The sequence below is a fragment of the Leifsonia sp. 563 genome, assembly GCF_040545055.1.
In the GTDB taxonomy this organism is placed as follows: domain Bacteria; phylum Actinomycetota; class Actinomycetes; order Actinomycetales; family Microbacteriaceae; genus Leifsonia.
In genome coordinates this window covers 391,648-447,978 of sequence record NZ_JBEPLE010000003.1, presented here as the reverse complement: position 1 = coordinate 447,978, position 56,331 = coordinate 391,648, and the positions used below count along the sequence as shown (strand labels likewise).

Here is a 56,331-nt window from a genome sequence, read left to right as displayed (position 1 = left end):
TCTCCGACGTGGTGGTCAGGATGCCGGCCTCGGCCAGCGTCGAGACGACCGGGTTGTCGACGAGCAGCAGGTCGGGGGAGCTGCCCTGCTGGCCGGCGAGCAGCGCCTTGTTGGTCAGGTCGCTGGTGTCGTAGCCGGTGCGCTTCACGGTCACTCCGGCCTCCGTTCCGCACTGCTCGACGAGCTTCGTCCAGTCGGCCGATGCGTCGAACTGCGGGTACGGATCCCAGAACGTGTAGGTGCCTCCGGCGCTTCCGCTCGAGCCGGAGCCCGAGCCCGAGCAGGCGGCGACGCCGGCGACGACCGCCGCGGCGACGACCGCTGCGCCGAGCAGGCGCGAGGTCTTCTTGGTGATCACAGTATTCCTCCTTGAATCGTGCACTGGGGCGAGTCCGGCCGGGGGCGCTGAGCGTGCTGCGTGGGGCGGTTCATCGGGTGCTCCCACGGTCGGTTATTTCGGGGGCGACGAATCTCGTCACCGCCGGACCGGCGAGATCGGGTGAGGTGATCCGCCGGACGAGCTGCCGGACCGCGGAGCGGCCCAGCTCATCGGGTGAGCTCTCGACTGCCGTGTACGGCAGGGAGAACGCTCGGCCGAAGTCCTTCGCGTAGAGGCTGACGACCGAGAGGTCGTCGGGCGTGCTGACGCCGCGCGCGGTGAGCACCGAGGGCAGCGCCGCGATCGTCGCGTCATTGTGGACGATGAGCGCGGTGGCGGTGGGCCGGGCGTCGAGCATGGCGTTGATGCTCCGGCCGATCTCGGGCTGCCGCGCCTCGCCGTAGTACGGGTGCATCTGCAGGCCGTAACGGGCGGCGCGCTCGAGGGCCGCATCCCGGAATCGCCAGCCGTAGGCGCCGCCGCGCTCGAAGACGTGGAGCGGGGGCGACACGACGATGATCTCGCGGTGGCCGCGCGCGTAGAGGTGGTCGACCAGCATGCGGGCGGACTCGCCGAAGTCGAGGTCGAAGACGTCGAGGCCCTCGGTGTGCTTCGGGAGGCCGACCAGGGCTCCGGGCTGCGCGGCGTCACGGAGAGTGGCCAGGCGCGGGTCTTCGTGGACGACGTCGAGCAGGACGACGCCGTCGACCATCCCGGAGCTGGTGACCCGGCGCAGGGCGGCGACGCTGTCGAGTTCGGTGACGAGCAGGATGTCGTAGCCGAGCTCGCGGGCCGTGTCGGACACCGGAAGGATGTACTCGAGCATGGCGGGGGCGAACTCGTCGGCATGGAACTGCGTGAGCAGGCCGATGACCATCGTCTGCGAGGTGGCGAGCGCGCGGGCGCCCGCATTGACGATGAAGCCGAGGTTCGTGATCGCCTCGTCGATGCGGCGGCGGGTGTCCGGGGAGATGGAGCGCTTGCCGGAGAGGGCGTACGAGACGGTGCTCGTGGAGACGCCGGCTGCACGTGCCACGTCGGTGATGGTGACGGCCATCGCGCCCCTCCTTCGCTCCATCGGGAAGTCGTCGGCCCGACTATTGTCGAACCGCTTCGATGAAGATAGCGCGCTCGCGCGTGCTGCACAAGTCGAACCGCTTCGCTCCTGCGCGAATCGGCACCTTCTCGCTCCGATTCAGCCCGCAGACGGCCCGTTACACCCCCTCTCCGGGCGTGCCCGACCTCGTCACCGAACCGCTTCGACGCATCCCCACCCCGCGAGATTTGGCGCAAATCGCGGGAAACGCGCCGCTATTACCGAGATTTGGCGCAAATCGTGGGAAAGCGGCCGCGATAACCGAGATTTGGCGCAAATCTCGCGAGGGGACGGCGGAGATTCGGCACGAATGTGCGGAGTGGAGCGCTCAAAACGCACATTCGGCACGAATGTGCGCGGCGCGGCTCAGACCGCGCGCGTGCTGCCCCGGTCGACGAACCCCGGCTCGATCAGGCGCACCTGAGGCGGCTCGGCACCCTCGGGATCGGCGATGCGCTCCACGAGGCGGGACACCGCCCACTCCCCCAGCAGCTCCGGACGCGTGTCGACGGAGGTGTACGGCAGCGAGAACGCCGTCCCGAACTCGGCGGAGAACATGCCGACGACGGAGAGGTCGTCGGGCACCGAGATCCCGCGCTCATGCAGCAACGACGGCAGCGCGGCGATCGTTGCGTCGTTGTGCACGACGAGAGCCGTCGCGGACGGATACCGGTCGAGCGCGGCCGTGACGGCCTGCCCGAGAGCGGGCTGGCGCGACTCCCCCTCCACGATGTGCAGCTGCATGCCGTGGCGCGCTGCCCGCTCCGCCGCCGCATCGCTGAACCGCCAGGCGTACGAGCCACCGCGCTCCGAGACGTGCCGTGGCGGCGTGACGACGACGACCTCCCTGTGCCCGAGCCCGTGCAGGTGATCGAGAGCATTCCGTGCCGCCTCGCCGAAGTCGAGGTCGACCGCGTCGAAGCCCTCGGCGTTCTTCGCATACCCGATGAGTGCGGCCGGCTGGCGGGTCTGCCGCAGCGGTTCCAGTCGCGGGTCGTCGTAGGTGACGTCGAGGAGGACCACCCCGTCCACCATCGCCGACGACGTGGTGCGGCGGATGGCCGCATCCACGTCGGGGTCCGTCACCATCAGCAGGTCGAACCCGTGATTGCGGGCCGTCGTCGACACCGGCAGCACGTACTGCAGCATCGCGGGCGCGAACTCGTCCTCCTGGAACTGGAGGAACAGACCGAGCACGTTCGTCTGCGACAGCGCCAGGGCGCGGGCGCCGGCGTTGGGCGTGAAGTCGAGCTCCACGATGGCCCGCTGGATGCGCTCCCGCGTCTCCTCGGAGATGGCCCGCTTGCCCGACAGCGCGTACGACACCGTGCTCGGGGTCACCCCCGCGACCCGTGCCACATCCCGGATCGTCGCCGCCATCGCCCCTCCAGCCGTTCGCCGTGTCAATTCTCACACGGGCTTGCAAGTCGAACCGATTCGAATCTCGTCGCGCGTTGGCTCAGCGCGTTGGCTCACTCCCGCGTCGGCACAGGCCAGACGTAGGGCAGATCGTCGGGCACCCCCGGAAACAGCGGCCCGTAGAACTCGGCGTCCTTGCGGACCAGGTTCGACTGGTGGCTGCGGTGGAAGTCCGGGTCGCCGATCCACGGCGGCGGCTCCAATTCCTCCTGCGACAGCGCCTCGACCTCCGGCGCGAAAGCCAGTACCTGCGGCCGCACGGTATCGGCGTGGCCCTGCTCGATCCATGCGTCCGTCGACTCGAGCGCGTACTTCGTCAGCGCGGGGAGGTATCCACGCCACATCTTCGCGACAGGATGGTGGCGCCAGCCGTACCCGGGAACGGTGATCGCCCGCAGCACCTGCAACGCCTCGACGCGCTGCTTGCCCATGCGCGCGCGGTCGAGCACGCGGACGCTCCGGGCGAAAGACGGATAGGGCAGGAAGGTCTGCACGCCCGTCACGGTACCCGCGTCAGCGCGGGGCGGCGGTGGACCGGCGGACGACCAGTTGAGTGGACAGGTCGACGCGGGGCGGCTCGGTCGCTGCCCCGCCGCCGTCGGAGCTGGCGAGCAGGAGGCGCACCGCCACCGCCCCCATCTCGGAGATGGGCTGCCGAATCGTGGTGAGCGGCGGCGAGGCCCAACTCGCCTCCGGCACGTCGTCGAAGCCGACCACGCTCAGGTCCTCGGGGACACGCAGCCCGAGCTTCTCCGCCGCGTCGTAGACGCCGACGGCCATCAGGTCTGAGCACGCGAACACCGCGGTGGGCCGGTCGGGAGCGGAGAGCAGGGGTGCGACGGCCTCCGCCGCCAGCCGGCGATCCCAGTTGCCGTGCACGACGGCGCACGGCGGCGTCCCCGAGACGTCGAGGGCCGAGCGGAAGCCGTCGATGCGCGCCCGGCTGTACAGGTGGGTGCGGTCGCCACCGACCACGGCGAACCTCCTGTGCCCGAGCGACAGCAGATGCTCGGCGGCGGAACGGCCGCCGTCCCAGTTGGTCACGCCGACACGGGCGACGGGTGCGCTCGGCTCGCTCATCGGTGTCACCAGCACGACGGGGATGCGCGCGGCCTCGAGAGCGGCGAAGTGGCTGGGGGCCGGATCCACCAGCACGACGACCGCGCCGTGCGACGGGCGCCGGAGCAGCCGGGAAACCCAGTTGCCGTCCTCCCGGGCGATGGTGATGACGACATCCACGTTCGCCGTGGTGGCCGCGTTCTCCACACCGGTGAGCACGCCGTTGGCCCACGTTCCGTGGACGTGATTGACGACGAGGTCGATCATCGCGGGCGCATCGGCGTCCGGCCCTTGGGTCTTCCCCCCTCGCGCGTAGCCCACCGAGCGGACGGCATCCATGACTCGCTCGCGGGTCGACGGCGACACATCCGTGCCGCCCCGCAGGACTTTCGACACGGTCGGGACGCTCGTGCCGGCGACCCTGGCCACATCGGAGAGCGTCGGCCGGCCGCGCGAGCCACCCTGATCGACCATGACGCCACCCTACTCGCGGCCTCGAGACCCACGCAAACTTTCGTAATCATGAACGCTTGATCTGGCGCAATTTAGCTGAAATGATCGGGCCTGCGCTGATCACCTCGCATTGATTTTGCGCAACTCCCCGCTATTCGACGGAGAAAGCCGCCGGAATGAACCGGCCGATGGAGGAGAAGACACATGACGAACGGGTTGATCTCGAGCACCGTCTCCCGCAGGGGCCTGCTCGCGGGAGCGGGCGGTCTGGCCGTCCTCGCCGCACTCACCGCCTGCTCCCCGGGAGGGACGCGGTCATCGACGGTGAAGTTCTGGAATATGCCCTGGGGCGGCACCGCATTCTCGCCGCTGGACAAGCGCATCACCCTCGCCTACAAGCCGGCGGACGGGCTCCCCGCGGCCGGATATCAAGCGGTCCAGTGGGCCAACTTCACGACGACCTTCGCCTCCGCGATCGCGTCGGGAACAGGCCCGGCGGTCAGCAGCGGCAGCGGCACGCAGGCGTTCCAGTTCGCGGAGAAGAACCACATCGCCTACGCGGACGGCCTTCTGGAGTCGTGGCGGAAGGACGGCCTCTACGACGACTTCCTCCCCGGCCTGCTGGACACGATGAAGACCGACAAGGGCTACGTCGCCGTTCCGTACAACCTCGACATGCGGGCCCTCTGGTACCGGAAGTCCCTTCTCGAGAAAGCCGGTGTAGAACCGCCGACCGACTGGCAGTCGTACCTCGACGTCTGCGCGGCCCTCAAGAAGATCGGCGTGTTCGGCTTCGGGATCGCCTCCGGCGCCCAGGGGAACGGTTTCCAGTCGCTGGTCGGCCTGCTGATCAACAACGGCGGCGGCCTGTTCAATGCGGACCAGAAGCCCGACTGCGTCACCCCGGCGAACATCGAGGCTCTCGAGTTCGTCGTCGAGCTGGTGCGGAAGGGCTACATGGACCCGGGCAGCGTCAGCTACTCGACCACCAACGCGCAGAGCCAGTGGAAAGCGGGGACGTTCGGGATGGGCTTCGAGGGCCCGGGCCTCGCCCAGGTGCTCGGCGGGTCGCTGGTCTCGGACATGGCGGTCACGGATCCGTTGACCGGAGCCGGGGGAGGCAAGGGCGCGCTGTACTTCCCGAACAACATCATGATGTACCGGCGCACGCCCAGCCAGAAGGGGTCCGAGGCCTTCCTCACCTACTACTACAAGAACATGGCGCCGCTGTGGACCCAGAAGACCGGCGTCGGCCTCCCGGTGTTGAAGTCCATCGCGCAGACGCCCGAGTTCCGCGCGGACGCGAACGCCGTCGCGATGGTCGAGAAGTGGCAGCCGATCTGCAAGACGTGGGCGGCTCCGGGAGGTGACGCTCTCTTCGCCGACGTCTCCCTGGTCGACAGCACGCCGGCGATGAGCACCTTCGCGCAGAGCGTCCTCTCGTTGAAGGCGACGCCGAAGGAAGCGTTGCAGACGCTCCAGCGCACCCTGACCTCCCAGCAGAAGTGACGCCCGTGACGTCCTCCTCCGTCCTCGATTCCGTCCGCCGCGCCCGTCAGGGCGTCGCCGTCGCCGGTCCCGGCCGCCCGGGAGGCCGGCGCCCCCGCCGCTTGAGCTCGCGCGGGCTCACCCTCCTGCTCTTCGCGGTGCCCGCCATCCTCCTGCTGCTCCTGCTCAACCTGTATCCGGTGATCTACGCCGGGCAGCAGTCCCTGCGCGACGGCGATCTCGTCGACGCCGGCTCGTTCGTCGGGCTGCAGAACTACGCGGCCGTCCTGACCTCACCGGAGTTCTGGCGGGCGGCCGGCTTCACCGTGGTCTTCACCATCGTGGGGGTCTTCGGAAGCTGGGCCATCGGGCTGGGTCTCGCGCTGCTGTTGCGGACCCGCGTCCCCGCGCGCGGAGTGCTGAAGGTGCTGCTCCTCCTGCCCTGGGTGGTTCCGATCGTGGTGTCGTCCACTTCGTGGAACTGGCTGGTGGCCACGCCGCAGAGCCCGCTCCCCCTTATCGCGAAGGCCCTGGGGTTCGGGGATGTGCTGTTCCTCGCCGACCCTCTCCTCGCGCAGATCACGGTGTGCGTGTTCAAGGTGTGGGTGAGCTTCCCGTTCATGATGATGATGATGTCGTCGGCCCTGGCGTCGGTCGACACGACCGTCTACGAGGCCTCCCGGGTCGACGGCGCCACGCCGCGGCAGACGTTCCGTTTCGTGACGCTGCCGATGATCGCCCGGTCCACCTACATCAGCTGGATCCTCATGACGATCTTCTGCGTCAACGACTTCCCGACGATCTTCCTGCTGACGGGCGGGGGTCCGGTGGATTCGACCCAGACCCTGGTGGTGCTGGCCTACACGACCGTGTTCCAGAACTTCCAGACCGGCCCCGGTGTCGCGATCGCGTTCCTGATGACGCTCGTGCTCATCGTGGTGAGCGTCACCCTCTATCGCCAGATCCGAAAGGCGGGGATCGAATGACCGCGCTCGCTCAACCGACCACCTCGGCCCCGGCGCGTGCGGTGCGCCCCGCCGGAGACCGCGGCCGCTGGTGGCGGTTCGCCTTGCTTGCCGCGATCAGCGCGGTCGTCCTCGTCCCGCTCGCCGCTGTCGTCGCCCTGTCGCTGCAGCCCTCGCTGGGGAGCAGCGCGACCGGGGTCACACTCGAGAACTACGCGACGGTGTTCACGTCGACCGACATCGCGCTGTGGGTGGGAAACAGTCTGATCGTCACGCTCATCACCGTGGCGGTGTCCGTGGTGATCGCCGCGCCGGCCGGATACGTGCTCTCCCGTGGCCGCGGCCGGCTCGTCGCCGGGTTCTCGCTCACGCTCTTCGTCATCCAGTCGCTCCCGGTGGTCACCGCGGTCATCCCGCTGTTCATCCTGTTCGCGCAGATCGGCCTGGTCGACACGCTCGGCGGGGTCGTCATCCTGTACGTCGGCGGCACGATGTCGGTCGCGATCTGGATGATGGCGGCCTACTTCGACTCCATCCCGATCAGCCTCGAGGAGGCCGCGTGGATGGACGGCTGCTCCGTGTTCGGAAGCTTCACGCGCGTGGTGCTGCGCAACTCGCTTCCCGGAGTGCTCTCCACGGCGATCTTCGCGTTCCTGCTGGCGTGGAACGACTACCTGGTCGCGGTCGTGTTCCTGCGCTCCGACCAGAACTACACGCTTCCGATCGGACTGCAGACCTTCTTCCAGCAGAACCAGACCGACTGGGGTCCGGTGATGAGCGTCGCCGTGGTCATGATGATCCCGCCCATCGTCGTATTCGCCGTGCTCAACCGCTACTTCAGCGTCGGCGGGATCGGCGGCTCGCTGGCAGGTCGCTGACGGTCGGTCCGGTACCCCTGGTTCCGCACCCGTACCGACGGCTAGGTTGAGAGCGCGCCGAACGTTCCGCAGCACCGTCCCACAGCACCCCGCTTCGCCACTCCCGGAGGGAACCATGGGCACTGTCACCACGTCAGATGGCATCGAGATCTACTACAAGGACTGGGGAACCGGTCAACCCATCGTCTTCAGCCACGGCTGGCCGCTTTCGGCCGACGACTGGGACACCCAGCTGCTGTTCTTCCTGCAGCACGGCTACCGCGTCGTCGCCCACGACCGCCGGGGCCACGGCCGTTCCACGCAGTCCGGCGACGGGCACGACATGGACCACTACGCCGCCGACCTGCGCGCCGTGGTCGAGGCGCTCGACCTTCACGACGCCATCCACGTCGGCCACTCGACCGGTGGAGGCGAGGTCGCTCACTACATCGCCACCTACGGCGAGGACCGGGTCGCCCGGGCGGTGCTGATCAGCGCCGTTCCGCCGATCATGGTGCAGACCGAGAACAACCCCGGCGGTCTGCCGAAGAGCGTCTTCGACGACCTGCAGGCGCAGCTCGCCAAGAACCGGTCGGAGTTCTACCGGGCACTGCCGTCCGGTCCGTTCTACGGGTTCAACCGGCCGGGCGTCGAGTCGTCCGAGGCGATCATCGAGAACTGGTGGCGTCAGGGCATGATGGGCGGCGCGAAGGCGCACTACGACGGGATCGTCGCGTTCTCGCAGACCGACTTCACCGAGGACCTCAAGAAGATCTCGGTGCCCGTCCTCGTCATGCACGGCGAGGACGACCAGATCGTGCCGTACGCCGACTCGGGCCCCCTCTCGGCGAAGCTCGTCCAGAACGGCACGCTGAAGTCGTACCCGGGCTTCCCGCACGGGATGCCGACCACGCAGGCGGAGACGATCAACGCCGACCTGCTGGAGTGGCTCCAGTCGTAGCGTCCGCCGACGCGAAGTATCGGGCCACCCGCCTTCCGACGGGTGGCCCGATGTCGTCAGCGCAGGTGCCGGGCGAAGAACCGGGCCGCGTCCTCGCCGGCGAACGCGGGGACACCCCGGTGGCCGCCGAGGTTCGCCTGCAACGTCTTCTCCGTCGAGCCGAACGCGTCGAACAGGTCGAGCGCCGCCTGCCGGTCGTTGCCCTCGTCATCCCATTGCAGGAGCACATGCAGCGGGATGGTGACCTGCCGCGCCTCCTCCTGGATGACGGACGGGATGTAGCTGCCGGCGAAGAGCCCGGCCGCGACCACCCGTGGCTCGGTGAGAGCCAGCCGGACGCCGACGGAGATGAATCCGCCGGAGTACCCGACCGGACCGGTGATCTCCGGCAGTGCGAGAGCCGCATCCACCGCCGACCGCCATTCCGGGACGGCCCCCTCGACGAGCGGGAGCACGAGACGGTCGACGAGGTCAGGGCCGACCGGGTCTCCCGCCGCGAGCGTGCGACCGAGGTCGGCGCGCGCCTCCTCCGTCACCGCCGATGGCGGGCGGTCGCCCGTCCCGGGCAGCTCAATGGTGAGCGAAGCGAAGCCGTCGGCCGCGGCCTGTCGCGCTCGCCCGACGAGCCGCGGGTACATCTGCTCGACGCCGCCGGGATGCCCCAGCAGGATCAGCGGGACGGGCGCGGAGGAGGATGCGGATTCGGGCGTCCACAGGATGCCCGGGATTCCGCCGAGGGTGAAGCGGCGCTCGGTGACGCCGTCGACGAGGTGTGGTGCTGAAGTGAAATCGAAGTGCATGGTCGTGCCTTTCGTGGAGTGCCTGAAGGGCGCTCCCGGACGACCTATCGCCCGACCGTGTCCTCAGAGAAGAGCACCCACGTCGTTTCGTTCATGGGTATCACCTCCTCGATCTGCTGCACGGACGCCGAAAGCGTAGCACCGGCTCGCCCTGCGATCATCCCCGAGCCCCGATCGACTCAGCCGCCCATCCTCCGCATCGCCGCGGCGGTGAGCCGGGTGTGCACCTGGAAGGCGACCGTTCCGGGGACGTAGCGGTCCTCGCCGTACTCGATCGGGCGGCCTCCGGCGTCGGAACTCTCCCGGCGCAGCCGCAGCAGCGGGGACGAACGGCGCACGCCGAGCAGCTGGGCGTCCTCGCTCGTCGCGGCGGTCGCGTCCAGCGTGTTGTCGGCCTGGCCCGTGACGATCCCGAAGCGGTCGAAGAGCACCTGCACGACCGATGCCTCGCGCGGCGAGAGCGACTGGATGATCGGGATCATCCAGGTGGCGTACGTGGTCCGCTCGAGCATCACGCGCCGGCCGTCGAGTGTGCGGAGGCGGACCACCCGCAGCACCTCGTCCCCCTCGTCGAGGTGGAGGCGGCGCCGTTCGGCGACGCGGGCGGGCGCGGTCTGGAGCGACACCACCTGGCCGCCCGGCGTCATCCCCCTGCTCCGTGCCCACTGGGCGAAGGAGCGAAGTTCGTCGAACTCCTGCCCCTGACGCGCCGCGGCGACGACCCACGAGGAGCCCTGGCGCGAGGTCAGGTCGCCGCGGGCGCGCAACAGGGCGAGCGCCCGTCGCACGGTGCCGCGGGCGACGCCGTAGGTCTCCGCCATCCGGTTCTCCGACGGCAGGGAGGTGCCCGCGGCGAACTCGCCCTGGAGGATGCGCGCGCCCAGGTCTTCGGCGATCTCTCGATACAGCGTCGGCATGTTCGGTCCTTCCGCTCATCCTGGTCGCGTGCATCCGCCCCGGTGCAAACACTTGTACAGACCAGTGTGACCGCTCGTCCCGGTATCCCGCGTGTCCGTGCCCCTACGCGCCGCTGCTGAGTGCGCAGACGGTGCCAGGTGGACGGCTCCGGTTCGACGGCCGTTCACCCGTACGTCGCGAGCCCGCAGGGTCCGCGACGGCTGCGGTCGGTTGGGTGAGGACCTGTGCCGACGGGCGCGGTGCGGGTTCGGGATCCCGCCCCGCCCGCGGCCTCACCCGAAGGAGCACCCGTGCGCAGGATCACCCGGTCGACCGTCGCCGCAGCCCTCATCGGCGCCGTCGTCGCCGCGACGGCCGCACTCGGCGTCGTCGCCCAGCCGGCCGCTGCAGCGCCCGCTCCGAACGGGACGCTGACGCTCACGAACACCACGCCGGCGCCCGGCGATCCGCTCACGTTCTCGTACACGACGGACAAGCCGAACACGAAGAACTGGGTCGCGGTGTACAACGACCCTGCCACCGGCCCGACCGACGAGAAGAGCCACGGCTCCTCCACCGACTGGGCGTACGTCAACGCAACGACGGCGGCCTCCAGCGGCACGGTCACGGTCGCGAGCGCGGGGCTCACTCCTGGCCACGACCTCGTCGCGTACTTCCTGTACGCGGACGGCTACACCTGGCTCGCGCAGCCCGTCACCTTCCACGTCGGGTACGCCACCGGGGGTTCGCTCGCCCTCACGACGGCGACCCCGCGGGTCGGCGGCGACCTGACGTTCTCGTACTCCACCGGTGACGCGAACGCGTCAGGAACCGACTGGGTCGCCATCTACAACGACCCCAAGAAATCCCCGCTGAACCAGACCTACCCCGGAGCCGGCTCGACGGCGTGGTCGTACGTGTCCGGCACCTCCGGCACCGTCACCATCCCGGCGGGCGCACTCACGTCGGGACACGACGTGATCGCGTACCTGCTCGCAGACGACGGCTACACCTGGCTCGCGCAGCCCGTCGTCTTCCGGCTCGCCCCAGCGGCCTCGGGACCGACCGATAGCGGGACGCTGACCCTCCTCACGCAGGATCCGATAGCCGGGAAGCCGCTGACCTTCTCGTTCACCACCGCCACCCCCAACGCGAAGAACTGGATCGGGATCTACGACGATCCCGCAACGGCGCCGAGCGGCGGCGCGTCGCACGGAGCATCGACGACCTGGGCGTACGTGCCCAACGCGACATCGGGGACGGTCACGATCCCGGCGGGGGCGCTCACCGGCGGCCACACCGTCGCCGCCGTCCTGCTCTACGACGACGGCTACGTGAACCTGGCACCGCCCATCACGTTCGCCCTGAAAGCCGAGCCGCCGCTCACCGGGTCCACCGAGCCGACCGTCGACCACTTCCTCAGCGACGACATCGTCCGGCCCGCCGCCGCGCCGTCGACGGGCGTGCGCTTCTCCGTCGCCGGGATGTGGACCGGCGTGCGCGGCGCGGCTCCCGCCGCGGCGACGTTCACCGCGCAGGGCGGCCCGGACTGGCTCGCGGTCGCGCCCGACGGGACGGTGACGGGCACGACGCCCGCATCGATCCCGGCGCAGACCCCGTTGCTGACGGTGCTCGCCACCGAGACCAGTGGCCTGACCGCAACGCTGACTATCGAGCTGCCGATCAGCGAACCCGGTGCTCCGCCGGCCGTGCACGCCGCGACGCTGAACATGTGGGATGGCGGAACCCACGTCGACGACGCCGTCGGCAAGCTGGCGCGGTCGGTACTCGTCAACCGCTTCGACCTGATCGCGCTGCAGGAGACCGGCGGGAACGCCACCGCGGTGGCGGAGCGGCTCGGCTGGAACGTGGTCGAAGACCCGACCGGACTCGCCGTGATCGCGCCCTTCCCGCTGACCGCGCTTCCCGCACCGGCCGGGGCCGTCCTCGCCGTGTCGGCCGCCATCGGCGGGACGGACCTGCCGGTGTGGGATGTCGCCCTGGACGCCGGCGGCCCCGACCGGGCAGCGGTCTGCACCGAGGGGGCCGCGGCCGCCGTCTCCGGCGAGAAGGCGAGCACCCGGTACGCGCAGGCGCAGGCCATCGCCCGAGCCGCGCGCGCCGCTCATGCCTCGGCGCCGGAGGGCCGGCTGCTGCTGCTCGGCGACCTGGAGTCGCCGTCGGACGTCGACTGGGCCGGCGCGGCCTCGGCAGCGAACTGCGCAGCGGGCCCGGTGGCCTGGCCGGTCACGTCGGAGCTCCACGCGGCCGGCCTGGTGGATGCGTTCCGCACAGCCCGGACGGACACCGCCGCCGACCCCGGCGCGACGGCCGGCATCCTCGGCGGCACCGTGAGTGCGGCGGCGGCACGACCAGCCCTCCTCGACCGGCTCGACTACGCCTACGTCGCCGGAGCGATGACCGTGCAGGACGCCAACCTCGTCATCGACGGGTTCCCGCAGGCATCGCCGTCGAACGCCAACCGCTGGGTGTCGGATCGGGCGGCGGTGGAGGCGACCATCGTGCTCGCAGCGCCCCCGACCGGCGGCGGCGGCGCGGGCAGCGGAGGCGGAGCCGCGCCTGCCGACCCGGGCACGAGCGCCACCGCCCCGCACTCCGGCCCGCCCGGAGCGTTGGCCCGCACCGGCGACGTCCTCGGCCTGGTGATGGCCGGCCTCGCGATGGCGGCCGTCGTGATCGGCGCCCTGACGATCCTGATCCGCCGCCGGATGGACGCATCCACTCCCTCCGGCATCGCAGCAGCAGAACCGAACGCACACCCGGAGGAAGCGAACCCATGAGCCGATCCAAGCCGGAGCGCCACGCGCCCGAAGTCACGTTCGATGCGGCGCCGCCGCTCGACGAGAACGCCGCGTACGTCAGCTCCGTCCCGCGAGGGGTGAGCCGCCGGACGCTCCTCCTGGGCGGTGCCGCGGCGATCATGGCCGGTGTCGCCTACGGGACCGCCGGCCGGGCCGCCCTCCCCGCCGCCGCGGCCGCGAAACTCACCGGCACCTATAAGGACATCAAGCACGTGGTGGTCCTGATGCAGGAGAACCGGTCGTTCGACCACTACTACGGCACCCTCCCGGGCGTCCGCGGGTTCGCCGACAAGCAGATCCTGGAGTACCCCGGAGGCGGGGACATCTTCCACCAGCCGGATGCATCGCGCGCCGACGGGCAGGTGATGCTGCCGTTCCGCATGGACTCGACGAAGTACAACTCGCAGAACGCGGGCGGTCTCGATCACAGCTGGAGCGGCGGGCACACCGCGTGGAACAAGGGCGCCTGGAACCGCTGGGTCGCCGCCAAGGGCGAGCAGACCATGGGCTACTTCACCCGCGACGACATCCCCTACCAGCACGCCCTGGCCAGCGCCTTCACCGTGTGCGACGACTACCACTGCTCGCTCAACGGCCCGACGACGCCCAACCGCCTGTACCAGTGGTCCGGGATGATCAACCCGGCGGGCGGTCTCGGCGGCCCGGCCATCGACAACCCGGCCGACTACAACCCGGTGTACCGCTGGGGCACCTACGCCGAACGGCTTCAGGCGGCGGGCGTGAGCTGGAAGACCTACGCGAACGACGAGGTCGGCGACAGCGGCAGCCACCCGTACGTCGGCGACTACGGCGACAACCCGCTCTGGCTGTTCCAGCAGTACCACGACGCGCTGGCCTCCTCCGATCCGGCGACGCGGCAGCTCGCGCTCAACGGCGGGCTTCACGACGGCTGGAAGGCCGACTCCGGGCGCGGGCTCGACGTCACCTACCTGCTGTCCGACTTCGGCCGGGACTGCGCGACGAACTCGCTCCCCACCGTCTCGTACGTCGTCGCCCCGTACGGCTGGTGCGAGCACCCGTCGGCCAGCCCCGACTACGGCGCGCACTACACGAACGCCGTCGTGCAGGCGCTGTTCAGCAATCCGGAGACCTGGGCCTCGACCGTCCTGCTCATCAACTACGACGAGAACGACGGCTACTTCGACCACGTGCTGCCGCCGTTCCCGGAGGCGGGGACCGCAGACGAGTTCGTCAACGGCCTGCCCATCGGGTTCGGCTCCCGCGTGCCGCTCACGGTCGTCTCGCCGTGGTCGCGCGGTGGATGGGTGAACTCGCAGACCTCGGACCACACGTCGGTCATCCGGTTCCTGGAGGCGATCACCGGGGTCACCGAGCCCAACATCTCGCAGTGGCGGCGGACCGTCTCGGGCGACCTGCTGAGCTGCTTCGACTTCGCGCATCCCGACTTCAGCATCCCGGGGACGGACGTCGTGCCCGGCCTCGCGCAGACGCAGCAGCTGGTCGCCGCGGCGGACGCGGACCGCAGCAAGCCGCCCGTGGCCGTGCCGGCGGTCGGCGCCCAGTCCATGCCGGGACAGGATGCGGGCGCGCCCCGCCACCGGACGCTCCCTTACCGGCAGAGCGCCGACGTCGCGGTCGACCGCACGAGCGGCCGGGTCACGCTGACCATGCGCAACCAGGGCACGGTGGGCGTCAACCACCAGGTGTTCCCGAACATCGCGCTGCCCTTCCAGGCCGACCCGCACACGCTGGCGGCCGGTACGACGGCGGACTGGGTGTGGGACGCGGCGGCGACCGACGGCCTGTACGACGTCAGCGTCTATGGTCCCGACCGCTTCCTGCGCCGGTTCGCCGGAACCGTCGTGCGCGGTGACCGCCGCGACGTCGGCATCCCGCACGCGACGGCCGCCGTCGGTGCGGTCGGGTCGCGCAGCCTCCGCCTCACGCTCACGAACGAGGGTGGAGCGGCCGTCCGGTTCCGCCTGGTGGGGAACGACTTCACCGACCACGCCGAGCAGGTCACGGTGCCGCCGCGCGGATCCCGATCGGTCGACTGGCCGGTCGACGAGTGGGGCTACTACGACGTCGTCGTGACCGCGGGGACGGGAACGGGCTTCCGCTACCGCTTCGCCGGGCGGGTCTGACGTGCCCCGCTCGACGGCCCTCGAGCAACTATCGTGGGGCGACGACGTCGAGTGGATCCGAGGGCAGGTCATGGCGGGCAGCGAACCGAAGAAGCTGAGAAGGGATGCGGCGGAGAACGCCGACCGGCTGATCGCCGCGGCCGTCCGCTCGGGCCTGGCCGAGGGCAGGTTCGTCCCGCTCGAGAAGATCGCGGCCGACGCCGGGGTCGGCATCGGCACCCTGTACCGCCGCTACCCGAACCGGGAGGCGCTGCTCGAGGCGATGGCGGTGCGCGCCTACCGCCTCATCCTCGCCGAGGCGGAGGACGCGCTCGCGTCCGGCGAGACGGGCCGGGACGCGATCGCCCGCTTCCTGAGGCAGTCGTTCGAGCACCACGATCAGTTGGTCCTCCCCCTGCACGGTGGCCCGATGACCGAGGGGACGGAGTCGGCGGAGCTGCGGGGCCGGATGCAGCAGACGATGGCCGCCATCGTCGCGCGCGGCCATGCCGACGGCTCCGTGCGGCGGGAGGTCGACGCGGGCACCGTTGTCCGCTTCGGGGCCATGCTCGCGCAGCCCATGCCGAACGTCTCCGACTGGCCGCGGGCCGCCGAGGAGCAGCGGGCGATCTTCCTGCGCGGGATCTCTCCCGATACCGGGGAATAAACGGATGATTTCCTCCGCTTGATGAGAGTGCGACGCCGAGGACGGGTGCCGCGACCATCCTGAGAGGAAGTCATGACCATGAAGGCAATCCGTTTCCACGAGACCGGCGGACCGGACGTACTCCGCTACGAGGAAGCCGAACTCCCCGTCCCGGGCGCGGGCGAGGTGCGGCTTCGCGTCGCCGGCTCGGCGTTCAGTCCCGCCGACAACGGCATCCGCGCGGGCAGCCTGCCGATCCCCATCACGCTGCCGCACATCCCCGGCTACGACGTCTCGGGCACGGTCGATGCGCTGGGCGCGGGCGTCGAGGGTCTCGCCGTCGGCGACGAGGTCGTCGGGTTCCTGCCGATGACCGCCGACGGCTCAGCGGCCGAGTACGCCATCGCCCCCGCCGAGGTGCTCGCCCGGGCCCCGCACTCCATCCCGCTGGCAGATGCGGCCGCCCTCCCTTCGGTCGCCCTGACCGCGCGGCAGGCGCTGTTCGACGACGCGGGACTCACGTCGGGCCAGCGAATCCTCATCACGGGTGCGGGCGGGGCCGTCGGCGGCTACGCGGTGCAGCTCGCCAAGCGTGCCGGCGCGTACGTCATCGCCACAGCGAGCCCGCGCAGCAGCGCGACCGTCCGTGAGGCGGGCGCGGATGAGGTCATCGACCACACCGCACGCTCGGTGCTCGACGCGGTCGACGAACCGGTCGACGTCCTCCTCAACCTGGCCCCGCTGGAGCCCGACGAGTTCGCGGCCCTGGTCGCACGGGTGCGCGACGGTGGCGTGGTGGTCAGCACGACCGCGTGGATGCCCGCCCCCGACGACGCGGAGCGGAATGTCCGCAGCGTGGTCGTCTTCGTGCGGAGCGACGCGGAGCAGCTCGCCGAGCTCGTCTCCCTCGTGGACAGCGGCGACCTCCGGGTCGACGTCGCCCAGCGCGTGCCGCTCGCCGAGCTTCGCAGCATCCACGAGCAGGCCGCCGCCGGCACGCTGCGCGGCAAGGTGGTCGCCCTCCCGTAACCGGCGTCGCCTCCCCGCCCGCTCCCGCCCTCGCTCAGGGAGCGGGTTGCGGGCGCGCGAACAGGTTGACGAGGGTGCCGTCGGGGTCGCGGAACAGCGTGGAGCGGTTGCCCCACGGCATCGTCGTCGGCTCCAGCACGATGTCTGTGAGCGCGTCCCGCAGGCGGTCGAACTCGCCGTCGACGTCGTCCACCTCGAACTCGACGATGGCCGGTCCGCCACTCGATGGCCGGGGAGCGTCGTCGCCGAGCATGGCGACCGTCGCGACGTCGGCGACGGCGAGCGCCACCGTTCCCTCCCGGAACTCGGCGAACACCGGGGCGGGACGGGACGCCGTCCTCCCGGTGACGAGTTCGTAGAACCGCACGAGTCGATCGACGTCGTGGGTGATGATCCTGATCGAGCTGAAAGCCATGGTGAACCTCTCCGCCCGGGCCGGTCGACCCGCGCAGAACCATGGTCGCGTGCCCCGACGACAGCGTCCTGTCGGTGTTTCCAGGATTCAGGGTCCGAGTACCGGGCGCAGGTCTCCGTACGGGATGTCGAGGTCGGCGGCCGTGAGCTCCCGCCGCGGCGGCCTCTCGCCCGTCGGCTCGGCGGCGACGATGCGATCGCCGCGGAACGCCCGGATGGCGCTGCGCGTGCGGCACCAGGCGATCAGGTACCAGGTCCCGTCCCGGCCGACGTACCCCTGCGGCTCCACCTCGCGCTCCGTCTCGACGCCCGCCCGATCGCGGTAGCGGAGGCGGAGCACCGTCCCGGCGCGCAGGGCGTCCGAGAACCCGTCGGGCGCAGGCGCGGGAGGGTCGCCCTGGAGCAGGTGGACGCGCGCAGCGAGCGCCCGCGTCTCCTCGGCTCTGCTGCCGTCCATCACCGCGAGTACTTTGCCGAGCGCCCCTGACGCTTCGGCTCCGAACGGGCTGGACGCGAGCATCCCGAGCCCGATCGTGACGGCGAGCGCCTCCTCGACCGTCAGCCCCAGCGGAGGGAGCGTGTGCGCGGTGTCGAGGCAGTAGCCGCCGGTCCGGCCCGGCTCCGCCCAGATGGGGACGCCGGTCTGCTGCAGAGACGACAGGTCGCGCTCGATGGTGCGCGTGCTGACCTCGAACCGCTCGGCGAGGCGGCGCGCGCTGAGCGGTCGCGGCGCCACGGCCCGAAGAGCCTCGACGATCGCGTACAGCCGGTCGGTGCGGTTCATCCGTCGACTCTAGCGAGACCGTGCGCGCGGGCGCCGGACCCGGCCGCGAACGACGAAGGGCCCAGCGGATGCGCGTGAACGCGTCCCGCTGGGCCCCGTGAGGCAGCGCCGGTCAGGCCCGCAGCTGCTTGCTCGCCTTGACCTCGCGGAAGTAGTCGTTCGCGGGCTTCAGGAAGATCAGGATGGTGGCGATGACGCCGACCACGAAGCGGGCGGCGCCGAGGCCGAAGCCGCCGAGGACTTCGAACAGCGACAGCACGGTCACGACCAGGAGGACGATGCGCGCCCAGTTCGCGCCGCGACGCATGAAGAAGGCGAAGAGCACGTAGGCGGCGATGAAGAGGATGCCGAAGATGACCGCGAGCGTGACTGAGACCGCCACGCCGGCGTCCACGGCGCCGGCGGGGACCTGCTGGCCCTGCGCGGCGAGCTGACGCTGGATCTGATCCTTCAGCGAACCGACCGTGGCCAGCGAGACGATGAGCGAGATGAGGCTCAGGGCCGCACCGACGATGTACAGCCAGAACGCGATGTTCACCTGCTGCGGAGGGGTGACCGGACCGCCGGCGGCAGGGGCCGGCGACGACGAGGCGGGGTAACTCGGGGGCAGGTTGGAATCACTCACGGTGGGTCTCCTTCTGAAGCAGGTAGTTCTGGAGCTGATGGATGCGACGGCCGCTGGGCCATTGCATTTGAGCGCCGCTCACGTTATCCCTTCACGGCGCGGTTAGCAACGTCCCGCGCCGCGACGGAGCGCGCGGCCGGGGGTCGCGAGCGTCCGCTCGCCATCCTCGATCACCGGTTCGCCGGCGACGAGGACCCACGGGATGCCCTCCGCAGGGCGCCGCGGATCGTCGAACGTGGCGGCGTCGGCGACCCGATCCGGATCGAACAGGACGAGGTCTGCGACGAAGCCCGGCGCGATGCGGCCGCGGTCCTCGAGTCCGAGCCGACGGGCCGGTCGTGCCGAGAGGTGCACGATCGCCTCCTCGAGGGTCAGCACGCCCTCCTCCCGCACATAATGGCCCAAGTAGCGCGGGAAGGTGCCCCAGGCGCGGGGATGCGGCCGGTCGCCGACGAGGATCCCGTCGCTGCCCGCAGTGTGGCGGGAGTGGCGCATGACCGCGCGGACGTTCTGCTCGTCGCCCACGTGATGCAGGATGGTCGTCCCCAGGCGGTCCCGCTCCAGCAGGTCGACGTACACCTCCCCGGGCGGAAGACCGGCGTCGCGAGCGAGATCGGCGATGGTGCGGCCGACCCGGTCGGCGAGCGATCCGTCCCGCACGCCGGCCACCTGCACGGCCGCCCAGTCCACCGGGACACCGTGGCTCCCATCGCTCCCGGTCGTGTCGAGCTCGTGAGCGATCCGGACCCGCACCTCCCGATCGCGCAGTCTCTGCAGGGTGGCCTGCGGGCCGTCGGTCTGCACCCAGCTCGGCAGGAGCGCGGCGAGCGTCGTCGACCCGGGGAGGTAGGGGTAACAGTCGAGCGTCACGTCGACGCCGGCGGCGACCGCCCGGTCGACCAGGTCGAGCAGCTCGCCCGCTCGACCCCGGTTCACGTCGAAGTTCATGGTGGCGTGCGTGAGATGCAGGGCGCTCCCCGACCGTGCGGCGATGTCGATCATCTCGGCGTAGCCGTCGAGCGCGCCCGCTCCGTACGACCGCTGGTGCGGGGCGAAGAAGCCGCCGTGGCGGGCGACGACCGCGCACAGGGCGACGAGTTCATCCGTGCTCGCGAACATCCCCGGCACGTACGACAGCCCCGCCGACAGCCCGAAGGCGCCGTCGCGCATCCCCCGGTCCACCTCCGTGCGCATCGTCTCGAGCTCCTCCGCCGTCGGCGGCCGGTCCTCCGTTCCGATGACGTTCATCCGAATGGTGCCGTGGGGAAGCAGGTAGGCCGCGTTCACCGCGAGTGGATGCCGGTCCAGCTCGTCCAGGTAGTCGGCGACACGGCGCCAGCCGACGTCGCTTCCGGAGGGCAGGCCGTTCCAGCCGGCGAGCTGTTCGCGCAGGATCCCCCGCGTCCGTTCGGTGGCGGGTGCGTAGGAGAGTCCGTCCTGCCCGAGGACCTCGGTGGTGACCCCCTGCGTCGTCTTCGCCCGATGCTCCGGATCGGTGAGGACCGCGAGGTCCGAATGCGCGTGCATGTCGATGAATCCGGGAGCGACGGCCAGTCCCTCCGCAGCGACGATGCGGGCGTCCCCGGCATGGATGCGGCCTCCCACCCCATCGATCCGCCCGTTCTCGACCAGGACGTCGCCGACGACGCCCGGGCGTCCGGAACCGTCCAGGATCAGGGCGCCGCGGAGGAGGATGCCGCTCACGCGCTCAGCGCCGCCGTCGAGAACTCCCGCGCCCGCGCGGTCACCGTCGCCCAATCGGCGGCCTCGACCAGAGCGGCGCCGACCACGCTGGAACCGGCCGTGACGGCGAGGGCGCCCGCGCGCATCCAGTCGGCCGCATTGGCGGCATCGAGGCCGCCGGACGGCACGACGGGCACACCCGGGAACGGGCCCCGCAGGTCGGTGAGGTAGGCAGGGCCGACCAGCCCGGCCGGGAAGATCTTGACCGCGGCGGCTCCGAGCGCCAGCGCGCGCATCACCTCCGACGGCGTCAGCGCTCCGAGCAGGATCGGGATGCCCGCCTCGCGCGCGACCCCCGCCGCGCCCTCGCTGATCCCGGGCGTGACGAGGAACCGCGCACCGGCCGCGACCGCCGCCTCGGCCGAGCGCGCATTCGTCACCGTGCCGGCGCCGACGACCACGTCGTCGGCACAACGGACCGCCTCGGCGATCACCGCTTCGACCCCCGGCGTCGTGAACGTGAACTCGACCGTGCGGATGCCGCCCGCCGACAGCGCGCGGCACAGGGCTGCCGGGTCGTCGACGCGTGGTGCGCGGACGACGGCGAGCGCACGGTCGCGCTCGAGGGTGGGGATGAGCATCAGGACTCCTAGCCGAATAAGGTCTCGATCAGCCCGACGACCCGCGGGTCGTCGGAGAGCGCGTCGTCCACGAGCGGCAGCGCGCGCCACTTGTCGAATGCGGTGCAGGGATGCGACAGGCCCAGCCGGACGACATCGCCCACCTCGACGAGCGCGTCGGCGGGGACCCGGATGAACGTGTGCTGATCGTTCATAGCGGTCACCTCCGCTCCCTCCACCGGGACAGCGGGTCCTCCGCGCAGCGGCCGCACCGCCTGAACCTCCGGAAGGCCCTCGTCGTAGGGCAGGTCGCGCTTGCCGGCATCCACCAGGACGAGGCCCGGTTCCGGCCGCGACAGGACCGTCGCCCAGCCGTGGATCGCGGAGCGGAGCCGCTCGCCGGAGCCGCCACGGGAGAACGGTGTGATGCCGCGGTAGAAGCCGTCGTCATGGGTGATGTACGCGCCGGACCGGAGCACCACATCGACCGGCCGCCCGCGCTCGCCCTCCGGGTCGCGGAGCGGAGCCAGGACCGCCGCGACATCGTCGAAGTACGCGCTACCACCGGCGGTGAGCAGCACCGGGCCCTCCGCCGGGTAGAGATCCTGCGCATCCAGTTCCTCGTGCAGCCGCACCATCTCGGCGAGGTACGACCGGACACGGTCGAGCGATGACGTCGATGCATCGTGCGCCAGCGCACCCTCGTACCCGCCGACCCCGGCCAGCCGCAGTGTGGGAGCAGCGGCGATGGCACGCGCCACCTCGAGGGCCGCGTCGACGCCACGTGCGCCGGTCCGGCCTCCCGCCCCTCCCAGCTCGACCAGCACCGCCAGCGGCACCGGAGCATCCACCTCGTCCAGCACGCTCGCGAGGAGTTCCACGGCACGCACCGAGTCGGCCCAGACGGTCAGCCGGCCGGCGTGGGGGGCGAGAGCGCGGATCGCCGCCGGCTGAACGAGCTCGTTGGCCAGCAGAATGCGCGGGACGCCCCAGTCGAGCGCCACCGACGCCTGCCAGGGCGTTGCGACCGTGATCCCCCAGGCGCCCGCATCCAGCTGCCGTTGCCAGAGCACCCGGCTCATGGTGGTCTTGCCGTGCGGCGCCAGTCCGACGCCCGCGGAGGCGCACCAGGCCGCCATCGTCCGGAGGTTGTGGGCGAGCGCGTCTTCGCTGAGGGTGACGAGAGGGGTCGGGAATTCGGACAACGACGGGCGATCGGCCGCGAGGGTGTCGATGGCGGGTGGCCCACCGAGGGGCATCGCTTTGACGTCCGGCACAGGCCTCCCTCGCTGGTTGCACGATATGCAACGGTCATTGCGTTTTGTGTGCCTCCCTGTCTAGCATGGAGTCCGTCGATCGAGGAAGGGCACACCGCATGCGAAGCGCCGGTCTCCAGGTCACGATCGGCGAGGCGATGGTGGTCCTCTATCCGGACGCGCAGCAATCGCTGGCCGACGCGAGCACCTTCGGCTCCGACGTCGGCGGCGCGGAGTTCAACGTCGCGACCAGCCTCGCGCGCCTCGGCGTGCCCACGTCGTGGGTGTCGCGGCTCGGAACCGACGGATTCGGCGAGCGCATCCGTCGTGTCGCGGACGAGGCGGGAGTCGACACGTCCGCCGTCGAACTCGATCCCACCCGCCCGACGGGGCTCTACATCAAGGAGACGATCCGGGCCGCGGAGGGCGTCCGCACCCGGATGCACTATCACCGCAGCGGATCCGCGGCCTCTGCCCTGTCGCCGGACACCGTGGCCGCTCCGCCCGTCGCCGCCCTCCTCGCCCGGGCCGAACTCGTGCACACCTCGGGCATCACGGCGGCGCTGTCCCCCACTGCGGCCGACGCCGTCTCGGGCTTGCGGCAGGCGCTCGGTGCGAACACCCGGCTCAGCGTGGACCTCAACTTTCGCCCTCAGCTCTGGAGCGACGGCGACACCTCCGCGCTGACCGCCCTGGTCGGCCAGGCCGACCTCCTCTTCGTCGGTCGCGACGAGGCCGAGGCGTACTTCGGGCACGGCGACGCCGGTCGGCTCTTCGCTGCGCATCCCCGGCTGGACACCATCGTCGTGAAGGACGACGTCCGTCGCGCGTCCGTCCACCGGCGAAATGGTGCGGAGGTGCACGTCCCGTGCCTCACCGTGGACGTGGTGGAGCCGGTCGGCGCCGGCGACGCGTTCGCTGCCGGCTTCCTCTGCGGAGTCGCGGAGGGACGCGACGACGCCGCCAGCCTCCGCCTGGGACACGCGCTGGCGGCGCTGACGCTCACCAGCCGCGGAGACCGCCCGCCCGCCGTTCCGAACGAGACGGAACGCGACAGGATCGCGCGCGCGTCCGACGACGAGTGGGCGAGCTGGTCCGTCGGTCCGGGCACGATTCCCTGGAGCGTGTCGTCGTGAGCCAGTCGCTCGGCCGCGCGCTCGATCTCCTCGGGCTCATCGCCCGGGGCACCACCACCCTCGATCCGCTCGCCGCGGAGCTCGGCGTCCACAAGACGACGGTCCTGCGCCTGCTCCAGACGATGGAGCAGCGTGGGTTCGTCGGCCGCGACAGCCACCACCGGTATCGGATCGGCCCGGCCGTGCTCGCCCTCGCCTCCGGTGCACTGGATGCGCTGGATGTGCGCGGCGCCGCCGGTCCGGAGCTCCGGGCACTCGCCGCCGAGACCGGGCAGACCGTCCACCTCGCGACCTACGACGACGGCGTCGCGACCTACGTCGACAAGGTCGAGTCGCGGCAACCGCTCCGCATGTACTCGCGGATCGGCCTCCCCGCCGCCCTGCACGCGACCGCGGTCGGCAAAGTGCTGCTGGGAGGGCTGGATGCCGCGGAGCGCCGCGCGGTCGTCGCCGGCCTCGACTTCGAGCGCTTCACCGACCGGACGATCACCACCCCCGACGCCCTGCTCGCCGAGGTCGACCGCAGCGTGCGACGGGGCTGGGCGCAAGACCACGAGGAGCATGAGACGTTCATGAACTGCGTCGGCGCGCCCGTGCACGGCCCCGACGGTCGTGTCGTCGCCGCCATCTCGATCTCCGTTCCGAACGTCGTCCTCCCGTACGAGGGCGTCGTCGAGCTCCTCCCGGCGCTCCAGGCCGCGGCCGGGCGCGTCTCTGCGGAACTGGGCGCCCGCGCCGCCTGACCGCAGCCATCCCCCTTCGAAAGGAAGCCATGTCCGAACGCATCGCCGTCTTCACCGCCGAGGCCCCCGCCCCCGCGCACGTCTTCTCGCAGGGGGTGCGGCGCGGTCCGTTCCTCCAGGTCTCGGGACAGGGGGCCGTCGACCCCGCCACCAACGCGTACGTGCACGAGGGTGACGTGAAGGGCCAGACGATCCGGACCCTGCAGAACGTGGAGGCGATCCTCACGGCCGGCGGCGCGACCTTCGACGACGTGATGATGCTGCGCGTCTACCTGACCACGCGCGACGACTTCGCGGCGATGAACGAGGCGTACGGCGAGTTCCTCTCCTCGCGCGTCCGCTCGGGCGTTCTGCCGGCGCGCACCACGGTGTTCACCGGACTCCCCCGCGCGGAGATGCTGGTGGAGATCGACGCCCTCGCCGTGCTCGACTGAGCCGGTCTAGGCGCGTCCGGTCAGCGGCCGGACGGTGAGGATCTGCTCCGCCCGGCCGACCGGCCCGGAGACGTCGTGGAGGGCGGTGCTGGTGAGGCCCTGCCCGGTCGACCCGAAGGTGACAGTCGTGTCGAGGCCGACCCACTCCCCTGTCGGCTGCGCGAACAGGTGGATGGTCAGGTCGAGGTTGGGGAACATCCACTCGGTCGGATGCCGGCGCACGGCGATTCCGTTCGCCGTGTCGACCAGCGCGATGAAGGCGGCGTGGGGGCTGGCCTCCTCACCGGCGACGATCGCCCGATCGGTGCGCAGCCACGCGGTCGCGCGGCCCGGGCGCGGGTCCTCGGCCGCGCGCATCTCGAGCGAGGCCACGTAGCCGCCGGGCCAGGTCTCCGTCATCGGCCAGCGCCGGTCGGGACCGGGAACGGCGATCCGCTCCGGCTCGCCTCCCGCCACCTCGCGGGTGTCGCCGTCGACGGTGTACCAGGCCCGCGCGAGCACAGCGGTACGGCCCGCGATGACGACGGTCGCCTCCACCAGTTCGATGGTCCGGCCGGGACGGATGGTCTCCACGGCGATGTCGCACACGTCGGCGGCGAGGAAGCCGAGGATGTCGAAGCTCACCCGCGCGAGCGAGAGCGGAGCCGCGTCGCGGTCGGCGCGGTGGCGGTCCATCGCGTGCACGATGAGGCCGCCGAGCGGGCTGAAGTGGATCTCGCCGTCGTTCCAGGCTCCCCCCGCATCGACGGTCGGGCGGAAACGGGTGTCGTCGATGCGCTGGAAGTAGGAGTCCATCCCCCGATTATTTCGCGCCCACCGTCGCAGCGGTTCGCTCCACCGCCGGGCGCAGCACCTCGCGGCACCAGGTACGGAAGTCGGTGGGGGCGATCTCGGCCGTCGCCCAGTCCGCGTCGTAGATGCCGGCATCCTGCGCGGCGAACATCTCGATCGTGTCGGTGATCGCCCGCTCGCTCGCCCCTCGGGACCGCAGGAGCGCGGCGAAGTCTTCCATCGCGATCGGCTCGTAGGAGACCGGGCGTTCCAGCTCCTCGCTCATCACCCGGGCGATCGCGTCGGGCGCGAGGCAGTCCGGGCTGAACAGCGGGAGGTTCTCCTGCCCGTGCCAGGTGGGATCGGTGAGCAGGTCCGCCGCGCGCTCGGCGATGTCGCGGGTCGCGACCATGGCGAGCGGCCGATCGGCGGCGAACGTGAGCGAGAAGGCCCCACGGCGCACGATCGCGTCGACCTGCCCGAGCAGGTTCTCCATGTAGAACGGCAGCGACAACGCCCGGTAGGCCGCGCCGGACCGGGCGAGTTCCGCATCCATCGCGAACGCCGCGGACAGCACGCCGGCCGGCTCCCGGAAGTCGTGTCCGGCGCTGGTGACGCCGACCACGCGGCCGACTCCGTGACGACGGATGGCGGCGGAAGCGGCGCGCGCGAAGGCGAGGTAGTGCTCCTCGGCGCTCGGTGCCGCCGGGTTCGGCGGAACGAGCCAGAACAGCGCGTCCGCGCCGGGCAGGGCCGCGTCGAGGACGGCCGGGTCGGCGTGCGATCCCTCCACCACCTCCACGCGGGTGCGGACGGCGTCGTCGAGCTGGGATGCGTCCCGCACGATGACGCGGACGTCGCTGCTCCGCTCGAGCAGCAGGGTGACGAGCCGGCTGCCGATCCGGCCGGTGGGAGTGGTGACGACGATCATGAGACCTCCATAAGATGAACCTGAATTCCGGTTCCGAATGTAGCCGCGACGCCTCCCCGACGTCAACTACAGTGAGGGATCATGACCGCACCGGAACGCTCGCTGCGCGCCGACGCCCGGCGCAACCGTGAAGCCGTCCTCGATGCGGCCAGCGACCTGTTCGCACGCCACGGCGACAACGTGCAGATGGATGAGATCGCCGCCCGGGCCGGGCTCGGCGTCGGGACGCTCTACCGGCACTTCGCCGACAAGCGGGCGCTGCGGGCCGCGATCATCGCGCGCAGGTTCGCGGCGGTCACCGAACTCGCCCGGGCGGCCGAACAGCTCGATGATCCGTGGGCGGCCTTCGAGACCCTCCTCGTCGGCTACCTCGAATCGGCGCAGCCCGACGCCGCGTTCCGCTTCGCCATCCTCAGCCCGGAGGAGCCGACCTGGGCCGACATCACCGCCGAGAAGCACGCGTTCTCGGAGATCGTCGACCGGGTCGTGCAGCGCGCCGTCGACGCCGGGCTGCTGCGCCCCGACTTCCGGCCCGACGACTTCATCCTGATCACCCGCGGAGCCATGGCCAACATGTCCGGAAGCGGCGACTGGCGCCGCTACCTCGACCTCCAGCTCGACGGGATCCGCAGCACCGCCGGCTGAGCGCCGGTGATCAGCCGGCGGAGGCGGCGCGGTCGGTCCGGAAGGCGTCGATGGCGAGACCCGCGAAGCGGCGCGCCGCCGCATCCCGCCGCGAGAGCGACACAGACCCCAGGCCGCGGCCGGCGAGCAGCATGAGCACCAGGTCGTCGACGACGAAGTCGGGGCGCAGCCGCCCCTGCGCCTTCGCCCGCTTCGCGAGACCGTCCAGCATCCCGAGCAGCTCCCTGCGGTGCTGCGCGAAGGCTGCGGAGCTGTGCGCGATCGACAGGAAGGCGTCGACGAAACCCCGGTTCCGCACGTCGAGCGCGGTCAGACGCTCGATGACCAACGTGAAGCCGTGCCACGGATCGGGATCGGCGCAGCCCTCCTCGACGACCGCCCGGCACGTCCGCATCTCGACCCGGAACGCCTCGTCGATGAGCGACTGCTTCGTGGGGAACCGGCGGTAGAGCGTCGCCGGGCCGACCTCGGCGTGGCGGGCGACCTCCCGCATCCCGACGTCGAGTCCGCGCTCCGAGAAGAGGGTGCGCGCCGCCGCCAGGATGCGGTCGCGGTTGTCCTGCGCATCCGAGCGGAGGATCTGAGTCACTCGTCCTCCCGACGGTCTCACTTCGATCAAGTGGACGGGGGCGTCCACTACCGTGCGAGAGTACCGCAACGAGAAGGAGAAGACGTGCGAGCGATTGCGATCCAGGAATACGGCGACCCGAGCGGGATGGCCGTCACCGACGCCCCCGAGCCGGAAGCCGGTGCCGGGCAGCTGCTGATCGAGACGGAGGCGATCGGCGTCGGAGGCGTCGACGCGGTGATCCGGCGCGGGACGCTCGGTTCGAGCTACCCGCTGGGCATGATCCCGGGTAGCGAGGTCGCTGGGACGGTCGCCGGGGTCGGCGACGGCGTCGACCCCTCCTGGATCGGTCGCCGCGTCTGGGCGTTCACGGGTCGATCGGGCGGCTACAGCGAGCGCGCCGTCGCCCTGGTGGAGGACGTGACCCCGCTCCCCGACGACCTGTCGGCGGTGGATGCGGTGACGATCGGCAGCGCGGCCCCCGTCGCGCGATTCGCGCTCGCCCGCGCCCCCTTCGCGCCCGGCGACTCGGTGCTCATCCGCGGTGGCAGCGGCAGCATCGGGATCGCCGCGGTGGAGCTGGCGGCGCGCGCCGGCGCTTCCGCGGTGGCCGTGACGACCTCCTCCGCTGAGCGGGGTCGTCGGCTTGCGGCGCTCGGTGCGACGGACGTGCTCGACCGGTCCGGCCACGGGCCCGACGGGGCTTCCCGTCCGTTCGACGTGATCGTGGACATCGTCGGAGGCGACGGCATGCCGGCGTTCATCGACCGGCTCGCCCCCAACGGCCGCCTCGTGCTCGTCGGAGCGGTCGCGGGCTTCCCGCCCGCCGACTTCGGGGCGCGTCTTCTCCAGGGCTTCCAGGCCTCGCGCTCCGTGGCGGCCTTCAGCCTCGACTCCATCCCTCCGCTCGCGCGCTCCGCCGCACGCGCCGACCTGTTCGAGGCCGCCACCCGCGGCGAGCTGCACCCCGTCGTCCACGAGGTCATGCCGCTCGACCGCGCGGCGGACGCCCATCGCCTCATGGATGACGGCGCCGTCTTCGGCCGCATCGTCCTCACCCCCTGACCCGTCGCCGTCGCCCCCTCCGCCCACCGTCGAGTCCGCACAGACTTACCGCATTTCGCACCCCGAGCGTGCAAAGATCGCGGACTCGACGGTGGGCGGTTGGGAGGAGGGCGGTGGGCGGTATATCGTCGCGGCATGTGCCGGAACATCCGTTGCCTTCACAACTTCGAACCGCCCACGACCGACGATGAGGTGCGGGAGGCCGCACTCCAGTTCGTGCGCAAGGTCAGCGGCTCGACGCATCCCTCCCGCGCCAACACCGCGGCGTTCGAGCAGGCCATCGACGAGATCGCCGAGACGACCAGACGGATGCTCGACCAGCTGGTGACGAACGCCCCGCCGAAGAGCCGCGAGCTCGAGGCCGCGAAGGGCCGACAACGCCACGAGAAGCGCATGGAGCGCGAGGTGAGGATCCGGACGGCGTCGGCATGAGCGCATCGGGCGTGAGAGCAACGACGTGCAGCGCGGCTGCGGAGGAGGAGCGATGAAGCGTCACGAACCCATCCCGGTGCCGGAGGAGGCGATCGCCGACCTCCGTTCGCGCCTCGAGCGGTTCCGGAGGGTGCCGCTGCCACAGCGCGACGGACTCGGCGGCGTCGACCCCGAGGTGCTGTCCGACCTGCTGCGGTACTGGGCGGACGACTACGACTGGCGCGAGCACGAGCGCCGGATCGCCTCCTGGCAGTGGGTGCAGACCGAACACACCGCGGTGCCCATCCGCGCGATCGTCCGGCCCGCCGACCGCGAGGATGCGCCGGTCGTCCTCCTCCTGCACGGCTGGCCGGACTCGGTGCTCCGTTTCGAGCGCATCCTGCCCCTGCTCGGTGACGTGACGCTCGTGCTCCCCGCTCTGCCCGGGTATCCGTTCGCCGCACCGGTGGATGTGGGCGGGATGTCGTCGGTCGAGATGGCGGACGCCGTCGCCGACGCCATGGCTGAGTTCGGGTTCGACCGGTATGTGATCTCGGCGGGCGACGTGGGATGCGATGTCGGGGAGGCCATCGCCGGCCGCCACGGCTCTCACGTCAGCGCCCTGCATCTGACCGACCTCTCGCAGTACCACTTCCTCGTCGGACTCCCCGACGACCTCGACGAGACGGAGCGCGCCTACGTGGAGCGCGGCCGCGACTGGCAGCAGCGCGAGGGCGGGTACATGCACGAGCAGTCCACCCGCCCCCGAACCCTCGCGGTGGGGCTCGGCGACTCCCCCGCGGGGATGGCCGCGTGGATTCTGGAGAAACTCATCGACTGGACGGACTCCGGCGGCGACCTCCGCCGGGCGTTCACCCCCGACGAGGCCCTGACCTGGATCTCGGCGTACTGGTACACCGGCGCGATCGGCACGTCTTTCACTCCGTACGCGGCTGCCGCACCGAAGGACTGGCCGAGGATCGAGATCCCGACGGTCATGACGGTGTTCCCGCGCGACCTCGTCAATGCCCCGCGGCAGTTCGTCGAGCGGTTCTTCTCCGTCGTCGACTGGCTGGAGTTCCCGCACGGCGGTCACTTCGCCGCCTGGGAGCAGCCGACCGACTACGTCGAGGGTGTCCGGCGGGCGCTCGGCGCCGTCCGCTGATCCGCCGTCCGCTGGTCCGCCGTCAGGCGCGCTCCACCGGCAGCCACAACTCGCAGGTCGCCGTGGTGAAGTCCGCCGATCGGTCGAGGACCGCGACGATCGACGGGCCCGGCCGCAGACGCCACGGGTTGGAGGGGAACCACTCGCTCGCCGTCGCGGCCCACGCCGACTGGAGCGCCGCGGGGTAGTCCCCCTCGATGCGGAAAACCGCCCAGGTCCCGGGCGGGACCTCGATGGCGTCCAGGTCGTCCGGTGTCGGCGAGTCCACCGTTCGCGCGACGCCGTGGAGATAGGTGAGCTCGGTCCCCTCGGTGTAGTCGGGGTCGACGTCGGCGCTGACCTGGAGCAGGCCTGCGGGCTCGGTGTCGCTGAGGCCCTTGAGGCGAGCATGCTCGTCCGGCTCGATGGATGCGACGAGGGCCTGGATGTGCGGGTTGACGCCTTCGTGGATGAGCGGCACGCGAGCTGCGTGGCCCACGAGCCGGAAGGCCGGTCGGTCGGTGATTCGGGTGTCCATGGGGGTGTTCCCTTCTACGGTCAGGCGGAACCTGAGCTGCGGTTGCGTGCGAAGGGGGCCGCCATCGCGTCTCACGGTGGCGGGGCTCGCGCCGTGCACCGACCGGAACGCCCGGTTGAACGCCTCCGTGGAGCCGTAGCCGTGACGCACGGCGACGTCGAGCAGGTCGTCGCCTCCGAGCAGATCGGCGACGGCGACGGTCATGCGACGACGGCGCACATACTCTGACAGGGGCATCCCGGCCAGCGACGAGAACATGCGACGGACGTGGTACTCCGTGGTGCCGAGTCCGCGGGCGACCCCGGCGAGGTCGAGGTCGTCGGCGAGGTGGTCTTCGATCACCTCGACCACCCGGTTGAGAATCGCGATCACGGTCCCTCCTTCGCCTTTCAGCCTGGTCGGCCGTGGGACGCCGCACCCGACTATCGCGGTCCGAAACGATCGAGCCGGCGCTACGTGCGTTTCCGTTCCGCGACGTCATCCCGGAGGCTGACGCCCGCAACGGGCCACCGCACTAGCCTCGACCCTATGCTTCGCCGCGCCGCCACCGTCCTGGCCATCGTCTGCGCCGCCGCCCTCATGTCCGGGTGCTCGATGTTCGAGGGGCTGGCGCGGGATGCGACCGACCGCGACTCCGCCGCGCCCGCGGAGGCCTGCCTTCCCCGCGGCGCCGAGCCGGATCCATCCCCGACGCCGGCCCCGACGCTCGATCCGCATGTCGCCGGAGAGGTCCGGGAGGCCGTCGCCGGCGTCCGAAAGCTCGCGGGCGTCGACACGGTGAGCGAGCGCACATCGAACTCCCGAACCGCCTCGGACGATCCGAATCGTCCGGACTGCCGGGTCGTCTCCAACCACTTCTCCAGCCAGGTCGACGTCGTAATGGAGGCGGAGGCGACACCCGCACAGGCGGCGGCGGTCCCGACGACGATGGCGCAGCACCTCGCGTGGACGGGTGTGAGCCTCTCCCTGACGGTGCCGGCCGCGCCCGGGCACATCGAGACGACGGTCCACTACAGCCGGACCTTCGACCAGACCATCCCGATCGAGACCTCCACGGACGTCGCTGAGGGCCTCGCACGTCTGGCGGCGACGCCGAATGTCACCTCGCTGGAGGCGTCCATCCCGTACACGATGCGCGTCGAGTACGGCTCGCTGACGGTGCTCGTCGATGGCGCGGACCCGGCGACGCTGGATGCGGTCCGCGCGGTCATCGACACCACGGTGTTCGCCGACACCACCCTGCACGGTTCGTTCAGCAACGGCGCCAAACCCTGACCACGGGTTGACGAACGAGGCCGTCACCGCCACACTTAGGCACGTGCCTAAGTATCACGACGAGCTCGACGCCGTGCTCCGCGCCCTCGCGGACCCCACGCGGCGAGCCGTCGTGGAGCGGCTGGCAGCGTCACCGGCGGTGGTGAGCGAGCTCGCGGAACCGTTCCCGATGGCGCTGCCGTCGTTCATGCAGCACCTGAGTGTGCTCGAGAACGCCGGAGTGATCACCTCCGAGAAGCACGGGCGCGTCCGAACTGTGAGCCTACGGCCGGGCGCCCTCGACATCCTGCACCTCTGGCTCGGCGAGCAACGCACGCCCGCCGAGCACCAGGCCGACCGCCTCGGCATCCACCTCGCCCGCGCCTCGGCGCCGACCCCGAAGGACACCTGACATGACCCGCGTCCGCATGAACCTCTTCGCCTCGCTCGACGGCTACACGCCGTCCGATGTGTCGCCCGACAACCCGATGGGCGAGGACTGGGGCCGCCTCACGGCCGCTTGGGCATCGACCCGGACGTTCCGCGAGCGCATCTTCGGCGACACGAGCGGGGCCGGCACGACCGGCGTCGACGACCGGGTCGGCCGCGAGTTCTTCGCAGGCGTCGGCGCCGAGATCCTGGGCGCCGGGATGTTCGGCCTCCACTCGTTCCCCGACGACCCGGAGTGGAAAGGATGGTGGGGAGACACGCCGCCCTTCGGAACCCCGGTCTTCGTGCTCACGAGCACCGCTCCCCGCCCCGCGATCGAGATGGACGGCGGCACGACCTTCCACTTCCGCAACGCCTCCCCGGAGGAGGTGCTCGCCGAGGCGACCGAGGCCGCTGGCGGACAGGACGTCCGGGTGGGCGGCGGCTACCGCACCGCCCGCGCCTTCCTTCAGGCCGGACTGGTCGACGACCTCCACCTCATGATCACGCCGATCTTCCTGGGCCGCGGCAATCGGCTCTTCGACGACCTGACCGGCATGGACTCGACGCACACGGTGACCACCGAGGTCGCCGAGAGCGGCACCATCCACGTCACCCTGACCCGCTAGGACGCAGCCATGACGATCGAACGCCGCCTCGCCCGCGCCGGATTCACCCTCACCCGCGACTACCCCGCCCCGCCCGAGCGCGTCTGGGACGCCTTCGCCGACGAGCAGCAGAAGCTCAGCTGGTGGGGAGCCGGCGACGCCATGGAGCCGCGCGAGTGGTCGTTCGACTTCCGCGTCGGCGGACGGGACGTCGCCGAGGGGAAGTTCCACCAGGGCCCGGTCTCTCGGTACGAAGCGACCTACACCGACATCGTCGAGCACGTCCGCATCGTCACCACCTACGACATGTGGATTGACGGAGAACACATGTCGACGTCCGTCGCGTCGCTGGAGTTCGACCCGACCGAGCAGGGCACCCGCTTCACGCACGTGGAGCACGGCGTCTTCTTCGACCGGTTCTGGGCCGACGGCCCCGGACGCGAGAGCGGCACCCGGGGCCTGCTCGATGCCCTGGGCGCCTATCTCGAACGCTCGGCCGGTTAGGCCTCCGCGACCTCCAGCTCCGGCACCTCCGCGGCGCCCGCGGCGGGCTTCCGGACGAAGAGCGCCAGCACGACCACCCCGAGCGACAGGATGCCGCCGGCGAGGAACGCGAGGTGCGAGCCGTGCGCGGCGGCGGCGGCCGTCGGCAGGTCCGGGTCGGCGCCTCCGGTCGAGGCGACGCCCGTCGCGTACAGGGCCACGAAGATGGCCGTTCCTGCGGCACCGGCAACCTGCTGCAGAGTGGCGATGGTGGCACTGCCGTGCGAGTACAGCCGCGGCGGGAGCGAGCCGAGCGACGAACTGAACGCCGGCGTGAAGAGGAACGCCAGAGACAGCATCAGGACGATGTGCGCCCCGAGCAGCACGACCCACGACGACCCTTCGCCGAGACCGAGCGCCAGTGTCCAGAGGGCGACGGCGAGTCCGATCGACCCGGGGATCACGAGCGGCCGCGGCCCGAACCGGTCGTACAGCCGGCCGACCGTCGGACCGGCCAGCCCCATCAGCAGGCCGCCGGGAAGCAGGATCGCGCCGACCCAGAGCGGCTCGAGACCCAGGGTGTAGCGGGCGAACTGCGGCAGCACGATGAAGGCGCCGAAGAGGGACACCATGGCGGCGGTCATCATCGAGACCGAGACCGCGAAGTCGCGGGAGAGGAACGTGCGCAGGTCGAGCAGCGCCGAGTCCGTGCGCTGCAGCACCAGCTGCCGCCACACGAAGAACGCCAGCGTGATCAGCCCGACGACGATGGGGATCCACGGCTGGACCGCCGCCGAGCCGACCGCCGCGGCGCCGATCTGGCTGAGGCCGAACACGAGGGCCGAGAAGGCGAGCGCCGAGAGGATCACCGACGGGGTGTCCAGGCGCACCTTCCGGGTCTCCGACACGTTCGGCACCCGGCGTACGCCGATGGCGAGCATGACGAGTCCGATCGGCAGCATCACCCAGAACAGCCCCTGCCACGGGAGCACCTGGATCAGCGCCCCGGAGACGATCGGACCGATCGCGGGAGCGACAGACATCACGATCGAGACGCGCCCCATGACGCGGCCGCGCTGCTCCTCCGCGACGATCGTCATCACCGTCGTCATCATGAGCGGCATCATGATCGCGGTGCCGACCGCCTGGACGACCCGGCCGACCACCAGCGTCTCGAACACCGGCGACAGGGCCGCGATGAGGGTGCCGATCACGAAGCTCGACATCGCGACGATGAAGACGGGCCGCGTGTTGAGCCGCTGCATCAGCCAGCCCGTCACGGGGATGACCACGGCCATCGTGAGCGCGAACGCCGTCGTGAGCCACTGCCCCTGGGTGGCGTCGATGTGGAGGGACTCCTGGATGCGCGGGAGCGCGACACCCATCATCGTCTCGTTGAGGAAGACGACGAAGACGGCGGCGAGGAGCAGGGCGAGCACGGTGCGGTTGCGTGCTGCGGTGGCGACCGGGGTCGGCTCGCTGGCGAGCTCTGCGCGGTCGATGGTGTCGGTCATGGCGTTCTCCTTCATCGGATGTACTTCAAAAAAGAAAGCACACTGCAAATAATGAAGTCAAGTGCTACAGTGAGATTCATGACGAACCAGCACTACGGGCAGTTCTGCGGTCTCGCACGCGCAGCCGAGATCGTCGGGCAGCGATGGACCCTGCTGATCCTGCGCGATCTGAGCGTCGGCCCGCAGCGCTACTCCGACCTGGTCTCCGGCCTCCCCGGCATCCCCACGAACACCCTCGCCTCCCGGCTGAAAGAGCTCGAGGAGGAGGGCATCGTCGAGCGGATGGCTCCGTCGAGCGGTGAGCGGGCGGTCGTCTACCGGCTGACCCCGCGCGGCGAGGAGCTCGGGCCGGCGATGGACGCGCTGTCGCGCTGGGGTGCCGGCGGGATGCGGACTCCGCGCGACGGCGAGATCGTGACGACCGCATCCATCGCCTCGGCGCTGAAGGTCGCCGCGGGCGACGGCGTCGTCCCGAAGGAGTGGGACACGGCCTACACCGTCCGCGTCGGCGAGGTGGTGACGCACCTGATCATGCGAGACGGCATCATCACCGTCGGCCCTGGCGCGGCCGAGGCACCGGGCCTCGTCATCACCGCGGGCCCGCAGATCCGCGACCTCCTCGCGGGAGAGCTGGATGCGGACACCGCGATCGCGACCGGTGCGGTGCAGCTGGAGGGCGACGCGTCGCTGTTCGCCCGCTTCGCCGACACGCTCCACGTGCCGTACAGCCCGAACGTGCCCGCCTAGAGCCGGCCGCGAGCCGAACGGGACACTCCGAGACGGCTCACCGCGAGCCCCAGGACGACCAGCGCGAGAGCTGCGACGAACGGCGGGACGGGGTCGCTCCCGCTGTCTGCGAGTGATGCGGTCGCGCCTTCCGAGCCGATCGCCAGCACCCCCTCCGTCCCGACGAGCACTGCCGCAGGCGCCGTCACGAAGGTGTACGTCGCCGATGCGTCGGGGCCCTGTCCGTTGGATGCCGTGATGGTCACGGTCGACGAACCCGGGGTGGTCGGCGTCCCGGAGATGACTCCGGTGGTGCCGTTCAGGGTGAGACCGGCCGGGAGAGCCCCGGCGCTCACGGTGAACGTGGGTGACGGCGTGCCGGAGGCGGTCACCGTGAACGCGTACGGTGTCCCGGCGACCGGGGCGGTCGGCGTTCCGGAGGTGATGGACGGGCTCGATGTCGTGACGGGTGTGCCTGGCGGCGGGCATCCCGTCGGGGCCGTCACGGTGTTGGTGTCGAGGGTGACCGCCGCGTTGCTCGCCAGCAGGCGGCCCACGATCGTCGCGCCGGTCGTCGCGGTGATGGACTGGTCGGCGAGCACGGTCCCGATGAACTGCGCGGCCGTGCCCAGCGTCGCCGACGACCCGACCCTCCAGAAGACGTTGCAGGCGGTCGCGCCGCCGGTCATCGTGATGTGCGTCGCCGATCCGATGGTCAGCGTGCTGGCCGCCTGGAAGACCCAGACCGAGGTCGCACTGCCGGCGAGGGTCAGCGCTCCGTTGTCCGCGAGCGAGAGCGCGCCACCCGAGTAGACGCCGGGTGTCAGCGACAACCCGTTGAGCTCGCCGATGCCGGAGGTCGTCGGCGTGAGTCCGCTGGCGGTGTTGAAGGCCGTCGTCACGTCGCTCTGCGCCTGAGCTGCGACGGCGTCGGTCTGATGCAGGGTTCCGGTGAACGTGCCGTCGGGAGCGCCCCCGAACCCGGTGATCGACGAGCCAGGGGACACGCCCACATCGCCGTCGACGACGGTCGGCCCGGTGTTCGTCACCTCACTCGCTCCGAGCACGCCGAAGGGCGCGGCAGTCCCGATGTCCACCGGCCCGTCGAGGGTGGTGTCCGCGTGCGCCGCAGCCGGGCCGAAGCACAGGCCGAGCAGCGCCAGAAGAGCTGCCGCTGTCGCCCCGACGCCGATGCGCGCGCCGAAAGAAGGTGAAGAAGAAGTGGATGTCGAATCGGCCACGAAGGCCCCCGCCCGAATCGGGGGGTCCTGGCATACGACGAGATTCGTCTTCCACACCCCTTGGCGCGGAGTCTGGCACAGTTCCGGGCTCCGTGCCGGATCCGGCCGAACGGGGGGTAAGCGGTTTTCGGCTTGACGCCCGCTCCGCCGCCTGCCTATACTCCCATTTACAACGTTGATTACATCGTTGTAAACCCGATCCGATCGACGATGAGCGGTCGGTCCCATGAGAGGCATTCAATGAAGAAACTGCTCGCGACGCTGGCCGTCGCGGCCGGCGCTTCTCTCGCGCTGGCCGGCTGCTCCACCTCCCCCGGCTCCGGCGACTCCGGCCCCGTCACTCTCACCTTCTGGCACGGCTACACCGAAGCAGACGGCAAGGTGCTCGACGCGATCGTCGACGACTTCAACAAGTCGCAGGACAAGATCACGATCAAGACCACGACCAAGACCTGGGCCGTCATCGGCGACACATTGCTCCCCGCGCTCTCCGCCAAGAAGGGGCCGGACATCGTCGCGATGCCGGCCGAGACCCTCCCGGTGTACGCATCCAAGGGCGCGTTCGCCGAGCTCGACGACTTCTACGCGAGCAGCGCGACGAAGAGCGCGTCGCTACGGCCCGCAGCGGTCGAGATGGAGAAGGTCGACGACTCCTACTACGGCATCCCCACCGGCTTCGTGCCGCTCTCCGTCATCTACAACAAGGCGCTCTTCGAGAAGGCCGGGATCACCGAGTTCCCGAAGACGTGGGACGAATGGGTGGCCGACGCCAAGAAGCTCACCGTCGACGAGAACGGCGACGGCACCCCCGAGCAGTACGGCCTGGCCCTCCCCGACCACGCGACAGTGGGCAACGGCGTCTGGGCGAGCCTGTTCTACGGCAACGGCGGGAAGATCGTCGACGGCTCGAAGTCGGTGCTCGACTCCTCCGAGAACGCCGAGACGCTCTCGTACTGGGCGAAGGCCGTCACCGCCGACAAGATCTCGCCGACGGGCCTCGACGGCGTCGCCTCCGACAAGCTCTTCTCCTCCGGCAAGGCCGCGATGGAGATCGGCGGACCGTGGATGGCGGGCGTCGCCACCGAGAACAAGATCGACTACGGCATCGCCGGCATCCCCGCCGGACCGAAGGGCGCCGCCGCCTCGGCGATCGGCATCTCGGCCGCGGTGACCGCACAGGCAGACGCGGCGAAGAAGGCCGCGGCGGAGAAGTTCTTCGCGTACTTCTTCACCAAGGAGGTCGCCACGAAGTGGTCGTTCGGCTCGGCGTGGCCGCCGCTGCGCACCGACATCCCGTCCTCCGACGTGTCGTCGAACCCGGTCGTGGCGACGCTCACCGACCTGGTCGGGGATGCGCGCCCCCTGCTCCCCGGCGTCGCCAACAGCACGGATGTCCTCTCGGCGGTCGACGAAGCGACGCAGAAGGCCCTCGCCGGCGGCGACCCGGATGCGTTGCTGAAGTCGGCATCCACCCAGGTGCAGCAGGCACTCGGCAAGTGATCCACCCGGTGGACCGCCGCACCCCGGCGGTCCACCGCCCTCTTCCGAAAGCGACCATGACCACACTCACCCGCTCCCGCACGGGCCGCAGGCCGTATCGCCCGCCCGCCCCGCTCGGCGGCCGGCCGCGTTCGGGCCGCCGCCGCGGACCGATGGCCCTGCTCTTCATGCTCCCCGCGACGGTCGTCCTGATCGCGTTCGTGGGATGGCCGATGCTGTCGGCCCTGCGTCTCTCGTTCACGAACGCGAGCGGCTTCGGCCTGGAGGAGTGGGTGGGCTTCGACAACTACGTGCAGGTCTTCACCGACCCACGCGTGCTCGCCACCCTCGGCAACACCGCGCTCTACACGGTGCTCTTCACCCCGACGGCGCTGATCGCGGCACTGCTGCTCGCGCTCCTCCTCACCAACCGACGCCTGCTCGGTCGCGGCTTCTTCCGCACGGCGCTGTTCCTCCCGTTCATCGTCTCTCTCGCCGTCGCCGCCTTCGCCTGGACGTACCTGCTCGACCCGCAGGTCGGCCTCCTCAACTACTGGCTGCGCAGCGTCGGCATCCAGCTCGGAAACGTTCTGCAGGATCCTGCGCTCGCCATGCCGACGGTCGTGCTCGTGGCCATCTGGAAGAGCTTCGGCTTCTACATGGTGATCTTCATCGCCGGTCTGCAGGAGATCCCCGAGTCGCTGTACGAGGCGGCGAAGATCGACGGCGCGGGAGCCTGGCGGCGCTTCATCAGCATCACCCTCCCCCAGCTCAGCAACACCCTCGCGTTCGTCGTCGTGTTCGCGATGATCGCCGCCCTCCAGGCCTTCGACCAGATCTACGTCATGACGGGCGGCGGTCCGTACCGTTCGACGCAGACCGTCGTCATGGAGATCTACCAGGAGGGCTTCAAGAAGCTCGACCTCGGGCTCGCGACAGCGCTCTCCTACGTGCTGCTGGCCGCGACCCTCATCCTCAGCCTCATCCAGTTCCGCTTCTTCGGACGCCGTGAGAAGGACCTCGCATGACCGCCACTCTCGCCCCCGCCGCGCCGGCCCGGGCCGCAACCACGACCCGCCGCCGGCGCGTCGGCCGCACCGCAGAACGCTGGCTGCTCTTCGCCGCCGCCCTGGTGCTGACCGCCATTGTGCTGCTCCCCGTGATCGTGATCGTCCTCACGGCGTTCAAGCCGGCGTCCGAGATCAACGCCTATCCGCCGACACTGCTCCCCGGTACGTGGACGCTGGACAACTTCACCAAGATCTTCAGCGACCTCCCGTTCGGGCGGCTCTTCCTCAACAGCCTCGTGTTCGCGGGCGGGGTGACGGTCTTCGCCCTCGTCTTCGACTCGCTCGCGGCCTACGCCCTCGCCCGCATCGACTTCCGCGGCAGCAGGGTCGTGCTGATCGTGATCGTGGCCAGCCTGATGATCCCGTTCCAGGCGACGCTCATCCCCGTCTACCAGCTGGTGGCGCAGCTCGGCTGGGTCAACACGTTCGCCGGGCTGATCATCCCGCGGGCGGCCGACGCTTTCGGCATCTTCTTCCTGCGCCAGTTCTTCATCGCCCTCCCGCGCGACCTCGACAACGCGGCGCGGATCGACGGGGCCGGCGAGTTCCGCATCTTCCGCAGCATCGTGCTCCCGAACGCCGTCCCGGCCCTCCTCACGCTCGCCATCTTCACCTTCGTGAACAACTGGAACGACCTGCTCTGGCCGCTCGTCTTCACGACATCGCCGGAGATGGGCACGATCACGTCGGGCCTCACCCTGCTGACCGGGCCGAGCGGCATCATCCCCTACGGCACGATGATGGCCGGATCGCTCATCGCGGTCCTGCCGCTCGCCGTCATGTTCCTGATCATGCAGCGCCGCTTCATCGAGAGCGTCGCGACCACGGGGCTCAAGTGACGGCCCCGCGCTGGTTCGAGGACGGCCGCCTGCACCTCGGACTCGGGATCGAGGACACCTTCGTGCCGCAGGAGCGGCCCGGCGAGCGCGCCATCGACGAGTACGAGCTCACCGAGCACTACGACCGGTACCGCGAGGACTTCGCCCTCGCCGCGGGCGTCGGCGCCGAGGTGCTGCGCTGGGGCGTGCCCTGGTACCGGATCGTGCCGGAGCCCGGCCGCTGGGACTGGGACTGGACCGACCGGGCGGTGGATGCGCTGCTCGGCGCCGGCCTCCGGCCGATCATCGACCTGCTGCACTACGGCACCCCCACCTGGCTGGCCGACCAGTTCGCCTCGCCGGACTACCCGCAGCATGTCGCCGAGTTCGCGGACCGCTTCGGCGAGCGCTACGGCGACCGGGTCGTGGACTACACGCCGGTGAACGAGCCGGTCATCCACGCGCTGTTCTCCGGAGAGTACGGCTACTGGCCGCCCTACCAGACCGGCGCCAAGGGCTTCGCCACCATCGCCGCGAACCTGGCGCGCGGCTTCGTGCTCAGCCAGGAGGCGCTGGCCGCCCGCATCGGCGACCGCGCGACCTTCGTGCACGTCGACGCCGCCATCAGCTACGTCGGAGACGACATCGCACCGGAGCATCACGCGGAGGCCGAGCGGCTGCGCCACCAGGTGCACCTGGTCGAGGACCTCGTGACCGGCCGGGTCGACGACGCCCACCCGCTGCGCGACCGGCTCGCCCCGGCGGTCACGGACGCCGAGCTGGACTGGTTCGCCGCCCACGCCGTGCGCCCCGACATCATGGGCGTCAACTACTACCCGCGTCACTCCACCGAGCTGTTCGAGGCGGGCGTCCGGCACGGCGGCGGCTTCGCCGACCCGCGGCCGAGCGTCGACCGCGGAACGCAGGGCCTCCGCGAGGCGCTCGAGCGGTTCGCCTCGCGGTACGGCGCACCGGTGATGGTCACCGAGACGTGCGTGACGGGAACGGTCGAGGAGCGCATCCACTGGCTGGATGAGTCGCTCGCCCTCGTGGAGAGCATGCGGTCCGAGGGTGCACCGGTGGTCGGGTACGTCTGGTGGCCGCTGTTCGACATGTACGAGTGGACGTGGCGGCACAGCGACCGGCCGCGCGCCGACCACCTGCTGACCATGGGGCTCCACGACCTGGTCGAGTCGCCCGCCGGGTTGCTGCGGCGGCCGAACCCGGTCGCCGACCGCTTCCGCGAGTACGCCGCCCGGCTCGCCCCTCTGCCTGCCGATGACGTCAGCCTGCTGACCTGACGTCCAGACGTGACGACGAGCCCGACGTCGTGACGGCCCGCCCGCGCCCGCGGACGGGTCACCAGTGAGAGAAGGAACCGACAATGTTTCCATCACGCACCACATCGGGCGCGTCGCAGCGGCGACGACTCCGGGCACTCGCCGTGGCCGGCGCCGTCGCCGGCGCACTCGTCGCGGCGACGCTGACCGCCGCGCCCGCCTCCGCCGTGACGACCGGCAACGGATCGCTCGTCTACTCCCCCGCCGCCGGCACGTCGTTCAACCCGGAGGGCGGCCGCGCGGCCGGAACGACGTACGCGAAGAACATCGTGCTCAAGAACAGCGGGGCGGCGAACGGCACGCAACTGGTCACCTACGACCAGCTCGTGCTCGTGAACGGCGTGCAGGTCTACCCGATCTACCGCAGTACCGACGACGGGACCAGCTGGACCCACGTCACGGACGTCGTGCCGAGCGCGACGTTCCCGACGCTGACCCGCACCTCCCAGCCGTTCCTGTTCGAGGTCTCGCAGGCGACGGGCGGGCTCGCCGCCGGCACCATCCTGCTCGCCGGGATGATCATGCCGGAGGACCGCTCGAGCAGCCGCCTGGTCGTCTACAAGAGCACGAACCAGGGCACGTCGTGGTCGTATCTGAGCACCATCGACACCGGCGGAGCCGCCGTCTACGACCCGAGCCCGACCTCCACGACCTCGACCGTGTGGGAGCCGTCGCTGGCCATCGACGGGCAGGGCGGCCTGGTCGCCTACTTCTCGGACGAGCGGCAGAAAGCGAGCGGCGTCCTGCAGGCGGTGTCGTATCGGCGGTCCACCGACGGCGGCACGACCTGGGGTGCTGAGTCGAACGTGTCGGCCCCGAACAACCAGTCGGATCGGCCCGGCATGATCACGGTGACCAAGCTCCCCGACGGCCGCTACCTCGCCACGTTCGAGGTGGTCAACCGGCCGTCGCAGAGCAAGAACACCGCGCCGGTGTACTTCAAGACGTCGCCCGACGGCCTGAACTGGTCGCCGACGACCAGCATCGGCACGCCCATCACCCTCGCAAACGGCCGCGGCATCGGATCGTCGCCGTACGTGAAGTGGGTGCCGGGCGGCGGGCCGAAGGGCATGGTCGTCGTCGCATCCAAGTGGTCGCTGGATGCCACGGGCACCATCGACGGCGGTCAGAACTTCTACGTCAACTACAACCTCGGCGACGGGCCGTGGGAGCGACTTCCGATGGCGGTCACGTACGACGGACCGGACGCAGAGGGCGGCACCTTCAGCGGCTTCGCCCAGAGCATCGACTACTCGGTGGACGGCCGCACGCTGTACCAGGCGACCAACGTCGAGAACCTCACGACCACCTACAACGACATCCGCGTCGGCTCCATCCCGCTGGACGCCCAGCAGTACGAGGCCGAGAAGGCCGCCCGCACATCGGACACCTCCCTCGTCACGGATCCGGATGCGTCCAACGGCAGCAAGGTCGGCAACATCAACAACACGACCAGCTCGGTGACCTTCACCGTGCGGGTCCCGTCGGCCGGCTCGTACACGATGAACGTCCGCTACGACAACGGAACGGGCGCGGCATCGACGCACAACGTCAGCGTCAACGGCGGCACCGCATCCACCCTCAGCTACCCGGCGACGGTGAACTGGGGACGCTACGGCTGGGTGCAGAAGACGGTCACGCTGAACGCGGGCGCGAACACGATCGCGTTCACGAAGGGCACCTCGTTCGCCGAGCTCGACGCCATCCAGCTGTACAAGCCGGGGACCGCCCTGGATCCGCAGTTCCGCGTCGTGAACCGCAACAGCGGCAAGTACCTGGAAATCGCGAGTGCGTCCCTGGCGGACGGCGCGGGAGCCGGGCAGTGGGGTGACACCGGCAACGCGTGCCAGGTGTGGAACGTGCACCCGGTGTCGAACGGCCTCCAGCTGTTCAATGTGAACAGCGGCAAGCTGCTCGAGATCCCCGGCGCTCAGACTGCCGACGGTGTGCGGGCGGCGCAGTGGGGTCCGACCGGCAACGCCACGCAGGTGTGGTCGCCGAGCACCTCGGGCGGCTGGTGGACGCTGACGAACGCGAACAGCGGCAAGCCGCTCGAGATCGCCGGATCGTCGACGGCCGACGGCGCCTTCGCCCAGCAGCGCACCGCCGACGGCAGTGCGACGCAGCAGTGGCGGCTCGTGCGCGAGGGCATCCAGTAGGCCATCCAACCGGGGCGACGGCGATCGGGCCGCCGTCGCCCCTCCCGGCGCGTCGACTCTTCGAGTGCTCGGCGCGGATCACGTCCGGCGAGGCGCCGCCTGCCAGACTCGCTGCGTGGGGACCCTACTTACGGCGGGCGGTCTCGCCCTCGCCTTCTCGCTCTTCCTGACGCCGCTCTTCATCCGATTGTTCCGACGGCTGGAGTGGGGGCAGTTCATCCGGGACGACGGACCCCAGTCGCATCATGTCAAGCGCGGCACCCCGACGATGGGCGGCATCGTCTTCATCCTGGCGACGCTCTTCGGGTTCTTCGTATCCGCCCTCCTCAACGGCGGGGACGGCATCTCCCCGTCGTCACTCCTGGTGCTGCTGATGTTCGTCGGCATGGCGGCGGTCGGGTTCGTCGACGACTTCCTGAAGGTGCACCACCAGCGCAGCCTCGGACTCGGCGGATGGGCGAAGATCGCCGGGCAGGCGATCGTCGCGACCGCGTTCGCCGTGCTCGCACTCCAGTTCCCCACCGCCGACGGCACGACGCCGGCGTCCATGGCCGTCTCGGCGATCCGCGACATCCCCGCGCTCGACTTCGCCCGGATCGCCACAGCGGTGCCCGTGGTCGGCTTCGTCCTCTACCTGGTCTGGATCAACCTCCTGGCGTCGGCGACCACCAATGGCGTGAACCTCGCGGACGGTCTGGACGGACTGGCGACGGGCGCCTCGGTCCTCGCGATCGGCTCGTACACGCTGATCGGCTTCTGGCAGTTCAACCAGTCCTGCTTCAACCCCAACATCAACCCGGCGAACGTGGCCAAGTGCTATCCGACGAGCGACCCGCTGTCTCTGGCTGTCGTCGCTGCGGCGATCTGCGGCGCTCTGGTCGGATTCCTCTGGTGGAACACCAGTCCCGCCAAGATCATCATGGGAGACACCGGCGCGCTCGGTCTCGGCGGAGCGCTGTGCGCCCTCGCGATCCTCACCCACACCGAACTGCTCCTGATCCTCATCGGCGGCCTCTTCGTCATCGAGGCGGGCTCGGTCATCGTCCAGCGCGCGTACTTCAAGGCGACCCACGGCAGGCGTCTCTTCCCGATGACGCCGATCCACCACAGCTTCGAGCTGAAGGGATGGCCCGAGGTCACGATCGTCGTGCGGTTCTGGATCATCGCGGGCGTGCTGATCGCCGTCGGCGTCGGGTCGTTCTACTTCGAGTGGCTCGCCTAGCGCGTGCGGTTGACTGATCCCATGCGCGAGCAGGCACTCTTCCTCAACGGCACGGTCGGCGTCGGCAAGAGCACGACGGCGGATGCGGTCAGCGCGCTCCTGATCGAGCGCGGCATCCCGCACGCGATCATCGATCTGGACGCACTCCGCGCCGGCTGGCCGGCCCCGGAGGGCGACCCGTTCAACTCTGCGCTGGAGCTCGCGAACCTCCGCCCGGTCGCCGCCAACCATCGTGCCGCGGGCGCTCAGGTCCTCATCCTCCCCGGCGTCATCGAGGACGCCGCGGAGCTGCCCCGCTATCGCGACGCACTCGGCGGACTCCCTCTCACGGTCGTCCGCCTCACCGTCGACCCGGCGATCGGCGAGGCCCGGCTGCGCGCACGGCACCGCGACGAGGACGCGGCGGCTGCCTGGCACCTGCACCGCTTCGGAGAGTTGGATGCGGTGCTCGACGCGGCGCGCATCCCCGGTCCGGCGGTGGACACGAGCCGGCTCACGCCCCGCGAGGCGGCGGCGCGGGTGCTCGACGGCGCGCTCTGACGTGGGGACTAACGCCGCGCGGAATCCGACGGACCGGCCGTCGCTCCGGCCACGGCGTCCAGTTCGGCCAGCTGCTCCGCGGTCAGCACCAGCGCGCCGGCGGCCACGTTCTCCTCCAGGTGCGGGACGCTCGCCGTGCCCGCGATGAGCAGGACGTTCGCCGCGTGCGCGAGCAGCCACGCGAGGCCGACCTGGGCAGGTGTCGCGCCCGTCTCCGTCGCGATGCGCTGGACCGTGGGGTCGTCGGCGACCTTCGGGTACTGCGCGAAACCGCTGCCGAGCGGGAAGAACGGCACCCAGGCGATCCCTTCGGCGAGACAGAGGGCGAGGAGGTCCTCGTGCTCCCGACTGAGCAGGGAGTAGGCGTTCTGCACGCAGGCGATCCCGGCGGGCAGGGCGCGGCGTAGGGTCGACGCACCGACGGCGCTCAGCCCTATCGCGCCGATCAGGCCGTCGTCTCGCAGCGCGATCAGTTCGGCGAGCTGGTCGTCCAGGTCGACCAGCTCCTCCACTGGCACCGTGAGACCCGGCCCGACCTCCGGGCGGCGCAGGTTGACCACGTCGAGTCTGCTCCGCCCGAGCGTCCGCAGATTGTCCTCGACCTGGGCGCGCAGCTCCGCGGGTCGCTGGGCGAGAGCGAGTGGCACGGGCGCATCCACGCGCACAGCACCCACCTTCGTGGCGATCGCGACCGTGTCGGAGTCTCCGAAGGCCCGGCGGATGATGTCGTTCGAGACGCTGGCGCCGTAGAAGTCGGCGGTGTCGACGTGGTCGATGCCGAGTTCGGCCGCACGGCGGAGCAGAGCGGCCCCGGTCTCGCGGTCGTCCTCGTAGCGCTCCAGGGACATCGCGCCGTAGCCCACGCGGGCGACCTCCCGGTCGCCGAGAGCGAACGTCCCCCCGGGTCGGATCGTCGTGTCGGTCATGTCTCCTCCTAGACTGGGTCAGAAGCGGAGGCCCCTCCGCCGCCATGACGCTACCACTTAAACCGGAGGTACCTCCACTTTGAACGCCGATCCCGCATCCACTCGCGCGCGCAGACCGCGTGCCGACGCGGCACGCAACCGGTCGGCCATCCTCCACGCCGCCCGTGAGGCGCTCACGACCGAGGGCCCGGATGCCTCCCTCGAAGGCATCGCACGTGCGGCCGGGGTCGGCATCGGGACGCTCTACCGCAACTTCCCGACCCGCGAGGACCTGGTCGCCGCGGTCTACGAGAACGAGTTGGACGCCGTCCTCGATCGCGGCGCCTCGCTTCTGCCGACGGAACAGCCGGATGTCGCACTCCGCGAGTTCATGCGCCTCTACTCCGGGTTCATCGCCACCAAGCGCGGGATGGCCGAGTCGCTCCGGGCGGGAGGCGCACGAACCGCAGCCGCCTCGGCGCAGACACGGCAGCGGGTCGACGCGGCCGTGCAGCCTTTCCTCGCCGCCGGCATCGAGCGCGGGCTCTTCCGCGACGACGTCTCGGCCGACGACGTGACCGCCGCCATGGTCGGCGTCTTCCTCACTACCGCGGAATCGACCGACAGCGCGCAGGTCGAGCGCTTGCTGGACCTCGTCGTGCGGGGGCTGACAACCGCATAGAGGCGATCGCGCTGCTCAGCTCGCGAAGAGCTCCGCCCGCGGAGTGTCGATCAGCGCGGTGATCGGCATGAGCGCGGAGCCGAGGGCGACCGTGTCGCCGCCGAAGGTCGCCGGCACGAGCTCGAACTGGGCGCCGAGGCGGTCCAGGCAGTTCCGCCGCACCGCCGCAGCGATCTGGTCCGCATGCTGCTCCATCAGGCGCATCCCGACCCAGCCGCCGATGACCACGCGCTGCGGGTTGGTCAGGTTCACCACGCTGCCGAGCGCGGCTCCGAGCGCGTCGATCGTGTCGTCCAGCACAGCCGTCGCGTCCGGGTCCGAGGAGGCCGCCGCGGCCAGAAGCGCGCCGAGAGCCTGCCAGCCGCTGCCGTCGAAGGAGCCGCCGCGGGCGCGCCACGCCTCGAGGATGGCGTCGGCGCCGAGGTACGCCTCCACGCAGCCGAGCTGACCGCACCGGCAGAGCGCGCCGCCGTAGCGGATCTTGGTGTGGCCCCACTCGCCGGCGCTGCTGTGTGCGCCGTGCGCCAGCTCGCCGTCCGTGATCACGCCGAGACCGACGCCACGGCCGAGGAGAGCGACGACGGCATGGTCGATGCCGCGCGCGGCGCCGTACCAGAGCTCGGCTCGCGCCTGCGTCTTGGCTCCGTTCTCCGCGTAGACGGGGAGGTCGGGGTCGAGGTCGAGCGGGATCGGCCGGGGCGCCCAGCCGAGGCTCTGGGCGTACAGCACCTGGGTGCCGTCGGCCTCCGTCTCCACCACGCCGGGAAGGCCCAGCCCGATGCCGAGGACGCGCGGCCAGCGCTCGCGGTTGCGCTCGCGCAGCTCGGCGATCGCCTCGCTGAGGTCGCGGTGGATGTCGTCGGGTGACTCCTCCCGCCGGCCACCGCGGAACTCGCGGTCGACCATCGTCAGTGAGAGGTCGAACAGCTCGACGGCGACGCCACGCTCTCCCACGTCCACCCCGATGGCGTACGCGCCGTCGGCGCGCGGTGCGAGGAGCGAGATGGGGCGCCCGCCCCGGGATGCGACAGAGCCCACCTCGGCGATCAGGCCGTCCTCGATCAGCTCGGCGGTGATGTTCGCGGCCGAGGCCGAGGAGAAGCCGCACCGGCGGGCCAGTTCGGCGCGGGTGGTCTCGCGCTGCTGCAGCACGAACCTCAGTGCGGCGGCACGGTTCTGATGGCGCAGCGACGTCACGGTGGCGGACTCCCGGATGCCGGGTGCCGCGGGCCGTGACTGTGCGCTCATGGCTCGACGATATCCCGTCATACGCTGACCTCGAGTCTGCGCACCAGCACGCGCTCGGCGACCGCGAGGGTGAGCGCGCCGTCGTCCCAGCTGGCGGTGACGGCGTGCGGTCGGTCGGCATCCACGGTCCACGATCTCGGCGGTGCCGAGAACCCGAAGGAGAGCCGGGAGCCGGGATGCAACTCCACCGGCACGTACTCGTCGTGGGCGTACGGGCGCCCGGCGGTGTGATGCCAGATGCCGTCCGGCACCACGGACGGAGTGAGGTCGTCGATGGGCGTCTCGGCCGCGTCCCGGACGCCGGTCCACGCCGGGAGGTGCAGGTCGGGACGGGCGAAGAGCGCGTCCAGCACCGGTGTGCGCACGTCGCAGCGGTCCGCAGGCAGAGCCGCGAGGAACTCATCGAGGATCCGCGCGGCCTCCTCGGGTTCGGGATGCTCGGCCGGGTCGGCGATCCGGTCCCATCCCTCGGGTGGCCGCACGGACAGCGGAGAGGTGAGCGTGTCGAGCTTCTTCCACGGCCAGAAGTTCCAGCCGATGCCGTGCCGCTCGTACAACCGGGTGGCCGCGTAGATCCAGCCGGGGGTGTTCTCCCCGCCCTCGCCCATGTAGATCGGGACGCCGAGCTCGTTCCGCAGCTGCACGAAGTCGGCGATGCTGGTCTCGTCGGGCGGGCACCAGTAGCGGTGGAACTGGACTGCCTGATTGTCGTCGAAGCGCCGGCGCACGGGCTCGGGGTTCGTCGCCCAGTGACTCCCTTCGTACATCAGCAGGTGCCGGTCGTCGATCGCGCGGATCGCCGCCGTCAGCTCGCGGTAGAGGTCGACGAGCTCGTCGTTGTAGCGGTGCTGCCACTCGTTCGGAAGCGGCTCGTTGAGGAGGTCGTAGCCCAGCACCGCCTCCCGGTCGCGATACCGGCGCGCGAGCTCACGCCACAGCTCCACGGTCTGCGCTCGGTAGCGGGGCGACATGAACAGCTCGGGCAGACCGTTCGGAGAGTCGTCGATGTTGGTGCCGGTCTGACCGCCGGGCGCCCCGTGCAGGTCGAGCAGGATGCGCAGGCCGTGCTGCTCGCTCCAGCGCACCGCGCGCTCGATCAGCTCGAAGCCCTCCTCCCGGAGTCCGCCGTCGTCGTCCATCACGCCGCGGGCGTTGATCGGGAGCCGGACGTGGTCGAACCCCCGCTCGGCGATGAGCGCGAAGTCCCGCTCCGTCACGAACGAGTCCCGGAAGCGTCGCCAGAACACCCCCGCCCGCTCGGTGCCGACCAGCGCTTCGATGCGCGCCTCGATCTGACGCGGGGAGGACATCTCGTCGCCGAACCGCCACATGTACCCCTCGGCCAGCAGCCAGTTGCCGAGCCCCACCCCGCGGAGCAGGAGGGGGCCGGAGTCATCGACCAGCTGGGTCCCCTCGGCGCGCACGAAGCCGGCCGGGCGGGGGCGGAGGGAAGAGTCCATGGTGTTCCTCATCGGTTCGGGTGGGTCACTTGAGTCCGGAGAGGGCGAAGCCCTGCACGACGTAGCGCTGGAAGACGACGAAGACGATCAGGATCGGGACGACCATGAGCGTGGAGGCGGCCATCTGCAGCGACGGGTTGGTGGCGATCTGCTGGTTGAGCAGCGAGAGCCCGACGGAGAGCGTGTAGAGGTTCTGGTCGTTGGCGATGATCAGCGGCCAGAGGAAGCTGTTCCAGCCGGCGATGAAGGTGAGAACGACCTGCACCGCGAGGATGGGGCCGGACATCGGCAGGATGATGCGGAAGAAGATGCGCCACTCCCCCGCCCCGTCCATCCGGGCCGCCTCGACGATCTCGGTGGGGATGGTCGCCATGAACTGCCGGAAGAGGAAGACCGCGAAGCCCGAGACGAGCATCGGCAGGGCGATGCCGATCAGGGTGTTCGTCAGTTTCATCCCGTTGAGGATGAGGTAGCTCGGGATCATCGTGACCTGGCCCGGGATCATCATGGTCACCAGCACGAGGAAGAACAGGGCGTCGCGTCCCGGGAAGCGGAACTTCGCGAACCCGTAGCCGGCCGCGGCCATCAGCAGAAGGCCCAGCATGCAGATGACCACGATGATCAGCGTGTTCAGGAGGTACCGGCCGAAGTCGAGCTCGGTGAAGAGCTGGACGAAGTACTGGAAAGTGGGCTCCTTCGGCAGCAGCTGCGGCGGGTAGGCGACGGATTCGCTGCGCGGCTTGACCGACGCGAACACCATCCAGAGGAAGGGGAACGCGGTCGCCAATGCGCCGATGGCCAGCAACGCGCCGATGATCACGGTGCCGACGCGGCCGCGGCGCACACGGCGACGGGGTGCGGCCGCGGGCTCGTCGTCGCCGGGCCCGTCGGTGACGAGCCGGCGGCTTCCGCGGGCGAGCAGCTCAGTAGTCGACATCGGATCTCCTCAGACGCAGCTGGACGACGGTGATGATCGCGATGATCGCGACGAGAACGACCGAACCGGCGCTGGCGTAGCCGAACTGGCTCGACGAGAAGCCCTTCTGGTACAGGAAGAGCGAGATGGAAGTGGAGGCGCCGAGCGGGCCGCCCTTGGTGAGCACGAACGGCTCGTCGAAGAACTGGAGCCAGGCGATCACCGTCGTGATGGTCACGAAGAAGATCGCGAACCGCAGCAGCGGGATCACGATCGACCACGTGCGGCGAGCCCCGGAGGCCCCGTCGATCGATGCGGCCTCCAGATACTCCTTCGGCACGCCCTGCAGGGCGGCGAGGAAGATGATCACGTTGAGACCGAGCCCCCGCCAGACGGCGACGAGCACGACCGAGAACTTGACGACCGTCGGGTCGGAGAGCCAGGGCACGGGTGGCAGCCCCACCAGCGACAGCAGGTAGTTGAAGAGGCCGAACTGCGTGTTGTAGAGGTACCCCCACACGAGCGCGACGGCGACGATGGCCGTGATGGCCGGGACGAAGTAGAAGGAGCGCAGCGCACGGAAGAACCGCCCCTGCGACCGGTTGAGGGCGAGCGCGATGAGGAGCGAGAGCACGATCACACTGGGCACGCCGATGAAGGCGAACAGCGCGGTGTTCCCCAGCGCCTGCCAGAAGGCGGGATCGGCGAACAGGGCCGCGTAGTTGTCGCCTCCGACGAACTGGATGCGCGACCAGTTGCCGAGTCCGGCGAGGTTCATGTCGGTGAAGCTGACGAGGAGGGCGACGGCGATCGGCAGGATGCCGAACGCGATCAGGAGCAGCATCGCCGGGGCGACGAACGTGTAGGGGACGAGTCGGGTCTTCATGGCCTCATGGTCGGCGGTGCGCGGCGACCGGGGCCACCGCGCACCGCCGGGTCTCATTTCGCGGACGTTCCGCTGGTGGTGGTGAACAGGTTCTTCAGCGTCTCGTCGCGATTCGCGCCGGTCAGCACGATGGAGTTCAGCGAGTCGAGCAGCGCCTTGCCGGTCTCACCGTCCCAGTTCGGGACGAGGGGCAGCAGCCGCGACGAGGCGAGCTGCTTCGTGTAGACCGCGACCATCGGGTCGGCGGAGAGCTTCTCGTCCTCCAGCGCCTTCGTGACCGTCGGGAGCTGCCCGTCGGACTCGTACCACTTCACCTGCACGTCGGGCTGGGAGAGGTAGTCGAGCAGCTGAAGGGCACCCGCCTTGTTCTTGGTGGAGCCCCAGACGCCGAGGTTGGAGCCGGCGAGGAGGGACGTGTCCTTCTCGGCCGCCGGGACCGTCGTCACGTTCCACTTGCCGGCGAGCTCGGGAGCCGCCTGCGAGATCGCCGCGGCCAGGTACGGTCCGCTCACCAGCATGGGCGTCGTGCCGGTCACGAACCCCTGGGTCTGGTCGAAGTCGCTGTTGGTGGGAACGCTCTTGTCGGCGTAGAGGCCGGTGTAGAGGTCGACCGCCTTCTCGAACTCGGGCGAGTCGAAGTCGATGGTGCCCTTCGAGTTCACGATCTCGCCGCCCTGGTCCCACGTCATGATGACGGGGAGGGCGCTGTCCCACTGCGGGATGTAGTAGCCGTACGAACCGTTGCCGCGCGCGGTGAGCTTCTTCGCGTCGGCGCGCAGTTCGTCCCAGGTGGCCGGAGGAGCGTCGATTCCCGCGGCGCCGAGGATGTCGCTGCGGTAGAACAGCACGCGGGTGTCGGACACCCAGGGCACCGAGACGACCTTCCCTCCGATGGCGGTGGCATCGCCGGCGACGCCCTCGACGAAGTTGGATGCGGCGAGGTTCGGGTAGTCGCCGAGCGTGGCGTCGTCCAGGGTCATCAGAGCGCCGCTGTCCGCGTAGGTGCGCAGCTTGGAGAGACCGATCTGGACAACGTCGGGCCCGTCTCCGGAGGCGACGGCCGTCGTGAACTTCTGGTCGACGTTGTCCCACGGGATCGCGACGGTCTTGACGTCGATCCCGCTCTTCTCCTCGAACGGCTTCACCAGCGCGTCGAAGTGGGCGGAGCTGTCTCCCATGACCCAGACGGTCAGGTCCTTTCCGGCGGTCGCGTCGCCGGACGAGCCGGAGGAGGAGCAGCCGGCGAGGGTGGCGGCGGCCAGGGCGGCGGTGCCCAGGGCGAGCCAGCGCATTCTCTTCATCGAGATTTCCTTTCGGGTGTGCAGGGGTGTGCAGGTGGGTGCGGGTGGTGGATGCCGGCTATGGGAGGTCGGCGGTGGTGAGACGGGCGTGCTGCGACACGAGGTCGCGGTACCAGCGGGCGCTGAGCTTGGGGATGCGCTCCTGGGTGCGGTAGTCGACGTAGACGATCCCGAACCGTTTGGAGTAGCCCTCCGCCCACTCGAAGTTGTCGAGCAGGGACCAGACGAAGTAGCCGCGCAGGTCGACGCCGGAGGCGATCGCCCGGGATGCGGCGGCGAAGTAGCCGGCGAGGTAGGCGACGCGTTCCGTGTCGTCCACACCGCCTTCCGGGTCGACGTAGTCGTCGAAGCTGGCGCCGCTCTCGGTGATGTAGACCGGCAGGCCGGAGTACTCGCGGGAGATGCGGAGCAGCACGGCGTGCAGCGAGTCCGGGATCACGGACCAGCCGAACGATGTGGTCGCCGGCTGCGCGGGGGTCTCGCGCACGCCGAACGGGGCGGCCGGGTCGGCCGTGGCGATCACACGCTGGTAGTGGTTGAGGCCGACGAAGTCGACGGGTGCCGAGATGACTGTGAGGTCGCCGTCGTGGATGAGGTCCGCGAGCCCGTGAGGATCGAGGAGGGCGTGCACGCCGGCGCCGTACTCCCCGCGGTACACCGGGTCGAGGAACACCCGGTTGCTCACGGCGTCGAGGCGGTCCGCGGCAGCGGCGTCGTCCGGCCCCTCCCCCGCGACGATGTCGGTGACGATGTCCGTCACGCCGACCCGCGCACCGGGCAGAGCAGAGCGCAGAGCGCGCAGGGCCAGCCCGTGCGCGAGGTTGAGGTGGTGTGCGGCAGCGGTGGCGAGCCGGAGGTCGCGCCGGCCCGGCGCGTGTGCTCCGTAGCCGTAACCGAGGAAGGCGGAGCACCACGGCTCGTTGAGGGTGATCCAGTCCTGTGCGAGGTCGCCCAGCGCGTCGGCGACGCGGGCGGTGAACTCCTCGAAGCGCAGCGCGGTCTCCCGCTCCGGCCAGCCGCCGAGATCCTCCAGCCGCTGCGGCAGATCCCAGTGGTAGAGGGTCACGAAGGGCCGGATGCCGCGCTTCGCGAGCCCCGTCAGCATCCGCCGGTAGAAGGCGACGCCCTCCGGGTTGAGCGGGCCGCGCCCGCTCGGCTGGAGTCGCGACCAGGAGAGCGAGAACCGGTACGCGGTGAGGCCGAGCGACGCGATCAGGTCGAGGTCGGCGTCGAGCCGGTGATAGTGGTCGCAGGCGATGTCACCCGTGTCTCCGCGATGCGTGAGGCCGGGCGTGTGGCTGAAGGTGTCCCAGATGCTCGGGCCGCGTCCGCCCTCGGCCGCTGCGCCCTCGATCTGATAGGCCGCGGTGGCGACGCCCCAGAGGAAGTCCGGGGGGAAGTCGACCGGGAGGCCGCTCGGGTCGGTGAGAGTCATGGAACTCCTTCATTCTTTCTCTAGGTCTTAGAATAAGGCATGGATCAGCAGGGATGCAAGAGGCCGGCCCGCAGGCCGGCCTCTTGTCCCCGTGTTCTCAGTACGACGAGTAGACGGTCACCTCGTCGATGGTCCACCACTGCGGCGCGACGCCGGTCTGGGTGATCCGGATGTAGCGCGCGGTGGTCGGGGCGATCGAGATCGGCCGCTTCCAGCCGTACGCGATTCCGTTGGCGGCGGTCGACCAGGTGGAGCCGTCGAGAGACGTCTCCACCGTGAAACCGCGCGGGTAGTCCCACTTCGAACCGCTCGCGGTCTGCACGGTCACCATGGCGACCGTGCGGTTCGCGCCCATGTCGATCCGGTACCACTCACCGCCGGCCATCGCCTGCCCGCTCTGCCACGACGTGCCGTTGGCGCCGTCGATCCCGGCGGCCGCGGACGAGCCCGCCGCCGTCGTGGAGGCGGTCGCCGTCCACCCGGTGTGACTGATCGCCGTCGGCGAGAAGGTGGACAGGCCACCCGCGTACTTGGCGATCGTGCCGACGAACCGGGTGTTCTGGGTGAAGTTCGACGTTCCGAACTGCGCGAGCTTCGACTGGAACGTGGCGGCGTCGTCGCTGTTGATCACCGGGACCGGCTTGCGGTTGTCGTAGTAGAGACCCCAGTAGGCGAAGCCGTCGTCGGCGGAGCCCTTGACCTTGTACGACCAGTTCGACCACGAAACGCTCGACGCGTTCAGACCGGCCATGAACCGGGCCCAGACGTCGTCGTTGTAGTACAGCGAGTACTCGCCGTAAAGGATCGGAACCCCGGGGTTGGAGAGCTTGGCCGCGAGGCCGCCCAGCTCGTTCGTCACGAGCTGGTTCTGCGCCGTCCAGTCCTTCGAGTTCGGCATGTCGTACGGGTGGTACTCGTAGGCCACATTGGTCCAGCCGTACGTCGACGGCGGCGCGATCTTGTCGAGGCCGAAGAACGCCCCGAGGAAGATCGTGTGGTCGGCGTCGATCGCCCGGACGGCGTCGTAGAGGCGGTCGTAGTACGCGCTCTTCTGGGCCACGTCGTCCGCGTCCTCGCCGTAGTCGATCAGCGGCTCGTTGATGAGGTCGTATCCCGCGACGGCGGGGTTGCCGTTGTAGCGCGTCGCGATCTTCTTCCAGGTGTCCTCGACCCAGTTCTGGTAGGTGGCACTGCCCCAGAACCCGTTCGGGTTCGGACCGATGCGGCCGCAGGAGCCCCACGGGCAGCCTCCGCCCGGCACCGTGTGCAGGTCGATGAGCGTGTAGATGCCACGGGAGGCGGCCTGGCTCACGACCCAGTCGATCTTCGTCCATGGGTTCGACTTCCACGTGCCGTCGAGGTTGAGGAACACGTTCCAGCCGATGGGCACGCGGATGAAGTTCATCCCGGTGGCCTGGATGTTGTCCAGGTCGGTCGCAGTGAACCAGGTGTCCTGATGCGTGCCGACCACCGAGGCCGTCGTCGCCGTTCCGAACCGCGAGGTCATCGTGTTCGTCAGCGAGTAGTCGTCGTTGTAGAGGCCCGCCGTGAGCTCGCCGATCGACCACCAGTTGCCCGCCGATCCGGTCTGCGTCAGGCGCACGTAGCGCGCGGCCTGGGCCGTGAACCCGATCGTGGTGGCCTTCCGCGTTCCAACACCGGAGGCGACGGTGCTCCAGGAGGAGCCGTCTCGCGACAGCTGGAGGCTGTAGCCGCGCATCCAGTCGTCCTCATCTGTGGTGTTCTTCGCCGTGTCCGTGGTCACGTTGTTGAGCGTGACGAGCGCGCCCATGTCGACGGTCACGGTCTGCCCGGGCGCTTGGGCCGCCCCGGTCGTCCAGCGGGTCCCGGTGTTGCCGTCGAGCATGGCG

55 protein-coding genes (2 of these 55 cut by a window edge) are annotated in these 56,331 nt (G+C 70.4%); 28 read left to right on the top strand and 27 right to left on the bottom strand.

Translation table 11 applies throughout. The features are described from left to right. The 5 genes from ABIC47_RS12675 to ABIC47_RS12655 form a co-directional block, all read right to left on the bottom strand. Positions 1-358 carry the 5' end (the start) of a sugar ABC transporter substrate-binding protein gene (locus ABIC47_RS12675; protein WP_020075757.1) on the bottom strand. The gene continues 893 nt to the left of window position 1, outside the view, so 358 of the gene's 1,251 nt are visible here — the first part of the coding sequence; its start codon is at positions 356-358; its stop codon lies beyond the left edge, outside the window. Positions 359-428: 70 nt separating this feature from the next. Further along, positions 429-1,436 (bottom strand): LacI family DNA-binding transcriptional regulator, encoded by a 1,008-nt coding sequence (locus ABIC47_RS12670; RefSeq protein WP_018189608.1) that lies wholly within the window; start codon positions 1,434-1,436, stop codon positions 429-431. Between the two features lie 405 nt (positions 1,437-1,841). Continuing rightward, the gene (locus ABIC47_RS12665; RefSeq protein WP_354480853.1) at positions 1,842-2,855 is read right to left on the bottom strand and encodes a LacI family DNA-binding transcriptional regulator; all 1,014 of its coding nucleotides are present in this window, start codon (positions 2,853-2,855) and stop codon (positions 1,842-1,844) included. Between the two features lie 92 nt (positions 2,856-2,947). Then, the gene (locus ABIC47_RS12660; protein ID WP_354480851.1) at positions 2,948-3,388 is read right to left on the bottom strand and encodes an MSMEG_6728 family protein; all 441 of its coding nucleotides are present in this window, start codon (positions 3,386-3,388) and stop codon (positions 2,948-2,950) included. A gap of 19 nt (positions 3,389-3,407) precedes the next feature. Continuing rightward, positions 3,408-4,427 (bottom strand): LacI family DNA-binding transcriptional regulator, encoded by a 1,020-nt coding sequence (locus ABIC47_RS12655; protein ID WP_354480849.1) that lies wholly within the window; start codon positions 4,425-4,427, stop codon positions 3,408-3,410. Positions 4,428-4,610: 183 nt separating this feature from the next. Between ABIC47_RS12655 and ABIC47_RS12650 the strand changes: the two genes are divergently transcribed. The 4 genes from ABIC47_RS12650 to ABIC47_RS12635 all read left to right on the top strand — a co-directional run bounded on the left by ABIC47_RS12650 (position 4,611) and on the right by ABIC47_RS12635 (position 8,677). Next, a complete protein-coding gene (locus tag ABIC47_RS12650) occupies positions 4,611-5,915 on the top strand; it encodes an ABC transporter substrate-binding protein (protein WP_354480848.1) in 1,305 nt (434 codons plus the stop codon). 5 nt (positions 5,916-5,920) lie between these two features. Next, complete coding sequence (locus tag ABIC47_RS12645) at positions 5,921-6,880, top strand: carbohydrate ABC transporter permease (RefSeq protein ID WP_354480846.1); 960 nt, start codon at positions 5,921-5,923, stop codon at positions 6,878-6,880. Next, positions 6,877-7,737 (top strand): carbohydrate ABC transporter permease, encoded by an 861-nt coding sequence (locus ABIC47_RS12640; RefSeq protein WP_354480844.1) that lies wholly within the window; start codon positions 6,877-6,879, stop codon positions 7,735-7,737. The genes ABIC47_RS12645 and ABIC47_RS12640 overlap by 4 nt, the downstream gene beginning before the upstream one ends. A gap of 115 nt (positions 7,738-7,852) precedes the next feature. Next, the gene (locus ABIC47_RS12635) at positions 7,853-8,677 is read left to right on the top strand and encodes an alpha/beta fold hydrolase (RefSeq protein WP_089880485.1); all 825 of its coding nucleotides are present in this window, start codon (positions 7,853-7,855) and stop codon (positions 8,675-8,677) included. 56 nt (positions 8,678-8,733) lie between these two features. On the opposite strand, the gene ABIC47_RS12630 is transcribed toward ABIC47_RS12635, so the two are convergent. Both ABIC47_RS12630 and ABIC47_RS12625 read right to left on the bottom strand, forming a co-directional pair. Further along, complete coding sequence (locus tag ABIC47_RS12630) at positions 8,734-9,477, bottom strand: alpha/beta hydrolase (RefSeq protein WP_354480842.1); 744 nt, start codon at positions 9,475-9,477, stop codon at positions 8,734-8,736. Between the two features lie 179 nt (positions 9,478-9,656). Continuing rightward, positions 9,657-10,394 (bottom strand): GntR family transcriptional regulator, encoded by a 738-nt coding sequence (locus ABIC47_RS12625; RefSeq protein ID WP_354480840.1) that lies wholly within the window; start codon positions 10,392-10,394, stop codon positions 9,657-9,659. A gap of 291 nt (positions 10,395-10,685) precedes the next feature. Here ABIC47_RS12625 and ABIC47_RS12620 point away from each other — a divergent pair, with 291 nt between their 5' ends. The 4 genes from ABIC47_RS12620 (at position 10,686) to ABIC47_RS12605 (ending at position 16,976) form a co-directional block, all read left to right on the top strand. After that, on the top strand, positions 10,686-13,175 hold the full coding sequence (locus ABIC47_RS12620) for a hypothetical protein (protein WP_354480838.1): 2,490 nt from the start codon (positions 10,686-10,688) through the stop codon (positions 13,173-13,175). After that, the gene (locus tag ABIC47_RS12615) at positions 13,172-15,322 is read left to right on the top strand and encodes a phosphocholine-specific phospholipase C (protein ID WP_354480836.1); all 2,151 of its coding nucleotides are present in this window, start codon (positions 13,172-13,174) and stop codon (positions 15,320-15,322) included. Before ABIC47_RS12620 ends, ABIC47_RS12615 begins: the two co-directional genes overlap by 4 nt. Before the next feature lie 70 nt (positions 15,323-15,392). Then, positions 15,393-15,968, top strand: coding sequence for a TetR/AcrR family transcriptional regulator (locus tag ABIC47_RS12610; RefSeq protein ID WP_354480834.1), 576 nt, complete (start codon positions 15,393-15,395; stop codon positions 15,966-15,968). A 72-nt stretch (positions 15,969-16,040) separates the two neighbouring features. Then, positions 16,041-16,976, top strand: coding sequence for an NADP-dependent oxidoreductase (locus ABIC47_RS12605; protein WP_354480832.1), 936 nt, complete (start codon positions 16,041-16,043; stop codon positions 16,974-16,976). 34 nt (positions 16,977-17,010) lie between these two features. On the opposite strand, the gene ABIC47_RS12600 is transcribed toward ABIC47_RS12605, so the two are convergent. The 6 genes from ABIC47_RS12600 to ABIC47_RS12575 form a co-directional block, all read right to left on the bottom strand. Next, positions 17,011-17,391, bottom strand: a complete 381-nt coding sequence (locus tag ABIC47_RS12600; RefSeq protein WP_354480830.1) for a VOC family protein — start codon at positions 17,389-17,391, stop codon at positions 17,011-17,013. An 87-nt stretch (positions 17,392-17,478) separates the two neighbouring features. Continuing rightward, positions 17,479-18,174 carry a helix-turn-helix transcriptional regulator gene (locus ABIC47_RS12595; protein ID WP_354480828.1) on the bottom strand — a complete coding sequence of 232 codons (696 nt, stop codon included), beginning with the start codon at positions 18,172-18,174 and terminating at the stop codon, positions 17,479-17,481. Positions 18,175-18,286: 112 nt separating this feature from the next. Next, positions 18,287-18,799, bottom strand: coding sequence for a hypothetical protein (locus tag ABIC47_RS12590; RefSeq protein ID WP_354480826.1), 513 nt, complete (start codon positions 18,797-18,799; stop codon positions 18,287-18,289). Between the two features lie 102 nt (positions 18,800-18,901). Further along, positions 18,902-20,503: an N-acyl-D-amino-acid deacylase family protein gene (locus ABIC47_RS12585; RefSeq protein WP_354480824.1), complete on the bottom strand. Its 1,602-nt coding sequence runs from the start codon at positions 20,501-20,503 to the stop codon at positions 18,902-18,904. Further along, positions 20,500-21,123, bottom strand: a complete 624-nt coding sequence (locus ABIC47_RS12580) for a bifunctional 4-hydroxy-2-oxoglutarate aldolase/2-dehydro-3-deoxy-phosphogluconate aldolase (protein ID WP_354480822.1) — start codon at positions 21,121-21,123, stop codon at positions 20,500-20,502. Before ABIC47_RS12580 ends, ABIC47_RS12585 begins: the two co-directional genes overlap by 4 nt. Before the next feature lie 8 nt (positions 21,124-21,131). Continuing rightward, the gene (locus ABIC47_RS12575; protein WP_354480820.1) at positions 21,132-22,379 is read right to left on the bottom strand and encodes an alanine racemase; all 1,248 of its coding nucleotides are present in this window, start codon (positions 22,377-22,379) and stop codon (positions 21,132-21,134) included. Between the two features lie 98 nt (positions 22,380-22,477). Between ABIC47_RS12575 and ABIC47_RS12570 the strand changes: the two genes are divergently transcribed. From ABIC47_RS12570 to ABIC47_RS12560, 3 genes are read left to right on the top strand one after another with little or no spacing between them, the layout of a single operon-like run. After that, positions 22,478-23,494, top strand: a complete 1,017-nt coding sequence (locus ABIC47_RS12570) for a sugar kinase (protein ID WP_354480818.1) — start codon at positions 22,478-22,480, stop codon at positions 23,492-23,494. Then, positions 23,491-24,237, top strand: coding sequence for an IclR family transcriptional regulator (locus tag ABIC47_RS12565; RefSeq protein ID WP_354480816.1), 747 nt, complete (start codon positions 23,491-23,493; stop codon positions 24,235-24,237). The genes ABIC47_RS12570 and ABIC47_RS12565 overlap by 4 nt, the downstream gene beginning before the upstream one ends. A gap of 29 nt (positions 24,238-24,266) precedes the next feature. Continuing rightward, a complete protein-coding gene (locus ABIC47_RS12560; protein WP_020075776.1) occupies positions 24,267-24,671 on the top strand; it encodes a RidA family protein in 405 nt (134 codons plus the stop codon). A 6-nt stretch (positions 24,672-24,677) separates the two neighbouring features. On the opposite strand, the gene ABIC47_RS12555 is transcribed toward ABIC47_RS12560, so the two are convergent. Beyond that, positions 24,678-25,466, bottom strand: a complete 789-nt coding sequence (locus tag ABIC47_RS12555) for a thioesterase family protein (protein ID WP_354480814.1) — start codon at positions 25,464-25,466, stop codon at positions 24,678-24,680. Positions 25,467-25,473: 7 nt separating this feature from the next. Next, a complete protein-coding gene (locus ABIC47_RS12550; protein WP_354480812.1) occupies positions 25,474-26,373 on the bottom strand; it encodes an NAD(P)H-binding protein in 900 nt (299 codons plus the stop codon). Between the two features lie 81 nt (positions 26,374-26,454). Between ABIC47_RS12550 and ABIC47_RS12545 the strand changes: the two genes are divergently transcribed. Then, entirely contained in the window at positions 26,455-27,018 is a 564-nt protein-coding gene (locus tag ABIC47_RS12545) for a TetR/AcrR family transcriptional regulator (RefSeq protein ID WP_354480810.1), read from the top strand. A gap of 10 nt (positions 27,019-27,028) precedes the next feature. Here the strand turns inward: ABIC47_RS12545 and ABIC47_RS12540 are convergent, their stop codons facing one another. Continuing rightward, a complete protein-coding gene (locus ABIC47_RS12540; protein WP_354480808.1) occupies positions 27,029-27,607 on the bottom strand; it encodes a TetR/AcrR family transcriptional regulator in 579 nt (192 codons plus the stop codon). An 84-nt stretch (positions 27,608-27,691) separates the two neighbouring features. Here ABIC47_RS12540 and ABIC47_RS12535 point away from each other — a divergent pair, with 84 nt between their 5' ends. The 3 genes from ABIC47_RS12535 (at position 27,692) to ABIC47_RS12525 (ending at position 30,227) form a co-directional block, all read left to right on the top strand. Continuing rightward, complete coding sequence (locus ABIC47_RS12535; protein ID WP_354480807.1) at positions 27,692-28,651, top strand: zinc-binding dehydrogenase; 960 nt, start codon at positions 27,692-27,694, stop codon at positions 28,649-28,651. Positions 28,652-28,786: 135 nt separating this feature from the next. Further along, the gene (locus ABIC47_RS12530; protein WP_354480805.1) at positions 28,787-29,083 is read left to right on the top strand and encodes a DUF2277 domain-containing protein; all 297 of its coding nucleotides are present in this window, start codon (positions 28,787-28,789) and stop codon (positions 29,081-29,083) included. Between the two features lie 52 nt (positions 29,084-29,135). Next, on the top strand, positions 29,136-30,227 hold the full coding sequence (locus ABIC47_RS12525; RefSeq protein ID WP_354480803.1) for an epoxide hydrolase family protein: 1,092 nt from the start codon (positions 29,136-29,138) through the stop codon (positions 30,225-30,227). Between the two features lie 22 nt (positions 30,228-30,249). Here the strand turns inward: ABIC47_RS12525 and ABIC47_RS12520 are convergent, their stop codons facing one another. Next, complete coding sequence (locus ABIC47_RS12520; RefSeq protein WP_354480802.1) at positions 30,250-31,116, bottom strand: AraC family transcriptional regulator; 867 nt, start codon at positions 31,114-31,116, stop codon at positions 30,250-30,252. A gap of 156 nt (positions 31,117-31,272) precedes the next feature. On the opposite strand from ABIC47_RS12520, the gene ABIC47_RS12515 reads away from it, so the two are divergent. From ABIC47_RS12515 to ABIC47_RS12500, 4 genes are read left to right on the top strand one after another with little or no spacing between them, the layout of a single operon-like run. Then, positions 31,273-32,019, top strand: a complete 747-nt coding sequence (locus tag ABIC47_RS12515; protein ID WP_354480800.1) for a hypothetical protein — start codon at positions 31,273-31,275, stop codon at positions 32,017-32,019. Positions 32,020-32,062: 43 nt separating this feature from the next. Continuing rightward, the gene (locus tag ABIC47_RS12510; protein WP_354480798.1) at positions 32,063-32,410 is read left to right on the top strand and encodes an ArsR/SmtB family transcription factor; all 348 of its coding nucleotides are present in this window, start codon (positions 32,063-32,065) and stop codon (positions 32,408-32,410) included. 1 nt (position 32,411) lies between these two features. After that, the gene (locus tag ABIC47_RS12505; RefSeq protein WP_354480796.1) at positions 32,412-33,056 is read left to right on the top strand and encodes a dihydrofolate reductase family protein; all 645 of its coding nucleotides are present in this window, start codon (positions 32,412-32,414) and stop codon (positions 33,054-33,056) included. Between the two features lie 9 nt (positions 33,057-33,065). Next, positions 33,066-33,539, top strand: coding sequence for an SRPBCC domain-containing protein (locus ABIC47_RS12500; protein ID WP_354480794.1), 474 nt, complete (start codon positions 33,066-33,068; stop codon positions 33,537-33,539). Here ABIC47_RS12500 and ABIC47_RS12495 read toward each other — a convergent pair. Continuing rightward, positions 33,536-35,047, bottom strand: a complete 1,512-nt coding sequence (locus ABIC47_RS12495; protein WP_354480792.1) for a DHA2 family efflux MFS transporter permease subunit — start codon at positions 35,045-35,047, stop codon at positions 33,536-33,538. The two genes, ABIC47_RS12500 and ABIC47_RS12495, sit on opposite strands and share 4 nt — an antisense overlap. A gap of 63 nt (positions 35,048-35,110) precedes the next feature. Here ABIC47_RS12495 and ABIC47_RS12490 point away from each other — a divergent pair, with 63 nt between their 5' ends. Next, positions 35,111-35,779: a winged helix-turn-helix transcriptional regulator gene (locus tag ABIC47_RS12490; RefSeq protein ID WP_354480790.1), complete on the top strand. Its 669-nt coding sequence runs from the start codon at positions 35,111-35,113 to the stop codon at positions 35,777-35,779. On the opposite strand, the gene ABIC47_RS12485 is transcribed toward ABIC47_RS12490, so the two are convergent. Then, positions 35,776-36,999 (bottom strand): ice-binding family protein, encoded by a 1,224-nt coding sequence (locus ABIC47_RS12485; RefSeq protein ID WP_354480788.1) that lies wholly within the window; start codon positions 36,997-36,999, stop codon positions 35,776-35,778. The genes ABIC47_RS12490 and ABIC47_RS12485 overlap by 4 nt on opposite strands. A 240-nt stretch (positions 37,000-37,239) precedes the next feature. Here ABIC47_RS12485 and ABIC47_RS12480 point away from each other — a divergent pair, with 240 nt between their 5' ends. From ABIC47_RS12480 to ABIC47_RS12450, 7 genes are all read left to right on the top strand, one after another. Beyond that, entirely contained in the window at positions 37,240-38,499 is a 1,260-nt protein-coding gene (locus tag ABIC47_RS12480) for an extracellular solute-binding protein (protein WP_354480786.1), read from the top strand. Positions 38,500-38,555: 56 nt separating this feature from the next. Continuing rightward, positions 38,556-39,506, top strand: coding sequence for a carbohydrate ABC transporter permease (locus ABIC47_RS12475; RefSeq protein ID WP_039731324.1), 951 nt, complete (start codon positions 38,556-38,558; stop codon positions 39,504-39,506). Further along, positions 39,503-40,387 carry a carbohydrate ABC transporter permease gene (locus tag ABIC47_RS12470; RefSeq protein WP_018189568.1) on the top strand — a complete coding sequence of 295 codons (885 nt, stop codon included), beginning with the start codon at positions 39,503-39,505 and terminating at the stop codon, positions 40,385-40,387. Before ABIC47_RS12475 ends, ABIC47_RS12470 begins: the two co-directional genes overlap by 4 nt. Next, positions 40,384-41,667 carry a family 1 glycosylhydrolase gene (locus ABIC47_RS12465; protein WP_354480784.1) on the top strand — a complete coding sequence of 428 codons (1,284 nt, stop codon included), beginning with the start codon at positions 40,384-40,386 and terminating at the stop codon, positions 41,665-41,667. Before ABIC47_RS12470 ends, ABIC47_RS12465 begins: the two co-directional genes overlap by 4 nt. Before the next feature lie 83 nt (positions 41,668-41,750). Then, a complete protein-coding gene (locus ABIC47_RS12460) occupies positions 41,751-43,865 on the top strand; it encodes an RICIN domain-containing protein (RefSeq protein WP_354480782.1) in 2,115 nt (704 codons plus the stop codon). A gap of 115 nt (positions 43,866-43,980) precedes the next feature. Continuing rightward, a complete protein-coding gene (gene mraY / locus ABIC47_RS12455; RefSeq protein ID WP_354480780.1) occupies positions 43,981-45,087 on the top strand; it encodes a phospho-N-acetylmuramoyl-pentapeptide-transferase in 1,107 nt (368 codons plus the stop codon). A gap of 21 nt (positions 45,088-45,108) precedes the next feature. Next, positions 45,109-45,627 carry a hypothetical protein gene (locus ABIC47_RS12450; RefSeq protein WP_354480779.1) on the top strand — a complete coding sequence of 173 codons (519 nt, stop codon included), beginning with the start codon at positions 45,109-45,111 and terminating at the stop codon, positions 45,625-45,627. An 8-nt stretch (positions 45,628-45,635) separates the two neighbouring features. On the opposite strand, the gene ABIC47_RS12445 is transcribed toward ABIC47_RS12450, so the two are convergent. Then, a complete protein-coding gene (locus ABIC47_RS12445) occupies positions 45,636-46,553 on the bottom strand; it encodes an aldo/keto reductase (protein ID WP_354480777.1) in 918 nt (305 codons plus the stop codon). A gap of 79 nt (positions 46,554-46,632) precedes the next feature. Here ABIC47_RS12445 and ABIC47_RS12440 point away from each other — a divergent pair, with 79 nt between their 5' ends. Further along, positions 46,633-47,214 carry a TetR/AcrR family transcriptional regulator gene (locus ABIC47_RS12440; protein WP_354480775.1) on the top strand — a complete coding sequence of 194 codons (582 nt, stop codon included), beginning with the start codon at positions 46,633-46,635 and terminating at the stop codon, positions 47,212-47,214. A gap of 15 nt (positions 47,215-47,229) precedes the next feature. Here the strand turns inward: ABIC47_RS12440 and ABIC47_RS12435 are convergent, their stop codons facing one another. From ABIC47_RS12435 to ABIC47_RS12405, 7 genes are all read right to left on the bottom strand, one after another. Beyond that, positions 47,230-48,462 carry an ROK family transcriptional regulator gene (locus ABIC47_RS12435; RefSeq protein ID WP_089880362.1) on the bottom strand — a complete coding sequence of 411 codons (1,233 nt, stop codon included), beginning with the start codon at positions 48,460-48,462 and terminating at the stop codon, positions 47,230-47,232. A 17-nt stretch (positions 48,463-48,479) separates the two neighbouring features. Further along, a complete protein-coding gene (locus ABIC47_RS12430; protein ID WP_354480773.1) occupies positions 48,480-49,922 on the bottom strand; it encodes a glycoside hydrolase family 5 protein in 1,443 nt (480 codons plus the stop codon). Between the two features lie 25 nt (positions 49,923-49,947). Continuing rightward, positions 49,948-50,859: a carbohydrate ABC transporter permease gene (locus ABIC47_RS12425; protein ID WP_354480772.1), complete on the bottom strand. Its 912-nt coding sequence runs from the start codon at positions 50,857-50,859 to the stop codon at positions 49,948-49,950. After that, a complete protein-coding gene (locus ABIC47_RS12420) occupies positions 50,846-51,724 on the bottom strand; it encodes a carbohydrate ABC transporter permease (RefSeq protein ID WP_018189549.1) in 879 nt (292 codons plus the stop codon). Before ABIC47_RS12420 ends, ABIC47_RS12425 begins: the two co-directional genes overlap by 14 nt. A 53-nt stretch (positions 51,725-51,777) precedes the next feature. Further along, the gene (locus ABIC47_RS12415; protein ID WP_269457361.1) at positions 51,778-53,025 is read right to left on the bottom strand and encodes an extracellular solute-binding protein; all 1,248 of its coding nucleotides are present in this window, start codon (positions 53,023-53,025) and stop codon (positions 51,778-51,780) included. Positions 53,026-53,083: 58 nt separating this feature from the next. After that, positions 53,084-54,460, bottom strand: a complete 1,377-nt coding sequence (locus ABIC47_RS12410) for a GH1 family beta-glucosidase (protein WP_354480770.1) — start codon at positions 54,458-54,460, stop codon at positions 53,084-53,086. Between the two features lie 97 nt (positions 54,461-54,557). After that, positions 54,558-56,331: the 3' portion of a discoidin domain-containing protein gene (locus ABIC47_RS12405; RefSeq protein WP_354480768.1), read on the bottom strand. It continues 1,064 nt past the right edge of the window; only the last 1,774 of its 2,838 coding nucleotides appear in the window; the start codon falls outside the window, past its right edge; the stop codon is at positions 54,558-54,560.

Coding starts and splice junctions, on each gene's coding strand:
- ABIC47_RS12670 (WP_018189608.1), bottom strand. CDS start 1,436: ATGGCCGTCACCATCACCGACGTGGCACGTGCAGCCGGCGTCTCCACG.
- ABIC47_RS12665 (WP_354480853.1), bottom strand. CDS start 2,855: ATGGCGGCGACGATCCGGGATGTGGCACGGGTCGCGGGGGTGACCCCG.
- ABIC47_RS12655 (WP_354480849.1), bottom strand. CDS start 4,427: ATGGTCGATCAGGGTGGCTCGCGCGGCCGGCCGACGCTCTCCGATGTG.
- ABIC47_RS12650 (WP_354480848.1), top strand. CDS start 4,611: ATGACGAACGGGTTGATCTCGAGCACCGTCTCCCGCAGGGGCCTGCTC.
- ABIC47_RS12640 (WP_354480844.1), top strand. CDS start 6,877: ATGACCGCGCTCGCTCAACCGACCACCTCGGCCCCGGCGCGTGCGGTG.
- ABIC47_RS12635 (WP_089880485.1), top strand. CDS start 7,853: ATGGGCACTGTCACCACGTCAGATGGCATCGAGATCTACTACAAGGAC.
- ABIC47_RS12630 (WP_354480842.1), bottom strand. CDS start 9,477: ATGCACTTCGATTTCACTTCAGCACCACACCTCGTCGACGGCGTCACC.
- ABIC47_RS12625 (WP_354480840.1), bottom strand. CDS start 10,394: ATGCCGACGCTGTATCGAGAGATCGCCGAAGACCTGGGCGCGCGCATC.
- ABIC47_RS12615 (WP_354480836.1), top strand. CDS start 13,172: ATGAGCCGATCCAAGCCGGAGCGCCACGCGCCCGAAGTCACGTTCGAT.
- ABIC47_RS12610 (WP_354480834.1), top strand. CDS start 15,393: ATGGCGGGCAGCGAACCGAAGAAGCTGAGAAGGGATGCGGCGGAGAAC.
- ABIC47_RS12605 (WP_354480832.1), top strand. CDS start 16,041: ATGACCATGAAGGCAATCCGTTTCCACGAGACCGGCGGACCGGACGTA.
- ABIC47_RS12600 (WP_354480830.1), bottom strand. CDS start 17,391: ATGGCTTTCAGCTCGATCAGGATCATCACCCACGACGTCGATCGACTC.
- ABIC47_RS12595 (WP_354480828.1), bottom strand. CDS start 18,174: ATGAACCGCACCGACCGGCTGTACGCGATCGTCGAGGCTCTTCGGGCC.
- ABIC47_RS12580 (WP_354480822.1), bottom strand. CDS start 21,123: ATGCTCATCCCCACCCTCGAGCGCGACCGTGCGCTCGCCGTCGTCCGC.
- ABIC47_RS12570 (WP_354480818.1), top strand. CDS start 22,478: ATGCGAAGCGCCGGTCTCCAGGTCACGATCGGCGAGGCGATGGTGGTC.
- ABIC47_RS12560 (WP_020075776.1), top strand. CDS start 24,267: ATGTCCGAACGCATCGCCGTCTTCACCGCCGAGGCCCCCGCCCCCGCG.
- ABIC47_RS12555 (WP_354480814.1), bottom strand. CDS start 25,466: ATGGACTCCTACTTCCAGCGCATCGACGACACCCGTTTCCGCCCGACC.
- ABIC47_RS12550 (WP_354480812.1), bottom strand. CDS start 26,373: ATGATCGTCGTCACCACTCCCACCGGCCGGATCGGCAGCCGGCTCGTC.
- ABIC47_RS12545 (WP_354480810.1), top strand. CDS start 26,455: ATGACCGCACCGGAACGCTCGCTGCGCGCCGACGCCCGGCGCAACCGT.
- ABIC47_RS12530 (WP_354480805.1), top strand. CDS start 28,787: ATGTGCCGGAACATCCGTTGCCTTCACAACTTCGAACCGCCCACGACC.
- ABIC47_RS12525 (WP_354480803.1), top strand. CDS start 29,136: ATGAAGCGTCACGAACCCATCCCGGTGCCGGAGGAGGCGATCGCCGAC.
- ABIC47_RS12515 (WP_354480800.1), top strand. CDS start 31,273: ATGCTTCGCCGCGCCGCCACCGTCCTGGCCATCGTCTGCGCCGCCGCC.
- ABIC47_RS12505 (WP_354480796.1), top strand. CDS start 32,412: ATGACCCGCGTCCGCATGAACCTCTTCGCCTCGCTCGACGGCTACACG.
- ABIC47_RS12500 (WP_354480794.1), top strand. CDS start 33,066: ATGACGATCGAACGCCGCCTCGCCCGCGCCGGATTCACCCTCACCCGC.
- ABIC47_RS12495 (WP_354480792.1), bottom strand. CDS start 35,047: ATGAAGGAGAACGCCATGACCGACACCATCGACCGCGCAGAGCTCGCC.
- ABIC47_RS12490 (WP_354480790.1), top strand. CDS start 35,111: ATGACGAACCAGCACTACGGGCAGTTCTGCGGTCTCGCACGCGCAGCC.
- ABIC47_RS12480 (WP_354480786.1), top strand. CDS start 37,240: ATGAAGAAACTGCTCGCGACGCTGGCCGTCGCGGCCGGCGCTTCTCTC.
- ABIC47_RS12475 (WP_039731324.1), top strand. CDS start 38,556: ATGACCACACTCACCCGCTCCCGCACGGGCCGCAGGCCGTATCGCCCG.
- ABIC47_RS12470 (WP_018189568.1), top strand. CDS start 39,503: ATGACCGCCACTCTCGCCCCCGCCGCGCCGGCCCGGGCCGCAACCACG.
- ABIC47_RS12460 (WP_354480782.1), top strand. CDS start 41,751: ATGTTTCCATCACGCACCACATCGGGCGCGTCGCAGCGGCGACGACTC.
- ABIC47_RS12450 (WP_354480779.1), top strand. CDS start 45,109: ATGCGCGAGCAGGCACTCTTCCTCAACGGCACGGTCGGCGTCGGCAAG.
- ABIC47_RS12445 (WP_354480777.1), bottom strand. CDS start 46,553: ATGACCGACACGACGATCCGACCCGGGGGGACGTTCGCTCTCGGCGAC.
- ABIC47_RS12435 (WP_089880362.1), bottom strand. CDS start 48,462: ATGAGCGCACAGTCACGGCCCGCGGCACCCGGCATCCGGGAGTCCGCC.
- ABIC47_RS12430 (WP_354480773.1), bottom strand. CDS start 49,922: ATGGACTCTTCCCTCCGCCCCCGCCCGGCCGGCTTCGTGCGCGCCGAG.
- ABIC47_RS12425 (WP_354480772.1), bottom strand. CDS start 50,859: ATGTCGACTACTGAGCTGCTCGCCCGCGGAAGCCGCCGGCTCGTCACC.
- ABIC47_RS12420 (WP_018189549.1), bottom strand. CDS start 51,724: ATGAAGACCCGACTCGTCCCCTACACGTTCGTCGCCCCGGCGATGCTG.
- ABIC47_RS12415 (WP_269457361.1), bottom strand. CDS start 53,025: ATGAAGAGAATGCGCTGGCTCGCCCTGGGCACCGCCGCCCTGGCCGCC.
- ABIC47_RS12410 (WP_354480770.1), bottom strand. CDS start 54,460: ATGACTCTCACCGACCCGAGCGGCCTCCCGGTCGACTTCCCCCCGGAC.